This window comes from Ruegeria sp. AL1 (assembly GCF_056540905.1).
On sequence record NZ_JBQFXP010000002.1, the window covers coordinates 55,207 to 112,877 of the forward strand.

50 protein-coding genes (2 of these 50 only partly in view) are annotated in these 57,671 nt (G+C 57.2%); 23 read left to right on the plus strand and 27 right to left on the minus strand.

The window, feature by feature from the left end; all coding sequences use genetic code 11:
• The 7 genes from ACRZ9X_RS03370 to ACRZ9X_RS03400 all read left to right on the plus strand — a co-directional run.
• A protein-coding gene (locus tag ACRZ9X_RS03370) for an NAD(P)-dependent alcohol dehydrogenase (RefSeq protein ID WP_480515955.1) crosses the window boundary here: on the plus strand, window positions 1–44 show its 3' end. It extends 1,000 nt beyond the left edge of the window; the window shows 44 of its 1,044 coding nt (coding positions 1,001–1,044); its start codon lies off the left edge, out of view; the stop codon is at window positions 42–44.
• Window positions 41–607 (plus strand): SIS domain-containing protein, encoded by a 567-nt coding sequence (locus tag ACRZ9X_RS03375; protein WP_480515956.1) that lies wholly within the window; start codon window positions 41–43, stop codon window positions 605–607. Before ACRZ9X_RS03370 ends, ACRZ9X_RS03375 begins: the two co-directional genes overlap by 4 nt.
• A 3-nt stretch (window positions 608–610) precedes the next feature.
• Window positions 611–1,378, plus strand: coding sequence for an SDR family NAD(P)-dependent oxidoreductase (locus ACRZ9X_RS03380; RefSeq protein ID WP_480515957.1), 768 nt, complete (start codon window positions 611–613; stop codon window positions 1,376–1,378).
• Window positions 1,375–2,244 carry a TIM barrel protein gene (locus tag ACRZ9X_RS03385; RefSeq protein ID WP_480515958.1) on the plus strand — a complete coding sequence of 290 codons (870 nt, stop codon included), beginning with the start codon at window positions 1,375–1,377 and terminating at the stop codon, window positions 2,242–2,244. The genes ACRZ9X_RS03380 and ACRZ9X_RS03385 overlap by 4 nt, the downstream gene beginning before the upstream one ends.
• Window positions 2,237–2,962, plus strand: a complete 726-nt coding sequence (locus tag ACRZ9X_RS03390) for an SDR family oxidoreductase (RefSeq protein ID WP_480515959.1) — start codon at window positions 2,237–2,239, stop codon at window positions 2,960–2,962. Before ACRZ9X_RS03385 ends, ACRZ9X_RS03390 begins: the two co-directional genes overlap by 8 nt.
• Window positions 2,959–4,578 (plus strand): FGGY-family carbohydrate kinase, encoded by a 1,620-nt coding sequence (locus ACRZ9X_RS03395; protein ID WP_480515960.1) that lies wholly within the window; start codon window positions 2,959–2,961, stop codon window positions 4,576–4,578. The genes ACRZ9X_RS03390 and ACRZ9X_RS03395 overlap by 4 nt, the downstream gene beginning before the upstream one ends.
• A 910-nt stretch (window positions 4,579–5,488) precedes the next feature.
• Entirely contained in the window at window positions 5,489–10,072 is a 4,584-nt protein-coding gene (locus ACRZ9X_RS03400) for an immune inhibitor A domain-containing protein (protein ID WP_480515961.1), read from the plus strand.
• Window positions 10,073–10,541: 469 nt separating this feature from the next.
• Here ACRZ9X_RS03400 and ACRZ9X_RS03405 read toward each other — a convergent pair whose 3' ends face one another.
• The 6 genes from ACRZ9X_RS03405 to ACRZ9X_RS03430 are packed head-to-tail and all read right to left on the minus strand — an operon-like array spanning window position 10,542 to window position 17,051.
• Window positions 10,542–11,429, minus strand: a complete 888-nt coding sequence (locus ACRZ9X_RS03405) for a carbohydrate kinase family protein (RefSeq protein WP_480515962.1) — start codon at window positions 11,427–11,429, stop codon at window positions 10,542–10,544.
• On the minus strand, window positions 11,426–12,484 hold the full coding sequence (locus ACRZ9X_RS03410; RefSeq protein WP_480515963.1) for an ABC transporter ATP-binding protein: 1,059 nt from the start codon (window positions 12,482–12,484) through the stop codon (window positions 11,426–11,428). Before ACRZ9X_RS03410 ends, ACRZ9X_RS03405 begins: the two co-directional genes overlap by 4 nt.
• 3 nt (window positions 12,485–12,487) lie before the next feature.
• Window positions 12,488–13,972 (minus strand): argininosuccinate lyase, encoded by a 1,485-nt coding sequence (argH, locus tag ACRZ9X_RS03415; RefSeq protein WP_480515964.1) that lies wholly within the window; start codon window positions 13,970–13,972, stop codon window positions 12,488–12,490.
• The gene (locus tag ACRZ9X_RS03420; protein WP_480515965.1) at window positions 13,969–14,847 is read right to left on the minus strand and encodes a carbohydrate ABC transporter permease; all 879 of its coding nucleotides are present in this window, start codon (window positions 14,845–14,847) and stop codon (window positions 13,969–13,971) included. Before ACRZ9X_RS03420 ends, argH begins: the two co-directional genes overlap by 4 nt.
• Window positions 14,847–15,740, minus strand: a complete 894-nt coding sequence (locus ACRZ9X_RS03425) for a carbohydrate ABC transporter permease (protein ID WP_480515966.1) — start codon at window positions 15,738–15,740, stop codon at window positions 14,847–14,849. The genes ACRZ9X_RS03420 and ACRZ9X_RS03425 overlap by 1 nt, the downstream gene beginning before the upstream one ends.
• A 51-nt stretch (window positions 15,741–15,791) precedes the next feature.
• A complete protein-coding gene (locus ACRZ9X_RS03430) occupies window positions 15,792–17,051 on the minus strand; it encodes an extracellular solute-binding protein (protein WP_480515967.1) in 1,260 nt (419 codons plus the stop codon).
• Between the two features lie 119 nt (window positions 17,052–17,170).
• Here ACRZ9X_RS03430 and ACRZ9X_RS03435 point away from each other — a divergent pair, with 119 nt between their 5' ends.
• Together ACRZ9X_RS03435 and ACRZ9X_RS03440 are read left to right on the plus strand one after the other, a co-directional pair.
• Window positions 17,171–18,346: an ROK family protein gene (locus tag ACRZ9X_RS03435; protein WP_480515968.1), complete on the plus strand. Its 1,176-nt coding sequence runs from the start codon at window positions 17,171–17,173 to the stop codon at window positions 18,344–18,346.
• Window positions 18,347–18,354: 8 nt separating this feature from the next.
• The gene (locus ACRZ9X_RS03440; protein ID WP_480515969.1) at window positions 18,355–20,703 is read left to right on the plus strand and encodes a PIG-L family deacetylase; all 2,349 of its coding nucleotides are present in this window, start codon (window positions 18,355–18,357) and stop codon (window positions 20,701–20,703) included.
• A 542-nt stretch (window positions 20,704–21,245) separates the two neighbouring features.
• On the opposite strand, the gene ACRZ9X_RS03445 is transcribed toward ACRZ9X_RS03440, so the two are convergent.
• Window positions 21,246–22,574: a tetratricopeptide repeat protein gene (locus tag ACRZ9X_RS03445; protein WP_480515970.1), complete on the minus strand. Its 1,329-nt coding sequence runs from the start codon at window positions 22,572–22,574 to the stop codon at window positions 21,246–21,248.
• A gap of 102 nt (window positions 22,575–22,676) precedes the next feature.
• On the opposite strand from ACRZ9X_RS03445, the gene ACRZ9X_RS03450 reads away from it, so the two are divergent.
• The 5 genes from ACRZ9X_RS03450 (at window position 22,677) to ACRZ9X_RS03470 (ending at window position 27,710) form a co-directional block, all read left to right on the plus strand.
• Complete coding sequence (locus tag ACRZ9X_RS03450) at window positions 22,677–22,907, plus strand: hypothetical protein (RefSeq protein WP_480515971.1); 231 nt, start codon at window positions 22,677–22,679, stop codon at window positions 22,905–22,907.
• 10 nt (window positions 22,908–22,917) lie between these two features.
• On the plus strand, window positions 22,918–24,390 hold the full coding sequence (gntH, locus tag ACRZ9X_RS03455; protein ID WP_480515972.1) for a guanitoxin biosynthesis MBL fold metallo-hydrolase GntH: 1,473 nt from the start codon (window positions 22,918–22,920) through the stop codon (window positions 24,388–24,390).
• A gap of 4 nt (window positions 24,391–24,394) precedes the next feature.
• Complete coding sequence (locus ACRZ9X_RS03460; protein WP_480515973.1) at window positions 24,395–25,375, plus strand: CobW family GTP-binding protein; 981 nt, start codon at window positions 24,395–24,397, stop codon at window positions 25,373–25,375.
• Window positions 25,376–25,473: 98 nt separating this feature from the next.
• Window positions 25,474–26,394, plus strand: a complete 921-nt coding sequence (locus tag ACRZ9X_RS03465) for a hypothetical protein (RefSeq protein ID WP_480515974.1) — start codon at window positions 25,474–25,476, stop codon at window positions 26,392–26,394.
• Window positions 26,395–26,660: 266 nt separating this feature from the next.
• Window positions 26,661–27,710 (plus strand): GFA family protein, encoded by a 1,050-nt coding sequence (locus ACRZ9X_RS03470; RefSeq protein WP_480515975.1) that lies wholly within the window; start codon window positions 26,661–26,663, stop codon window positions 27,708–27,710.
• Between the two features lie 72 nt (window positions 27,711–27,782).
• On the opposite strand, the gene ACRZ9X_RS03475 is transcribed toward ACRZ9X_RS03470, so the two are convergent.
• The 5 genes from ACRZ9X_RS03475 to ACRZ9X_RS03495 form a co-directional block, all read right to left on the minus strand.
• Entirely contained in the window at window positions 27,783–28,562 is a 780-nt protein-coding gene (locus ACRZ9X_RS03475; protein WP_480515976.1) for an inositol monophosphatase family protein, read from the minus strand.
• A gap of 1 nt (window position 28,563) precedes the next feature.
• Window positions 28,564–29,367: an ABC transporter permease gene (locus ACRZ9X_RS03480; protein ID WP_480515977.1), complete on the minus strand. Its 804-nt coding sequence runs from the start codon at window positions 29,365–29,367 to the stop codon at window positions 28,564–28,566.
• Entirely contained in the window at window positions 29,364–30,200 is an 837-nt protein-coding gene (locus ACRZ9X_RS03485) for an ABC transporter permease (RefSeq protein ID WP_480515978.1), read from the minus strand. The genes ACRZ9X_RS03480 and ACRZ9X_RS03485 overlap by 4 nt, the downstream gene beginning before the upstream one ends.
• Window positions 30,201–30,274: 74 nt before the next feature.
• Complete coding sequence (locus tag ACRZ9X_RS03490; RefSeq protein ID WP_480515979.1) at window positions 30,275–31,417, minus strand: extracellular solute-binding protein; 1,143 nt, start codon at window positions 31,415–31,417, stop codon at window positions 30,275–30,277.
• Window positions 31,418–31,434: 17 nt separating this feature from the next.
• Entirely contained in the window at window positions 31,435–32,607 is a 1,173-nt protein-coding gene (locus tag ACRZ9X_RS03495; protein WP_480515980.1) for an ABC transporter ATP-binding protein, read from the minus strand.
• Between the two features lie 143 nt (window positions 32,608–32,750).
• Here ACRZ9X_RS03495 and ACRZ9X_RS03500 point away from each other — a divergent pair, with 143 nt between their 5' ends.
• The gene (locus ACRZ9X_RS03500) at window positions 32,751–33,764 is read left to right on the plus strand and encodes a LacI family DNA-binding transcriptional regulator (protein ID WP_480515981.1); all 1,014 of its coding nucleotides are present in this window, start codon (window positions 32,751–32,753) and stop codon (window positions 33,762–33,764) included.
• 2 nt (window positions 33,765–33,766) lie between these two features.
• On the plus strand, window positions 33,767–34,297 hold the full coding sequence (locus tag ACRZ9X_RS03505; protein ID WP_480515982.1) for a 2'-5' RNA ligase family protein: 531 nt from the start codon (window positions 33,767–33,769) through the stop codon (window positions 34,295–34,297).
• A 180-nt stretch (window positions 34,298–34,477) separates the two neighbouring features.
• Here ACRZ9X_RS03505 and ACRZ9X_RS03510 read toward each other — a convergent pair whose 3' ends face one another.
• Window positions 34,478–35,281, minus strand: a complete 804-nt coding sequence (locus tag ACRZ9X_RS03510) for a glutathione S-transferase family protein (RefSeq protein ID WP_480515983.1) — start codon at window positions 35,279–35,281, stop codon at window positions 34,478–34,480.
• Between the two features lie 270 nt (window positions 35,282–35,551).
• Window positions 35,552–37,189, minus strand: a complete 1,638-nt coding sequence (locus tag ACRZ9X_RS03515) for a winged helix-turn-helix domain-containing tetratricopeptide repeat protein (RefSeq protein WP_480515984.1) — start codon at window positions 37,187–37,189, stop codon at window positions 35,552–35,554.
• A gap of 166 nt (window positions 37,190–37,355) precedes the next feature.
• On the opposite strand from ACRZ9X_RS03515, the gene ACRZ9X_RS03520 reads away from it, so the two are divergent.
• Window positions 37,356–37,772: a hypothetical protein gene (locus tag ACRZ9X_RS03520; protein WP_480515985.1), complete on the plus strand. Its 417-nt coding sequence runs from the start codon at window positions 37,356–37,358 to the stop codon at window positions 37,770–37,772.
• 243 nt (window positions 37,773–38,015) lie between these two features.
• On the opposite strand, the gene ACRZ9X_RS03525 is transcribed toward ACRZ9X_RS03520, so the two are convergent.
• The 5 genes from ACRZ9X_RS03525 to ACRZ9X_RS03545 are packed head-to-tail and all read right to left on the minus strand — an operon-like array spanning window position 38,016 to window position 41,682.
• Window positions 38,016–38,612, minus strand: a complete 597-nt coding sequence (locus ACRZ9X_RS03525) for a TetR/AcrR family transcriptional regulator (protein ID WP_480515986.1) — start codon at window positions 38,610–38,612, stop codon at window positions 38,016–38,018.
• Between the two features lie 3 nt (window positions 38,613–38,615).
• Window positions 38,616–39,677 carry a flavin monoamine oxidase family protein gene (locus ACRZ9X_RS03530; RefSeq protein ID WP_480515987.1) on the minus strand — a complete coding sequence of 354 codons (1,062 nt, stop codon included), beginning with the start codon at window positions 39,675–39,677 and terminating at the stop codon, window positions 38,616–38,618.
• Window positions 39,678–39,681: 4 nt separating this feature from the next.
• The gene (locus ACRZ9X_RS03535; protein WP_480515988.1) at window positions 39,682–40,365 is read right to left on the minus strand and encodes an SDR family NAD(P)-dependent oxidoreductase; all 684 of its coding nucleotides are present in this window, start codon (window positions 40,363–40,365) and stop codon (window positions 39,682–39,684) included.
• A gap of 2 nt (window positions 40,366–40,367) precedes the next feature.
• Window positions 40,368–41,036, minus strand: a complete 669-nt coding sequence (locus tag ACRZ9X_RS03540) for a cupin domain-containing protein (RefSeq protein ID WP_480515989.1) — start codon at window positions 41,034–41,036, stop codon at window positions 40,368–40,370.
• Window positions 41,037–41,061: 25 nt separating this feature from the next.
• Entirely contained in the window at window positions 41,062–41,682 is a 621-nt protein-coding gene (locus tag ACRZ9X_RS03545) for a glutathione S-transferase family protein (RefSeq protein WP_480515990.1), read from the minus strand.
• A gap of 205 nt (window positions 41,683–41,887) precedes the next feature.
• On the opposite strand from ACRZ9X_RS03545, the gene ACRZ9X_RS03550 reads away from it, so the two are divergent.
• Together ACRZ9X_RS03550 and ACRZ9X_RS03555 are read left to right on the plus strand one after the other, a co-directional pair.
• The gene (locus ACRZ9X_RS03550) at window positions 41,888–43,630 is read left to right on the plus strand and encodes a sigma-54-dependent Fis family transcriptional regulator (protein WP_480515991.1); all 1,743 of its coding nucleotides are present in this window, start codon (window positions 41,888–41,890) and stop codon (window positions 43,628–43,630) included.
• Between the two features lie 147 nt (window positions 43,631–43,777).
• Window positions 43,778–45,577 (plus strand): NAD(P)-binding domain-containing protein, encoded by a 1,800-nt coding sequence (locus tag ACRZ9X_RS03555; RefSeq protein WP_480515992.1) that lies wholly within the window; start codon window positions 43,778–43,780, stop codon window positions 45,575–45,577.
• 258 nt (window positions 45,578–45,835) lie between these two features.
• Here ACRZ9X_RS03555 and ACRZ9X_RS03560 read toward each other — a convergent pair whose 3' ends face one another.
• The 8 genes from ACRZ9X_RS03560 to ACRZ9X_RS03595 are packed head-to-tail and all read right to left on the minus strand — an operon-like array spanning window position 45,836 to window position 52,745.
• Window positions 45,836–46,774, minus strand: coding sequence for an acetamidase/formamidase family protein (locus tag ACRZ9X_RS03560; protein WP_480515993.1), 939 nt, complete (start codon window positions 46,772–46,774; stop codon window positions 45,836–45,838).
• A gap of 3 nt (window positions 46,775–46,777) precedes the next feature.
• A complete protein-coding gene (locus ACRZ9X_RS03565; RefSeq protein ID WP_480515994.1) occupies window positions 46,778–47,806 on the minus strand; it encodes a branched-chain amino acid ABC transporter permease in 1,029 nt (342 codons plus the stop codon).
• Window positions 47,803–48,699: a branched-chain amino acid ABC transporter permease gene (locus ACRZ9X_RS03570; protein WP_480515995.1), complete on the minus strand. Its 897-nt coding sequence runs from the start codon at window positions 48,697–48,699 to the stop codon at window positions 47,803–47,805. Before ACRZ9X_RS03570 ends, ACRZ9X_RS03565 begins: the two co-directional genes overlap by 4 nt.
• 1 nt (window position 48,700) lies before the next feature.
• Entirely contained in the window at window positions 48,701–49,405 is a 705-nt protein-coding gene (locus tag ACRZ9X_RS03575) for an ABC transporter ATP-binding protein (RefSeq protein WP_480515996.1), read from the minus strand.
• A gap of 41 nt (window positions 49,406–49,446) precedes the next feature.
• Window positions 49,447–50,601, minus strand: coding sequence for an ABC transporter substrate-binding protein (locus ACRZ9X_RS03580; RefSeq protein ID WP_480515997.1), 1,155 nt, complete (start codon window positions 50,599–50,601; stop codon window positions 49,447–49,449).
• A 29-nt stretch (window positions 50,602–50,630) separates the two neighbouring features.
• Window positions 50,631–51,341, minus strand: coding sequence for an ABC transporter ATP-binding protein (locus ACRZ9X_RS03585; RefSeq protein WP_480515998.1), 711 nt, complete (start codon window positions 51,339–51,341; stop codon window positions 50,631–50,633).
• Window positions 51,334–51,975, minus strand: a complete 642-nt coding sequence (locus ACRZ9X_RS03590) for a cysteine hydrolase family protein (RefSeq protein ID WP_480515999.1) — start codon at window positions 51,973–51,975, stop codon at window positions 51,334–51,336. Before ACRZ9X_RS03590 ends, ACRZ9X_RS03585 begins: the two co-directional genes overlap by 8 nt.
• Window positions 51,972–52,745, minus strand: coding sequence for an N-formylglutamate amidohydrolase (locus ACRZ9X_RS03595; RefSeq protein ID WP_480516000.1), 774 nt, complete (start codon window positions 52,743–52,745; stop codon window positions 51,972–51,974). Before ACRZ9X_RS03595 ends, ACRZ9X_RS03590 begins: the two co-directional genes overlap by 4 nt.
• A 99-nt stretch (window positions 52,746–52,844) precedes the next feature.
• Here ACRZ9X_RS03595 and ACRZ9X_RS03600 point away from each other — a divergent pair, with 99 nt between their 5' ends.
• From ACRZ9X_RS03600 to ACRZ9X_RS03615, 4 genes are all read left to right on the plus strand, one after another.
• Window positions 52,845–53,693, plus strand: a complete 849-nt coding sequence (locus ACRZ9X_RS03600) for a MurR/RpiR family transcriptional regulator (RefSeq protein WP_480516001.1) — start codon at window positions 52,845–52,847, stop codon at window positions 53,691–53,693.
• Window positions 53,690–55,003, plus strand: coding sequence for a type I glutamate--ammonia ligase (locus tag ACRZ9X_RS03605; RefSeq protein ID WP_480516002.1), 1,314 nt, complete (start codon window positions 53,690–53,692; stop codon window positions 55,001–55,003). Before ACRZ9X_RS03600 ends, ACRZ9X_RS03605 begins: the two co-directional genes overlap by 4 nt.
• Window positions 55,004–55,449: 446 nt before the next feature.
• The gene (locus ACRZ9X_RS03610; RefSeq protein WP_480516573.1) at window positions 55,450–56,772 is read left to right on the plus strand and encodes an amino acid permease; all 1,323 of its coding nucleotides are present in this window, start codon (window positions 55,450–55,452) and stop codon (window positions 56,770–56,772) included.
• On the plus strand, window positions 56,765–57,671 hold the 5' portion of the coding sequence (locus ACRZ9X_RS03615) for a hypothetical protein (RefSeq protein ID WP_480516003.1). Its footprint extends 572 nt past the window's final position; the window shows 907 of its 1,479 coding nt (coding positions 1–907); it begins with the start codon at window positions 56,765–56,767; its stop codon lies beyond the right edge, outside the window. The genes ACRZ9X_RS03610 and ACRZ9X_RS03615 overlap by 8 nt, the downstream gene beginning before the upstream one ends.

Genomic DNA, 57,671 nt, shown 5'->3' on the forward strand with positions numbered 1-57,671 from the left:
GTCCGACGGATGTCAAAATCCAGATCAGGCTGAGTCAGACATGACCGGTGCGATGGACGATCTGGCGGACCGGCTACTGTCAGAGCTGCGGCCCGGTTTGTCGCCGGATGTGCTGGCGCAGATCGCGCCAGTGGCACAGACCCTTGCGCACGCGCGCCGTATCTTGTGCTACGGCGTGGGCCGCGAAGGCCTGATGATGAAAGCGCTGGCGATGCGCCTGTTTCACTTGGGATGCGACGCCCACGTGGTGGGCGATATGACCGCCCCTCCGGCCGGCTCCGGCGATGTTCTGTTTGTCAGTGCGGGGCCGGGGCACTTCTCGACCGTTGCAGCATTGGTCGACGTGGCGCACAGCAGTGCGGCCAAGGTCGTTTGCATCACGGCCGAACCCGATGGTTCAGTGCCGAAATCTGCGGATCTGACCATTCACCTCCCCGCGCAAACCATGGCCGCCGATCAGGGCGCTGCCGCCACTTCGATCCTGCCGATGGGTTCGTTGTATGAGGCGCTTATGTTCCTGTTTTTCGAATTGCTCGTGCTGGACCTGCGCGACCGTTTGGGTGTGGCACCCGATGGCATGCGGGCCAATCACACAAATCTGGAATAGACCATGTCTTGGGAAAGCCGGTTCAGCCTGAAAGGAAAGAACGCGTTGGTTACCGGCGCATCTTCTGGGATCGGAACGGCTATTGCCGAGGTTTTTGCCGAGGCTGGCGCGAATATCGCGGCGCATGGGCGCGACCACAACCGCCTGGCCGCCTTGGGCAGTCGTGTCGAGGCCATGGGGCGGCGATTTGCGGCGATAACCGGTGATCTGGCCGTCGCCGAGGAAACCGTATCGGTGGCCGCCACGGCTTTGGATCAGTTCGGGCAGATCGATATTCTGGTGAACTCTGCGGGGATCGCGTTGACGGGGCCGGTTGTGGGCTTTGATCTGGTAGACTGGCAGCGCACCATGGCGGTGAACTTGACCGCACCGTTCCTTCTGTCGCGCGCCGTGTTGCCCGGCATGATGGAACGCAGGCAGGGAAAGATCATCAATATCTCGTCTCAGACCGGTGTGATCGCCTTGCCCGATCACGCGGCCTATGCCGCGTCCAAAGGCGGGCTGAACGCCCTGACCAAATCCCTGATGACTGAGGCGGCGCCGTCCAACATTCAGGTCAACGCCATCTGCCCGACCGTGGTGCTGACGGACATGGGCAAACAACTGTGGTCCGCGCCCGAAAAGAAAGACCCGTTCATCGCCAAAACGCCTTTGGGGCGGTTCGGTGAGCCGGTCGAGATTGCCGACATGGCGCTGTATCTCGCATCGCCCGCATCAGATCTGGTGAATGGGGCGATCATGATGATCGAAGGGGGGTATTCGAGCATATGAAAGGTTTCGGCGTCCACACCAGTATGTGGACCATGTCCTGGGATGCAGAAGGCGCTGCACGCGCCATCGCTGCGGCAACGGAATGCGGAATGGATTTCATCGAGATCGCGCTCCTTGACCCGGCATCGACCGACGCGGCGCTGGGGCGGCACCTGCTGGAACAGGCGCAGTTACCTGCGGTGTGCTCATTGGGATTGCCCGAGCCGGTCTGGGCCTCAAAAAACCCCGAAGGTGCGGTGGCGTTTCTGAAACTGGCCATTGAGAAAGCCGCCGGGTTGGGCGCCATAGCTCTCACCGGTGTGACCTATGGCGGGATCGGTGAACGCAGCGGTCAGCCACCTACCCAGACCGAGCTGGACAACGTTGCCTGCGCGCTTGAAACCGCAGCAGCGGCGGCGCAGGCGGCGGGTCTCGATTTCGGGATTGAGCCGGTAAACCGGTATGAGTCGCATCTGATCAACACCGCCGCACAGGGAGTGGCCATTATTGAACGGATCGGTGCTGAGAACATGTTTCTGCACCTCGACACCTATCACATGAATATCGAGGAAAAAGGCGCTGGAAATGGCATTCTTCATGGCCGCGACCATCTGCGATACATCCATCTGTCGGAATCCGACCGTGGCACGCCGGGCGTGGGAACATGCGATTGGGATGAGATCTTTGCCACTCTTGCCGCGATCGGATTTGACGGCGGGCTGGCGATGGAAAGCTTTATCAATATGCCGCCGGAAATTGCGCACGGTCTGTCCGTGTGGCGGCCCGTCGCCGACAGCGCGGATGAGGTCATCGGACAGGGTTTGCCTTTCCTTCAAGGCAAAGCGGCGCAATACGGCTTGATACGAAAAGGACATGGCAATGGCTGATCTGACAGGCAAAGTGGTGGCAATCACAGGCGCAGCATCCGGTATCGGTCGGGCCTGCGCCGAAGAATGCATCCAAGCCGGGGGGCGTGTGGCGCTGGTGGATCGCGATGAGGATGCGTTGCACGCGGCCTGCACCGCGCTGGGTGATGCTGCGATCCCGATTGTCACCGACCTGATGGACCCTGACAGCATCTCTCAAATGATGCCGCAAATACTTGAAAAGACGGGACGTCTGGATGCGTTCCACGCCAATGCAGGGGCCTATATCGGTGGAGACGTGCTGGAGGGTGACCCGGATGCCTGGGACCAGGTCCTGAATCTCAATATCAACGCAGCGTTCCGATCCGTACATGCCGTTTTGCCCCATCTTGCGAAACAGGGATCGGGGGATGTCATCCTGACCAGTTCCATCGCAGGGGTCATCCCCGTTGTGTGGGAGCCGATCTACACCGCCTCAAAACACGCGGTTCAGGCCTTTACCCACTCTGTGCGCCGACAGGTGGCAAAGCATGGCGTGCGGGTCGGAGCCGTGCTGCCCGGTCCGGTCGTGACCGCGTTGCTTGACGACTGGCCCAAGGCGAAAATGGAGCAGGCCCTCGCCGAGGGCAGCCTGATGCAACCCAAAGAGGTCGCGGATTGTGTCGTCTTCATGCTGACCCGACCCGCCAACGTCACCATCCGCGACCTTGTGATCCTGCCCAACGCGGTGGACCTATGAGCTGTTTCGTCGGTGTAGATGTTGGCACGGGCAGCGCCCGCGCGGGTGTGTTCGACGACGCTGGTAAGCTGCTGGCCAGCCGCAAGCAGGACATTCGGATGTGGCGCGACGCAGGCGATATCGCCGAGCAATCCTCGGACGATATCTGGCAGGCCGTCTGCGCCTGTGTGCGCGGTGCTGTTGCCGAGGCTGGGATAGAGGCGGATGAGGTCAAAGGCATCGGCTTTGACGCCGCCTGTTCGATGGTGGTTTTGGATACGGACATGCGACCGCTGAGCATCAGCGCGTCAGGTGAGGCGGCGCGCAATGTCATTGTCTGGATGGATCACCGGGCCAAGGGGCAGGCTGAGCGTATCAATGCCACGGAACATCCGGTGCTAGAGTATGTTGGGGGTCGTATATCGCCCGAAATGCAGACGCCCAAGCTGTTATGGTTAAAGGAAAATATACCCAACACCTTCAGTGCAGCTGGACAGTTCTTTGATTTACCGGATTTTCTGACATGGGTCGCCACTGGGTCGCTGTTTCGATCCGCCTGCACCGTGACCTGCAAATGGACCTATCTGGCCCACGAAGACCGCTGGGATGAAAGTTATTTTCAACAGATCGGATTACCGGAACTGCCCGCAGAAGGGTTCGCCCGGATCGGCCAACAGATTGTGGCCCCAGGAACGGCACTGGCCCAAGGATTGACGACCGAGGCCGCCAAGAGCATGGGGCTTAACGCTGGTACTCCGGTGGGGGCCGGGTTGATTGATGCACATGCCGGGGGCATTGGGACAGTGGGTGCTGATCCTGTCTCAGGACCCGAAGCGACGATGGCTTATGTATTCGGAACCTCGGCGTGTACCATGTCCACATCGTCTGGCGCACATAAGGTACCCGGCGTCTGGGGCCCGTATTTCTCGGCCATGGTGCCAGGCATGTGGTTGTCCGAAGGTGGGCAATCCGCGGCGGGTGAGGCCATTGCGCACCTCATCTCGACCCATCCCGCAAGGGGGTATGCCTCTGAACAGGCACAGTCCGAAGGGATGTCGCTGCAAGCCTTTCTGCTGCGCGAGGTCGAACGCCGCGTGCCGAACGCCAGCGACGCAGCCCGGCTTGCCGGTGCCCGTGTGATCGTTCCGGATTTTCTCGGCAACCGGGCACCCTATGCCGATCCGGACGCAACCGGCATCGTCACCGGTCTGACACTCGCGACGGATCTTTCAGACCTGATTGCAACATATGTCGCGGCAGTTCTTGGCGTGGGATACGGTTTGCGGCAGATCATGGAGGCACAGGCAGAACATGGCGTCTGTCCGAAATCTGTTGCGATAAGCGGCGGGGCCGGGGAAAGCGCGACGATCAAACAGCTTCTTGCCGATGCAAGCGGCGTGCCGGTTCTTTCGACATCTTCGCCAGAGCCGGTTTTGCTGGGGGCGGCTATGCTTGGTGCGGTCGCAAGTAATGCCAAGGAGTCGTTGACCGGAGCAATGGCCGCGATGTCTTCCGTGCAAGAACGTATCTTGCCAAGTTCGGGTGTTATTGCGGACATCCACCACGCACGGTACGACGCATTCATTGCGCACCAGAAGATAGAACGAGACATGCGCGCTGCCCTTGCGGTACTCTAGCGGTCTTGTCGATAGAACCTGGTGTCAGGCAAGCAGAGTTGATTGTTCGCGTTTGGGTATAACAAGACCTGCTATGTTCAAGAGACCCTAAACCGGCCCCTGGGTCATCCGTTTTGGCGGCGACGCTCGGTATCCGATTTCGCCTCGAAACATGGTCGATATTTTGCACGAGCTTAGGATCGAAGTGAGCCACGAGGCTTTCTGATATTGGAGGATTCGTTGTGGTCCGATTTTCGCTTCGAAGTTCCGATGAAAGCGCATTCAGAAATTTCAAGATTTTCGGAGCGGACGTGCACCTCGAGAAAGTCTTTGTGAAGGTCAGTGGCAAGCGACATTCCCTTTGGCGGTCTGAGGATCGCACGATGAGATGTTGAAAGCAGCTATTAATAAACCTCGAAATAAAGCTGCGGCGCGCTGGGCATCCCATGACCGAGTTGTCGGATGTACCGTTATATTTTTTGCCAAAATGACCAACACCCCCGCACTTATTGGGTTGGATTGAAGATTTTGCGTTGGCGAATTTTGGCCGATGCCTCCAAAATATCGGTTCCAGTTTCGCTACCGGAATACCCAAACAACACCGGCGTCCCGAATTAGCTCTGACAAGCAAATCCCCGATGTTGCTCAGAATTCTCGCCGGCGCCTCTGATGACCATACAACCTTTATATCAGTCGCCCTGTCAGACCCGGCGCGGTCAGGTTTACAGAAATTGCAAAACACGCTAAAATTGCAAGCATCGCTAAACATTCTTCTTTCTGAAATTTCTTTGATTTGAATTCGCCGGAATTCAATACGCACGTATTTTCTGACTGCCGAGAAAATGCACAGCCCATACAAAAAGTGCCTCAATCGTTTTGAGGCGCATTGTGTTCCGGTTTTCCTACGCAGTCCATTTTTGAGGGAATTGTCATGCCCAAGTCCAATGAATCAGTAAATATCGTACATCAGGTTGGTTATCGCGCGGTGCGGGATAACGGAGACGCCGAAGTTGCCGGTTGGTGTAAACCAGGCGAAACGCATACTGGAAAGAAGCCGCCCGCAGAGGATGGCGGTCCTGTCGGGGACGGCCCAACGGTGTTGTTTGGAACCGATGACCGCTTTGTTGCCAGCTTCAGCGACACCCGGGTATCGGTTTATTTGTTCGACGGGCTCGACGACGGCAAAGGCCCCCTGTTCTCGGCCAAGACCGGCCGGCATGTTGCCAAAGCACAGGCGGCTCCGGGGGCGACTTCGTTGGTTTTGTACTGTCTGGACAAAGAGGGGCGTCCAGTGTCGGTGGATTTTCGCCCCCGGCCTGATTGCCCTGACGTCGAAGGTCTGTCCACCGAACCCCGGATTACACCCATCGCCCACGATGTGGCCGCGAAAGCGACGGATATGGTCGTTCTGCGGCGCAAGCTGGTCCTTGTCGTCACCGAACCCGACGGTGGTCGTGCCATCGTCGAAGTGAACCGGCGCACCGGTGCGGCCAAGCGGGCTGGTGGTTTTGCCCTTGATGGCGATCTGACCGCGCTGGACCCGGCACGGCACAATATTCTTCTTGGTCGGGACAAAGGCGAACTGAGGCTGGTCATGGTCGGGTCCGATAGTCTCCAAGGCGGGGTCGAGATTCACCCGTTCGAGATTGACCGCGTCACAGCCGCAACAGTGGCCGGAGGCACCCATCTGGTGCTGGCCCGCAAAGGAGGGCTGGTTCAGAAGGTCGATATGCGTGCGGCCTTGCCTGCAACCACAGCGCAATCTGCCGATCCCTTCGCTCGGCTTTGCTACGTGCTACAGCTCTTGTTAAAGCGATGCGGATGCGATTGCACATGCGGGCCCAAAGACCCTGGGGACGACGGCGGCCCGCGTGATCCGAACGATCCCGGAGACGATGAGCCCTGCGATGATCGTCATTCTGCGCAGGTGGGGTTCACCATCTACCGGATTCAAAAGGCTGGATCTTACTTTGCAGCCTTCAGCGCCAATGCCACCCGAATGGCGGTCATGGACCGCAACTTGAACGTAAAGCTGGAGCGCAAACTGGACCGCGCCGGCGCCGACGTATCCGAAGGCCAGAGCCAGACACAGAAGATGCTGGTACAGATTACCAGAAAGGGTCAGCTCGAAGCGTGGCGGATTGCCGACTATGTCGCCGAACTGAAACCGCGTCTGCCGGATGATTTTACAATTGTGGTTCCTCCGCCTGCGAAGACCGTCACCTATTGGGGGCGTCGGAACCAGATCGCGCAAGTTAATCCCACCCTGCAAATCTGCATCTTTCCGGTGATCGACGGCGGTCAGACCTACGGCGATGCCGACATGACCCAACTGATCGATCAGGCCACGACCAGAATATTCTCTACCGTTGACGACTATTATGACGAGTGCAGCTTTGGTGAGCTTGCGATCAGTTTTACAGTATTCGGCCACGATATTGGCGGAATGCGGCGGCCCTTGGTGCTGCCTCAATCGCAGGCCAGCTATTGGTGGGATGGCTTCCGGGCCGGTGGTTTGCGCGCCGTGATGCCCGCGGATTTCTCGGACCCGGTTGCGCTGGACGGGACCGAGACCTTGTCGATACAAGCCAATCCCCGTGCGGGCGCCGTCAATACCTATGATCTGCCATTTGCGGCCATGTGGAGCAGCGGCAACCTGGGAAGTTTCCCGGTGACATTGACATTCGACGGTACAGAAACGCTGGATTTGGCCGTGGAAACCCAGACAGGTGACAGCCATACGCTGACCCTGAACTTTCCTGCCACGACGCTGACCGTGAATCAGGGCGGTGATATCGCGGGTTTCCTGAGCGATCTGGAAACATTGCTGACCGACGCGATCCGAACCGCCGAGGCCGGCATTGCGGGCAGCCCGGTTCTGATTCAGGATGTCGAGTTCAGACGCGTCCGAACCTCGTCGGACGACACTTTGTTTGGCCGCGCTCAAGGACGTTTTCGCATTGCCTCGGCCGGTGGTGCGGCAACCCAAAAGGGACAGGTTTCGGTCGCGGGGCCCGTCTCTCCGGCGGCACCGCTGACCCAGCTTGGGCTGTCTTCGGCGGACATTCCCGGCGTCATGAGTTCAACAACAGCGGCCAGCAGCTATTTCCGTGAATGTCTGCGCGCAGCACAGGTCGATGCCGGAGAGGGCATTGGCGGCAGTGCCGCGTATTTCAACACGTCGGTCGGAACAGACCTTGACGCGGGCGCGCAGGAACTGACCATCGACATCAACCTGACAGCCGACTTCGGCGGCGAGGAAGCCACGATTGAACGGTTGTCCAGTACTGGCCTCGGCGGTACCGGCTGGGACACGTCGCAACCCAATCCGGGCAGCGAAAGCGGGCCCAACAACTCGAACGCATTGCGCCATTCGGTGGATTTGGCCGACGACACATTTACCGCTGCGATGGACCATATCCGCAATACCACTGCCTGGGATCGCGACGCTGTCGAGGCGATGTTTGATAATTTCGACGTCATGATGATCGCCCATGTCGGCGCGCCTAGCACCAGCATCCCGATCGCTGACCGCTGGGATTGCGACGATCCGGCAGGGTTTGGGGGCAAACGCATGTATGCGCGCGGGCATTACGCCACCGACAAAAATCCGCCAGGCGGTGAAGAGCCAGTGCAAATGGGCACGTCCAGGATCATCGGGCAAAGGTTCTTTGGCACGCTGTCCAGTCACGCCGGGGTCATGGCGCACGAAATCGGCCACGCAATTGGTTTGCCCGATCTGTACTCGGCGAACGGCTATCGTGACGACGTGGACTATGTCGATGCATGGGCGATGATGGCGGGCGGAAACTCAAATTTCCACCATTTCTGCGGCTGGTCGAAATGGAAACTGGGCTGGATTCCAGACACCAATGACGTCAACACGAACAGAACCATTTTCGTCGATTTGCCTTCGCCTACGGGTACGGATGTGACCGAAGCCTGGCTGGTGCCGATCGAATACTGGGACAACGCAATGGGTCAGGATGTTCGCGACGAAGTTGGCGGTACGGTGCCGATTGGGCAGTTGATGAAGCTCAACCTCGGCAGTGATGGCGGCGTGACCGCATTTCTTGAGCTGCGCGCGGAGGGATCAAACTTTTCACAAAACCTTAGCCCTGAGCCGACGGTGATCGCCACCAACGGGCTGGACCCGAATTCCGATCGATCCTGGGCGGTGAATGGCCTTTACCGCCGGTCGGTACATCTGTTGAATCAAGGGACCGAGTTACGGGCGATCAACGACACGTGGGACTTTGCCACAGCACCGGAATTTCCGATCAAGGGATGTATTGCCGAGGTCGCCGATGTCCGGTCGATCCGGGGTGGGTCGATCCCCGTCTACAGGGTCCGGGTCGAGCGGGAGCAGGCGGAGTATATCGACCTGCACTTCCAGGACCACGTTCCAAGCTGGAAAAGCCCCGACATCTGGGTCGACTGGCCCGGCGACAACCCGGACCCGGCAATTCCACGGGTTTATCCGGTCGGAACCCCGACGGATCAGGGCGAGACAGTGCGCTTCCCCGCCAGCGGGACCGAACCGCACTATGTGGTCGCTCGTGTCCACAATGCCGGCAACGTCGAAGCCTTGGACGTCAAAGTCCGCTGGTTTGTTTGCGATCCACCCGGCGCGGGTGACGATGGCCGCTGGATCAATCGCGGAACCGAGACAATTTCATCCGTCGGAGCAGGCGCAAACGAGATCGCGGTTTTCGACTGGCAGGTGGATAACGCGACCAATGTGCATCAATGCATGCGCATGGAAATCATAGACTGGACCATCCCCGACACGGTTGATCCGGCGACTGGCGACACCGTCGCTCTGGCCTCGGATGACGTAAAGCTGCAAAACAACAACGCGCAGCAGAACGTGTTTGACTTTGAAGCGCTGACCTCCTCGCCTTATGCACCGATAACTTTCCCGATGCAGGTTCATAACGACCGGGTCGAAACCGAGGTTGCGGCCCTGGTGCCAAGCGGTCTGCCACATGGATCGAAACTGACGATCTCGCCGCGCGAGCATCGGATTCCATCGGGCGAGGCACGCGTTTTCAACTGCACACTTGAGCTGAACGATCAGATAATTCGCCCGGGATGTGACAATGACAGCGGTTTCCTTCTAACCGCCTGGCGCCGGACCCGCGAAGCCGATGAGATCTGGGGAAGCTGCTTCTACCATATCCGCCCACGATTGCGGACGTCTCTGGAGTTGGTTCGCGGAACCTGGTTCCACGGCAGGCTTGTGGTGCATGGGCTGCTGCACGTTCAGTCCGAAACTCCGGTCAATCTTGCTGATGATCAGCCATTGTTTGCCCGTCTCAGAATAACGCTGGACAGCCCGTCCGCGCCACCGGTCTGGCGCACGGTACAGGTTCAGTCCGACGGCAGTTTCATGCTCGATACTACGATCGATGATGGAAAGACAATGGAACTGCAGGGATGGTTTGACCGGACCGACCGGCTTGGCTCGTCCGTGTCTAACACCATGAAGTTAAAGCAAAGCTTTTTGGGCTAGCATCGGTAACAGCAGGAACTGGCCTCGCAACTGAAGTCCCGGTGTTTACGGCGCAACGCGAGTGTTTTTAGAAACTGCAAAGGATTGAGCAGCGTGCGGGAACCATGTTTCCTGCACGCTTCATATTGCTGCAGTTACCCCAAGTCCCAGACGCCATTAACGCGATCCGGATCGCACAGTAGATGAGTGGCCCCATCATATCGGGTCGCGCTCAGAGATCACAGAAATTCGCCTTCGCCCATTCCTCCGTCTACACCCACTTCAACCTGGCACGCATCTCCGCTCTGGCCGAGTGACATGATCTTTGCATGGCTTAAATGACAGCGAAAATGGCCTGGCTGAAACTGGTTCGAATTTGTCCGACAATTGCGCTTGGATCATGCACCTGAGATAGCGGCAACAAATTTAATGGGTCTAGAACCTGGGAGTAAATCAGACATATACTCGTGAGAATATGTCATCCTAACATTTAGAGAACAGAGCCGCATGAATTAGCCGAAGCTGCAAATCCACCGACCTGGGCTATGGCCGATGCCCCAAGCAGGTTGCCCGCTTTCAGACAGTCTTGCATCGGCTTGCCGACCAGCCACGCAGAGAGGAAACCGGCGTTGAAAGCGTCGCCCGCGCCTGTCGTGTCAACCACATCAACTGGATTGGCACGATGGCTGCATTGGTTGCCTTCACAATATGCCGTCGCGCCTTTCGCGCCCTGTTTGACAACCGTTAACCCTGAAATTGGAACTGATGCGCCCATGTCGCGCAGGCGGTCGAATTCGACTTGATTGGGTAGAAAGAGATCAATCTTCTGAAGCCATTCGGTCACTTCGCCCGCGCCAAGGCTTCCGTCCCACCCGCAGTCGGCAGACAGGCTGGCGCCAACGGCGCGGGCGGTTTCCGTCAGTTCGGGCTTTTCGACCAAGGTGGCCAGTTCCCCGAAATGGACATGCGTAACGTTCAGCCTGCGCAGATCGTCAATTGAAAGATCGGGGAAAGCCTCGCCTGACCTGCGTGTCAGAAAAGCCCGGTCGCTGCGGTCGCTAATGGCCACGGTCAACTGTGGGTCGAGGCAGGGTGGTGAGGGTGCACACAAGGTCAGGTCCAGTCCGGCGCGGAGCAATTCATCGCGAACAACGCCGTCAAATGGTCTTTGGGGCAGGAAGGCACCGAGGGTCGTTCGGAATCCGAGGCTCGAAAGATGTGCGGCGGTGATATAAGCGCCGCCGCCCGCATGCAGGCCGAACCCGTCGGCATAGACTTCGGTTCCCATGCTTGGAAGCTGCGGCACCTCGGTGAAAATCAGATCGCAATAGAGGCGACCGACGCAAAGGACCGTGCCGCTATAGGGTGCCTCGCTCATGCAAGTGCCTCGCCAGAGTTTGCGTCGAACACATGCAAGTTCTCGGGACGCGCGCCCAGCATCACGGTTGCGCCCACGTCCGGAGGTGTTCGTCCATCCGCTTTGGCGACGATTTCACCCGATGGTGTGCCAACATAAATCAGCGTTTCGTGGCCCAGCGGCTCGCGCACGAGAACATCACCGGTCAAAAAGCCAGCCTCATTATCGGGGTGCAGATCTTCAGGCCTTATTCCGAGGATGATTTCGCGGCTTTCAGGCAGGTCCCGGCCCAGGTTGATCCGCTGTCCGGATTGAACTTCGATCATGCTGTTTGCGCCCACGACGCCCGGTATCATGTTCATCGACGGGGCGCCGATAAATTGCGCGACGAACGTATTCGCCGGCGTGTGATAGACCTCGGCAGGTGTGCCGACCTGCTGGATGTAGCCATCCTTCATGATCACGATCCTGTCGGCCATCGTCATGGCTTCGACCTGATCATGGGTGACGAAGATGATCGTATTGCCGACCTGCTGGTGGAGCTTCTTTATTTCCAGCCGCATTTGCGTGCGAAGCTGCGCATCGAGGTTTGACAACGGCTCATCAAACAGAAAGACCGCCGGGTCGCGGACCATGGCGCGACCGATGGCAACCCGTTGCCTTTGGCCACCGGACAGCTGCGATGGTTTTCGTTCCAGAAACTCGGTCATGCCCAGGATGCCGGCAACCTCATCTATCCGGGCGTCTTTCTGCGCTTTGGGAAGCGAGGAACTGCGCAGACCGAAGCCAATATTCTTGCGCACGGTCATATGGGGATAGATCGCGTAATTCTGAAAGACCATGGCAATGTCCCGGTCTTTGGGTTCCAGATTATTGACCTGCTTGCCCGCGATTTCGATGATGCCTGACGTCACTTCCTCGAGCCCGGCGATCAGTCGCAAGGTCGTCGATTTACCGCATCCCGAAGGCCCGACGAACACGACAAACTCACCGTCGCGCACATCCAGATTGATGCCGTGCAGAACCTCGGTCTTGTCATAGGATTTAACGAGATCGCGAATTGCAAGATCTGCCACGAATTAGGTCTCCATCAGGTTTGAAAAGGCGGATGCGAGGTCTGACGCGGCGGATTTGGCGCGGTCGTCTCTTTGTGATTTTCTTGATGCAAGCTGCTTCAAGTCCCCGCGATAGGCCGTCAGGGCTTCGGTCATGGCCTTTGGCCCGGGTCCGCCCCGCCGGTTTCTTACCGCGATGAAATGCTCGGACGATGTGACCGTTTCATAGGTTGCCTCGTCGAGTTTTGCCGGGCGACCTATTTCGGCGTGGAAGGTGTCAGAAAACGCCGCAAAACCTGTACCTAAAGACTTGCCTGACGCAATCACGGCGCTTGCAGTTTTAGCGGCTATTTCATGGGCTTGCCGAAAGGTCAGGTGCTCGTCCCGTACCAGTGTGTCAGCAAGCTCGGTAATGGTCACGCAGGCCGCGTCGGCGTTCTTTTGCACCTTCGCGGAATTGATCGAACAGGCAGGGATCAAAGCCGAAAGCAGCTGCAGCACCCGCCCGCCGCTTTGAAAGGCAGCATATCCGGATTGCTGCACCTCACCTTCGCTGTCGTTCATGTCGGTGAAGGGCGTATTGTGCATGGTGTTTACAATGGCGTCACAGCGGCCAACGGTCATGCTTGCCAGATGCCGGAGATGCTCAATCGGCACCGGATTGCGCTTTTGCGGCATGATCGAACTGATCTGCACCAGACTGTTGGGTACATAGAGCTGGCCGACCTCGAATGCCGACCAGAACTGCAGATCCTGAATGACCCGGCCCAGGTGGAGAAACAGCAGTTTCATCGCGGAGTAGAGCCCGGTCACATAATCGACCGAAGCAATGCACCCGTAGCTGTTCAATTGCGGTTTTTCGAACCCAAGCAACTGCGCCATGCGATCTCGGTCAATCGGAAAGCCGGAGGTCGTGATTGCCGCCGCGCCCATCGGGCATTTGTCCAAGGCTTTGGCTGCGGCGTCCAGTCTTTCGGCGTCTCGCAGCAACACTTCGATGGCAGCGCTCAGATAATGTCCAAAGGTTGTTGGCTGGGCGGGCTGACCGTGGGTGTAGGCGACGATCAGCGTTTCTTTCTCGGCCTCGGCCTTGTCGATCAGCTTGGCGGCCAGATCATGGACCAACCCCAAAAGCGATGACACCCGCTTGCGCAGCGCCATCTTGAAAACTGTGTGATCCATATCGTTGCGTGACCGCGCGGTATGCAGGGCACCGCCAAGATCACCGAGGCGCGTGCGCAGCTCTGCCTCGACAAGAAAGAAGTAATCTTCGTACTCGCCCGTGTAGGTGAGAGACGACAGGTCAATCGTCTTGGAAATATCGCTCAGCGCCAAAGCGATTTTTGTCGCCTCTTCCGTGCTCAGGATGCCGGTTTCCTGCAGCATGACCAGATGCGCGCGATTGATCTGGTCTATGCTGGATGCAAAATGCGCCTTCACCCCTTCAAACAGGGGCGCAAGCACGGTGTCCTGATACACAGGATCCGGGAACCGGGATGTATCCGTCATCCTTTGAGCCCCGCCATAACGACCCCGCGGATAATGAAGCGCTGAAAGATCAGGAACACGATCAGGGTCGGAAGCGTCGAGATTGCCGCGCCTGTCATGATCAGTTCCCACGCCACATCCGCCTCGTCTCCGAAAGATGACAGGCCCACCGGCAGCGTATACATCTCAACCGAATTGGTGACGATCAGCGGCCAGATGAACGCCGTCCAATTGCCGAGAAACACAAAGATCGCCAGCGCCGCCAACGCGGGTTTCACCAGCGGCATCGCGACGGTCCACCAGATCTGCAGCTCGTTCAGACCATCGATCCGGGCGGCCTCGATAAAATCGTCGGGCACGGTTTCAAAAAACTGTTTCATCAGGAAGGTTCCGAAGGCGGTCATCAGACCGGGGAACATGATCCCCCAATAGGTGTCGAGCCACCCAAATTGCTGGCTCATCAGATACCACGGGATCACCAGCATCTCGGTCGGGATCATCAATGTGGAAAGGATCGCGATGAAAACGATGTAGCGCCCGGGAAAGCGAAACTTGCAAAGAGTATAGCCGACAAGACTGTCAAACAGCACGTTCGAAACCGTGGTGATCACCGCAATGAAGATCGAGTTCAGAAACCACCAGTAGAACCGGCCGTCTTCCAGTACGAATGTATAGTTTTCGATATGCGGCTCGTCCGGGATCAGTTTGAGGTTGTAGACCTCATGCGGCCATTTCAGTGATGTCGAAATCATATAGGCGATGGGCATCACCATCAGGATGCCGCCCAGAAACAGCAGCCCCCAGCGTATGAACTGGCCCATATTCGCAGGCCGCTTGGGTGCCCGCGTCTTCAGCAGCGTGTCCGAGCTTGCCTGAACGTTTTCTGTTACTGCCATCAGCTGTCTCTCAGAATACGCAATTGCACCAGGCTCACGACCAGAAGAACCAAGAACAGCACCACGGTTTGGGCTGCAGCATATCCCATATCGAATGATGTAAATGCGGTTTCATAGATCATGAGCACCAGCGGTTTCGTCGAATTGAGCGGCCCGCCGGGATTGTTCGTGGTCATGTTGAAGACATGATCGAAAATGCGCAGGAACCCGATGGATGAAAAGACGACGATAAAGACAATCGTTGGCTTCAAAAGCGGGATCGTGATCTCCCACAGCACTGTCCACCATCCAACGCCGTCAATGCGGGCGGCCTCATAGTAACTTGGCGGAATGGCGCGCAGGCCAGCCATGAAGATGATCACCTGAAACCCAAGCCCGGCCCAGACGGCAGGCGCAAGGATCGAAGGAAGCGCATTGGTTGTCGAATTCAGAAATTCGATCTGCGGGATGCCGACGGACGCCAGCGCATTGTTAAACAGCCCGATCGGCACCGGTTGATAAAACCACCGCCACACCCATGCCATCGCAACGGCGCTGGTCATGAATGGCAGGAAATAAAGCATCCTCAGAAACCCGTGCATAAATCGGGTCTTGTCGAGGTGATAGGCAATGATGAAGGACACGATCAGGCTGATGGGTGTACCCAGCAACAAGTACACAAAGGTGTTGCGGAATACTTTCCAAAACACCGGATCGCTGAACAGTTTACTGTAATTCTCGGTCCCGGCCCATGTCCGGTCCCCCAGCAGGTTCCAGTTCTGGAAACTGATCAGGATCGCGTTGCCTGTCGGATAAAATCGGATGACGCTGTAGAACACCACCGGGATTGCCAGAAACGCCCAGGCCCAGACGATCTGCTTCTGCTTGATGGAGAGTCTGCGATAGAAATTCATATTGGCCCCAACGCCCAAAATGCCCCGGCGCAATCACCGGGGCATCACAGGTTATTCGGCGTAGTATTCGTCGAGGATTTTTTGTTCGGCCTCGGCGGCAACCGCAAGGCTGTCTGCTGGCGACATGCCTTCCAGCGTAATCCGCTCAACCATTTCCACCATCAACTGGCGCTGCGCGGATTCATTGGCGAATTTCGTTGTATTTGCGTATTCGAGGCCTCGGATGAAGGGGCCATAGACCTCGTTATTCGCGTTTTCTTCTGTCATCCCGACGGAGGGTTTGGCCGGAAGTTCGCCGACCACATCCAGCCAGATCTGCATCGCTTCATCTGACGTGATATACTGCATGAACTTCACGGCAGCATCGTATTTTTCGTCTTCGGCTTTGGTCGTGATCGCATTGACCCAATAGGATGAATAGTTCGACCGTGTACCGTCCGACGTCGCGGGCAGCTCGGTCACGCCCCATTTCAGGCCACGTGTTTTGTCCAGTGAGCCGATCCGGAATGAGCCGTCAATATGCATACCTGCACGCCCGGCTTTGAAGGCCGCCTGAGGTTCGTCCATGAACCCGATTGCAGTTACAGCATCATCGCCGGTGAACATGCTTGTATACATCTCCAGCGCTGCCAATCCGGCATCCGAGTTGTAATTGACCGTCTTGTAGTCATCCACATATGGCTCTCCACCGTTCTGACGGATCAGCCCCTCGCGCCACCAATGATGATCCTGCGCGGTCATGCCGGCGGTAATGCCGACCTGAGTCAGGTTGCCTGCGCCGTCGCGCTTGGTCATCGCCTTTGCAGCGGCCATCATTTCATCGATGGTGGTGGGGGGTTCGACACCAGCCTCTTCCAGCAGGCGTTCATTGTAGAACAGCGCAAGCGACCGAACGGCGGTAGGCAGTGCCCAATAATTGTCACCATCCTTCATCGCCTGAACCATCGGAAAGAAATTTTCGTCAATTTCGGAGGCCGGAAATTCGCTCGTGGGAAGCGGCTGGATCAGGTCGGCTGCAACATAGTCGTTGAGCCAGCCATAGAATAGCTGCACCACGTCCGGGCCCTCACCAGCAGGCACGGCTGCTGCGACTTTTGTGCGGTAATCGGCATACGGGAAGTGGGTCATTTTGACGGTTATGTCGGGATTGGCTTCCTGGAAGCTCTCGATCAGCTGCTCCATCGCTTCGACACGGGCATCAAAGAAATACTGCCAGTATTCAATTTCGACCGCCTGGGCTACCGACCCGAGCAGTGTCGCCACGCCGGTCGCTGCAGCAAAGGACATGGACTTCAGCTTGCCAATTCTCATCGAATGTCTCCCTGTTTTGTATCGGCCGGACGCCTGTTCGGGTCAGGTCGCGGCCCGTTATGAGAAATGATTAACTCAACTGTATTGAGTTATCAACTTAATTGAGTTAATCCGAGGCAATGGTCGCCCTTTCTGAAATCATCGTCGGCGCAAATGCCGAGCGTTCGCGCAGCCATAACCGGCGGATGGTCCTTGGCCGGGTCCGAGCGGCCGGCCAAATCGGGCGGGCCGACATCGCCAGGGCGTCGGGCCTATCGACGCAGGCCGTCTCGAACATCATCGCAGACCTGCTGCAGGACGGCTTGATTCTGGAAAGCGGGCGGCGCACTGCCGGGCGCGGTCTTCCGGCGGTACAATATGCGATCAACCCGGTGGGCGGTTTTGCCATGGGTATCGAGATCCGCTCGGATGCGGTGTTTGCTGCATTGCTGGATTTACGCGGGAAACCGATTGTCTCGCATCGTGCGCCGTTGCGGTCGCTTGATCGGGACACCGTGACGCAAGCGGTTGTCGGAATCAAAAAGGAAATGATCGAAGAATCCGGCACACCGAACAACCGCGTGTTGGGCGCAGGTATCGTCATGCCGGGCCCATTCGGACAAACCGGATTGCGTGGAAGCCGCTCGGATGGTCCGCTTTGGGATGATATTGCGCCGCAAGATTGGTTTTCGGATGTTTTTGACCTGCCGGTTGCCGTTGAAAACGACGCCAATGCCGCCGCGATGGCCGAGCGTGTCTCGGGTGTTGCACAGGGTCTGGATACCTATGCCTTCATGTATTTCGGCAGCGGGCTTGGTCTGGGTGTCGTTCACAAAGGCCGCATCATCTCAGGCGCTTACGGCAATGCAGGCGAAATCGGGCACATCCCCGTGCCCGCTGGTGGAAAGGCGCTGCTGTTGGAGGAAGCCGTCAGCCGTTTTTCCGTTCAAAGGGCGTTGGCGCAAGAAGGCATCACCGTGGCAAGCGGGGATGATCTCGACCGGCTTTACAAAGCCAACAACCCGTCCCTTGCGCGCTGGCTGGACGCTGCGGTCGAGCCGCTTTCGGCGGCCATGACCATCGTTGAAAACCTGTTCGATCCGCAGGCCATAATCTTGGGTGGCGCGATGCCCGATAGCATTCTTGATCACTTTGTTCAGACTGCACGGTCAACAGATCATTCTGTCTCACATCGCGCCGATCGCAGTGCGCCGCGGCTTTTGCGGGGTGCTTCGGGCCGGATGACCGCAACCCTGGGGGCTGCGGCGCTTGTCATCAATCAAGCCTTCACGCCGCAGATATCGGCACACTCATAGGAGCCGCGATGCTGACCGAAGATCAATCAAGGCTTGTGAACGCCCGCACGGAACCCCGTGTCATGCAACTTTGGTGGGCGCTGAAACCGCTAAACTCAGTTGTGCGGTTCATGCAATCGGGGGCGCATCCTGATGATGAGGATTCGGGGATGCTTGCGGTGTTGGCATTCCGCGATGGCATCAACCTGTCCTATGCCTGCTCGACCCGGGGAGAGGGTGGTCAGAACGATATCGGCACAGAAACCGGTCCTGATCTGGGCGCATTGCGGACACGCGAGATGGAGCGGGCCTGCGATATCCTCGACATGCGCATGTACTGGCATTCGGAAGGGCGGGACGATACGATCACCGACTTCGGATTTTCCAAGACCGGTGAAGAAACCTTTGGCTATTGGGGGCGCGACCGTACTCTGGCCAGATTTGTCGAAATCATCCGGACGGACCGGCCTGATATTCTGTGCCCGACATTTCTGGATGTACCGGGTCAGCACGGGCACCACCGGGCGATGACACAAGCCGCTTATGACGTGATGGCAGCGGCTGCGGACCCAAACTTTGCGTCGAACTTGCCTCCGTGGCAGGTCAAAAAGCTGTTTTTGCCAGCGTGGTCCGGCGCAGGCCAGACTTATGACGATGATGTCCCACCGCCACCGGCGACCGTAACCATTGACGGAAGCGGTTGCGACCCCATGAGCGGTTGGAGCTGGGAGCGTATTGGCCAGATGTCGCGCGCGTTTCATCGCACCCAGGGCATGGGCGTCTGGCCAAACCAACAAAGCGCACGCGATTGGCCTTTGCACCTGGCTGAGACGCATGTCGAAGGCGACACTCTGACGTCGGGCTTACCAGAAACCTTGCGCGACCTGGCTCAGCTACCCGGGGCGGCACCGATGGCGGACAGCTTGAACCGCGCACAGGACAAGATCGACTCAGCCATTGCCGCATTTCCTGAATTTGACACAGTTGCAAAGCAAGCAATAGAGGCGCGCGCAGCCGTCGAGGATGCGGCCTCATCATGCCCTGACCAGTTGCAGGGCGAAGTTACCCATCGCCTCAAGGCCAAACGCGACCAACTGGATCGAGCCATAAGGATTTCGCTGGGAATTTCCGTACAGGCGTCAGTGGGGAATGTGCACCTATCGCCCGGTACAAAAACCACTCTGAACGTCGATTTGGATTCGGGTACAGCCGACCATCTGACCGTCACGCCTGTTCTGCCGAAGGCGTGGCGTCTGGAGAACGATACGCTTTCAATCGAAAAGGACGCTGGCCCTTCTGATCCCTATCGGGCCGCATATGATCCGGCGATACCACTGAAACCTTATTGGGCTCTCAATGTATCCGCTTTCGGGCGCGATTTCACACTAAACGCGCGCTTTGGTGACGAGCCTTTCGTGTGTCCTGCGCCAAGTGTGCAGCTCTCGACTGATGCGCTACTAGTTAATCTCAAACATAAACAACGTGAGCTCGGGCTTCAAATTAGATCCGATGTCGACGTCTCAGTTGCCGCTCCGACACGGTGGGGCACCGCGATCAAGGGTGAGGACGTTAGGATCTCAGTGCCAGTGGGCGTTGAGCCCGGCTTGTACGAGTTGCCGGTGTCAATAAATGGCCAACCGGCTCAGACGGTGCGACCCATCACCCATTCCCATGTCGCAGCCACTGCACAGTACCGACCTGCTGTTATCAGAGTGCGGGTTCTGGAGGCCGATGTACCAAGTGTGCGTGTCGGTTATATCGGGGCGGGAAATGATCGCGTCGGGCACTGGCTTTCTGCCATGGGCGTTGATGTCCAAGACGTGAGTGATGCCGATCTTGCAAGTGACGCAGCGCTTCAGGAATTTGATACAATTGTGGTCGGCATATTTGCCTTCAAGTTCCGCGCCGGACTTGCTGATGCTGCAGATCGGTTGAACGCCTGGTGTGAAAGGGGCGGCACGCTGGTCACGCTCTATCACCGGCCTTGGGACAACTGGGATGCAGACGTCATACCGCCGCGGCGGCTGGAGATCGGGAAGCCATCGCTGCGATGGCGTGTCACGGATGAGAACAGTACCGTGACCCATTTGGGCGCCCATTCTGTTCTCAACACACCCAATCGCATTTCCGCCGAAGACTGGAAAGGTTGGCACAAGGAGCGCGGGCTTTATTTCGCAAAATCCTGGGACGAGGCTTACGTGCCCCTGCTTGCCATGAGTGACCCGGGCGAAGCGCCGCTAAAGGGCGCTTTGCTGGCCGCGGATATCGGGCGGGGGCGGCACGTGCACACGTCGCTCATCCTTCATCACCAGATGGAGCATCTTGTCCCGGGTGCCTTCCGTCTGATGGCGAACATGATCGCCAAACGCGGGTCATGAAACCAGGCGAAAAGTTAATAAATGCGGTGTGGTCCTTAGCTGTTATGTAGAAATCAGTTTATGTGGGATCTGTTGCAAACTATTGACCATTGACCTTGGTGGAGTGTCTGACGTCAGCGCCACTGGGGCAGTTTAGCTCAGGGGGAGTGGTCGCGTCGTCCCGCGGTGCTGGCTACTAAATTTCCCCATAGTGGGGGGAGAGAAAAACTGGAACGTGGTCTTTGCCTGCAGCAAACGAACGCTCTACCCAAGGTCGGCCTTAGACCGGGAGTCCGGGGTAGGGCCTCTGTTTTGCGGCGGCGCCGAGGTCTGCAAGGAGCCCACTTTGACTGATGCCGCGTGATGCCCCGATTACATCAATGCGCAGAAAACGAGCTTTACAAAGTAGCGTTGAACAGCCCGCTCATGTCAATTGAGAACGCCTTCAACACTGCAAGGCGTAGCAGCCAAAAGCACCCGTTCCACCTCAGCGAAGCATTGCTTTATGAATGTTATGCTGAAACCGGAATGCTTGGTTCGGGTTCTCGCTTCATCACGATACGTCAATATCTATTCAGTGTATCAAGTATCGCTTTTTGCGTTTCATCATCGTTGTGGAAAATCTTTCTGGCAAGAAATTCGGACGGGAAATCGGGCCAAGTCTTTCGCATTTCGTCGAGGAGTTGTCGTGCGGCATCGGAATTGCCCAATAGATCGTGCGCAACGGCCTGGAACAGGAGCGAAGGAGCGCTGACGGGCGCACCGGCAGCTGGGGCGCCTTGAAAGGCGTCAATGACATCTTGGTAGTTCCCGAGCATCAGTTGGGAGACCCCCCAGATATTTCTTGAACCAAATCGACCAGAACCTGTTCTGGCTCTTTGAGGATTGCTGACTTCGGCGGCAAGATCAGGAGCATTGGCAACAATGGCCGAGATGCCGGCAAGATCCAAAACATGGCCATCCGAAGGTGCAAGCTCGACGGACATTCTGGCGTATTTCAAAGCCTCGTCCGGCTCATTCCTGACGGCCAGGACCCAACCAGTTGCGGCATTCGCCCATGCGTCGGTGGGGGACAAATCCAAAGCATGTTCAGACAATTCGAATGCTTGGTTCAAGAAATCCCTTCTTTGTGTCTCCTCTCGGGCCAGTATAGCCAGGGTCGCCAAAACCTGCGCCGAGCCGGAGTACCCATCGGGCAAAACGGGGTCGAGTTCGGTGGCGTGTTGGAACATTCCAAGTGCCATTTGCTGACGTTTGGTATCAAAGACCGGAAAAAACATGCCGCGGGCCTGGTCCGCAAGGTTAGCAGCCTGCAATCGTACCAACGATTGTTCACCCAGTGCCGCACGTTCCGCCTGTTCGGTCGTGCGTATAATTGGCTCCGGGCCGAGATCGTCCTGGTTGAACCACAAACCAGCGATTGTGATTATTGCAAAAACACCCAATCCGGCAAAAACCCATTGCCTTAATGGTCCAACACGCCGCCGCTGCCGAGGTGGACCTGCGAGGGGATTTTCAGGCAACGGTTCATAGGAGAATCGAGGCTTGTAGCCACCTGGATCAACGAAGATACGAACGCCTTGGCCATCCCAATGGTCCTCGTAATACTCGCGCAACAGTCGACGTAACCTCCGTGCCTCTACGCGAACGAGATTTTGGCCTCCTGTTCCGTCGATGCGTCGCTCATAGACGTCGACGGCGATGGCTTTACCGCGGATCTGAGCGCCTCGACCTGCCAGAGTTTCTTCGACAACATACGTGAGAAACTGTTGCAACCGGGGCGATGCTTGAAACCCATCGCTTGAAACAACGCGCCGCAGGGCTGCCCGGACCAGATCCGGTGACAGCTGTCCAACATGCTGATCTGTCGGCAAATCATTGGCTTTGTTCAAGGCAAACTCACCCCCAACTCACGGTGACTCACTTGGCCTTTGCGGTCAACCACACTCATCTCGATGAAAGAATAGGTAGTGGGAACCGGGGTTTATCCAGTGATGGCAGACCTGTGTGATGAGATTCCAGAGCTTTCGGAGGCCTTGTCCGGGCGTGTCAAAGTGGATGCGCTTCTGAGCGAGGTCATCGAAGACCTGAAGAAGGTGAGTGCGCTGTTGAATGATGCGTCGATCACGGTAACCGAGCGCGCGGAATGGGCCCACATCCGATCTGAACTTGTGCACGAGCTTCGCCGGATGGCGAAGCGCAAACTCCATAACACAGTTGAATGAGGGTTCTGACATGGCAAACGACGACAATGGTAAGCATCTGGACAAGAAACAGGACGAACAGGCCGATGACATCGAAAATCCCTCTCGTCGGCACGTCATGCAAGGGTTGGCCGCCGGTGCCGTCGCGACCGGAGCGGTCAGCTATGGTACAGGTGCTGCACAAGCGCATCCCGGCGATGGACCGTTGGGTGAAAACCTGACTAACCCGTATGGCGGTAGACCAGCCGGTGGCATCACTCTGCCAGAGTATTTCCGGCCTACAAAGTACATGACCGGTTCGAATGCGAACTATTTCCCGCTGTCAGAAGAACTCGGTCCCGATGAAATGCGGATTTCGTTTTGTGGTTCCACACCGTTTCCTCCGCGCGAGGACCAAGCTGGGACTTGTATCATGGTGGAATTGGGGAACGGAAAACGGTTCTTTTTTGACTTCGGCTCTGGCTGCGTTCGCAATATCATCGGAATGCAGGTTCCTGGCCAGTTGATCAATGACATCTTCATTACGCACCTCCACATAGATCACTATGCCGATATTCCTTACATCTACCCGTTCCGGGCCTGGTCCGGTGGCTACACGCCGTTGCGTATTCACGGCCCCTCAGGTCGGACACCCGAGCTTGGTACAGCCGGAATGGTCAAAGGCATGCAGCAGATGCTCAAATGGCATCTGGAGGCTTTCGACATTTTTCCAATTGGGGATGGTTATGAGATCGAGGTAAACGAGTTCGATTTCCGTCAGGAAGGCGGCATCGTTTATGACGAAGACGGTGTCACGGTTCGATCCTGGCCACGCAGCCATGCCAAAGACGGGGCTGTTGGGTATCGGCTCGATTGGAACGGCCTGAGTTTTGTTTGGACCGGCGATGGACGCCCCGATGAACTGAGCCTTGAATACGGCAAGGGGGCAGATGTGTTTGTGACAGAAATGTCCGGTCAGGATATCGGTCAGTTGATGACTTACAAATACGGTCTGCCACAAGAACTGTTCAACTATACAATCGATACCCACCACACGTCGCATTATGCGGTTGGTAAACTGATGGCAGAAGCGCGCCCGCGTCTTGCTATGGTGACCCATTATACGCAGGACGAGGATATTGATGCCGAGATGCTGGCAGGTATTCGGGCTCACTATGATGGTTTGTTTGCCTGGGGCTTGGATGTTGCAGTTGTCAACGTCACAAAAGACGCGGTCTGGTATCGAAAGGCGACGCTGCCCGGGAAATCCGGCTCGGTCGCACCATTCCGCGAATTGGGCAAGATGGAAGCAGAAGGCAAAATCACGTTGCCTGACGAAATCAAACCGCCTGCGCCGCGGTCTACACGTGCCGAACAGCAGGATCAGAAGTACCGCGACATGGAGATCGACCCCAAGGAATACTATCCGTCGGATGTTTTCCGCGCCCCCGCCCCAGAATGGCCGAGCGACTTTGTCATCAAAGTCGATGATGTCATCCCGAACCGCAAAAAGAAGGCGGAGTGACGGAATGATCGAATTCGGCTCAACCTCGGCAATCCCAGTCACGATCCTTACCGGCTTTCTCGGAGCCGGAAAGACAACTCTTCTGAACCGCATCCTGACCGGAAACCACGGGTTGCGGGTGGCCGTTCTGGTCAATGATTTCGGGGCAATCAACGTCGATGCCGATCTCGTGGTCGGTCTGGAAGATGATGTGATGAGCCTGGCAAATGGCTGTGTGTGCTGTTCGATCCGGGATGACCTGATCGAAACGGTCGAAGCAGTTCTCGCCCGCCCCGAAAAGCCGGAATACATCGTCCTTGAAGCAAGTGGAGTGTCGGATCCGTCTTCCATCGCGATGACGTTTACGGATCAAAAGTTCCGGGACATGATCCGTTTGGACAGCCTGATGTGTCTGGTCGATGCAGAGCAATTGTTTGCTGCACCGGAACAAATGGAATTGAAGCTCCGCCAGATCGCGTTTTCGGACATGGTTATTTTGAACAAGGTCGACCTTGTCGACAGGGCCACCGTCAAGAAAGTTCATGAATGGCTTGGGGCAAGGTTCCGCCGATATCGTCTGGTTGAGGCCGTAAACGCCAATGTCCCACTGGATATTTTGCTGTCCGTCGGACGCTTTGCCAGCGAGCAACTTGAAACGAAAATACCGGATCATCACGAGCATGGGCCCGGTTGTGGCTGCCATCACGCCGAACACTCTGACAGCTTTTCGACGACGGTGATGAAAGCCGAGCGCCCCATTAGCCTGGCGTCTCTTAAAACTGCAATTCGGAATCTGCCCGGCGACGTCTATCGACTAAAGGGCTTTGTCTTCAGTGAAGAGGATCCGGATCACCGTATTCTTGTACAGGTCGTTGGTAAAAGAATGGATGTCTCGAGGGATGGGGTTTGGGGGGACCGACAACCTGAAACAAGGCTTGTCGCTATTGGCGCGCCGGGAGCCCTTTCAGCACACGCTCTATCCGATACGTTGTTGGAGCCAGCATAACGGCTAAGCTGGCAAAGCCCGATGTTGTGCGCAACTTCGACGCTACGGTAAACTCATCCCAGATCGACAACTTCCAGACCAAGTGAGGAGGAGGCTTTTTGCTGAGACTCGTTACGAAATTGGCTCAGGCAATCCCACTGTCTATACCCGGCGTCGCGATTGTTTTGTCAGGCGCCGCAGCGTCTGCGCAGGAGGTTTCCAGCCGAGAGTTTGAGGACACGACGCCAGATTTGGACCTGCCGAGTTCTTCAAAAGGAGTGAGCGCCGAGTTGTTGTCTGCCTTTCATGGGCTCGAAGCGTTGCCCCGATTGGCCAATCTGATTTGCAGAGGTTCTGGGGGCAAACACGGGATGCCCATAATATTCTCAACTGAAATAGACCTAAACACCATGCAGGCAGGTGACTTCAGAGTTGTAACCAATTCAGGACAAATCGGAACAATGCACTGCGCGTCTGTGTTGCCCGCGACGGATCCTGGTGAATTACGCACAGTGCTTCTCATCGGAAACTTTGGGAACGCTGCCCAGGATCCACCTGTCGAAGTCGAGGTTATTGGGCACTTGCATTCCATAGATGGTACGCTCGATTTCCAGGGTGCCACCGTCAGCGTAACTCCACTTGAGGAAGGACCCTCCATGATCTTCGCCGAGGTTGTTGAGGATTGGACGCTGGTCGGAAATCTGGGGCCACGTCGCACTAGAGGCAGTCTTTGTCCAAGTGAAGACATCGTGCAAGCAGTTAGAATTACTTGGGCGGGCGGCGTCGCTCTGCCTAACGGCAAAGATCCTGGCGATGCGGAACGTGACCTGTACAGTATTATCCTGGAGGCCGAAGACGGTTCTCAACGCAAAGTGACGCCGGCGGCGCTTGCCGATCTAGGTGACGGGGACAATAATCATATGCTTTGCCTGGATACCAATGATCAACCGATCTCGGTGTCCTACCCATCCGGCATTTTGACTGATCCTAACGACGACCTGAACCCCGCTACCAATATTGTTCTTACACAACCCGAGTGAGAAGAACCGTTTGAGTTTATTGGTGTGAATTCATAGTTTTGCAGATTAAGTTCGGGCAATTTGGTCGGACCCGATTACCTCCGAACTTGATCAGTCCAGGTACCGTTTGTCCGTCTCAAACGCATCCCTGACCTCGGACGCCTCCGGCTCTGAGCGATCTTTCAAAACTGGAAACATACATGTCAGTAACCATGGCTCGCTGTTAACCGATTTTGTGCTAAAATAAGCAGGCACCAAGTAGAAATGGTCAATTCGGAGCAGCAGAGATGGAACGCAAATTAGCGGCCATTCTGGCCGCCGATATAGTCGGTTTCGCTGGACTTGTATCACGCGATGAAAGCGGGACATTAGCTAAGCTGGTTCACCTGGAACATGAAATCATCGGCATGCAAGTGGAAGCAAACCGGGGCCGTGTGTTCAAGTCTACCGGTGATGGGTTTTTGGCTGAATTCTCGAGTGTCTTTGAGGCGGTCAATTGTGCGATCAATATTCAAAGGGCGTGTTCGCGCGAAGCACGTCAGTCGAACAGTGACGATCCTCTCATCTTACGCGTCGGCGTTTCTCTCGGTGATGTGGTTGTTTACGGAGAAGACATCCTGGGAGACGGTGTAAACACTGCCGCACGGCTGGAAGCAATTGCGGAACCAGGTGGAATTGCGGTTTCTGCAGAGGTCATGTCGCAAATAGCTGGCAAAATAGATCTTCCTCTGGCTGATTGCGGACACAAAAGGCTCAAGAGTTCTGATGCTCCAATACATGTCTACATGACTGTATCAACACCCGGAGAAGAAGCGGGGTTTCTGGATTTTGATGAAGATGAATTGGCCAAAACCTTGGTAACAGGTGGCTGCATCTGTGGGTCTGTTCGGTATGAAATAAACGCACCTGCTATCAGCGCGGGGTATTGCCATTGTAGTTGCTGCAGGAAATTTTCTGGATCAGCGGTCAATGCATGGGCGGCCTTTCCCGATTCTGCTGTTCGATTTCTCACCGAAGAACCTCGATATTTTGCTACTACGCCAATAGCAAATCGTGGTTTTTGTCCCAATTGTGGGGTCAGTTTGACTTATAAGCTCATGAAACCGCGAGAAACGGCCTATCTGGTCCTACATACTTCAAGCCTCGACCAACCCGAAACCTTTGCTCCGTTAGTCCACTCCGGAATAGAAAGCAAAGTGCCTTGGTTTGATATTTTGGACGATTTACCTCGTACGAAATCTTCGGACTCCAGAGTTTTGCAAGAAGCATGGTCAAGTGTCGGTCTCCCAGACCCTGAAACCTGGGGGCCTTTGGCTCAGCCCCCCGAAGTTTATTAGTTGTCTGCTTTGTCCCGCCAATTTCAAGTTCGCCCCCTCATTGATTTTGCGGTCGCACCGAGTTTTCCTTCGTCAGCACCCTCCCACGCTTTTGTTGATGGTCGGATGCATGGGTTTGCTGCAAGCCAGAACTCGGCTACCTTTCGTCAAGAAGCTTGCCAGAGGGGCGCAGTCGAATTGACCTCCTGCTTCCACGATCATGGGTATCGCGGCGAAGGCATCCCAGGCGTTCAGATGCGCCTCATAGTACCCTTCGGCTTGCCCAGCAGCGACGGCCAGCAAACTGATGGCGGCGGATCCGTTGCGGCGGTATTCCATGCCCGCCTCAAGTAGCGTCTGGATCAGGGCGGTATGCTCGGCAACCGGGCGGCGGTTCGACCGACCCAGCAACAGCAATGCGCGATCGGGTTCCGTGCAGTCCGAAACGCTTATCCGCTTTCCGTTCAGCCAGGCACCGGACCCGGTGGCGGCCCAGGCGAGTATGTTCAGATCCGGGGCGCAGATCACGCCCAGCGGTATTCGTCCTCCGTCATAGAAAGCAATGCATACACCCCAGTCCCGAAGACCCCGCATGAAATTGGCGGTGCCGTCAATCGGATCCACAACCCAGAGTTTCTGCCCAGTGCCGGACGCGCCACTTTCTTCGCCCAGCATTGCGTCTGATGGCCAGTTCTCTGCAATCCGTCCACGGATCAGATCTTCGACAGCGCGATCAGCGAATGTCACGAAATCCTGCGGGCCTTTTTCAGCAATAAACTCGGCGCCTCGTTCTGTCCTGAGGCGTTGGGCCAGCTCTCCGGCCTCCTGCGCCAGAGATTTGGCGAATGCCAGACGCGCATCTATGTCGGTCATGTCAACTTCCTACTTTTGCCAGAACGTCTGATTTCAAAAACCGTTCGATGAACAACATGAACCCCACCGAAGGCACCAGCAGAATAAGCGCTGTGATCGAGGCGATCTGATAGTTCCCTTCCATCGACGCTGTGAACAGCAGCAAGGGCATGGTGGTCACGTCCGGTACGCCGACAAAATAGGTGCCGGTGAACTCATCCAGCGAGATGAGGAACACGAAAATGGCGCTGGCCATCAGACCGGGCAGAGCAAGCGGCAGGGTCACGGTGCGGAATACGGTAAAGGGTGAGGCCCCTATGTTGGCGGCTGCTTCCTCCAGTTCGCGGTCCACGGCGGCAAAGGCAGCCGTGGCAATCCAGACCGAAAACACAAGACCCTGGATCGTATGGACCAAAACCACGCCGAGATAGGTGCCATTCAGGCCAAGCCCATAGAAGATGCGCGCTATGTTCATATGGACGGCGATGGATGGGAAAGCCTGTGGCAACAGGAACAGAAGCAGGAAGAACGTCCTCCACGGCAGGCTGCCGCGTCCTAGCGCCAACCCTGCCGGGATTGCCACCACCAGAGAGGCCAACACGGTGAACAGCGCGATCAGCACCGAGCTCCAAAGTGACTCCATGGCGTTGCCTTGCGGGCGGAACACGCGCTCCCAGAACGAAAAGCCATAGCTTTGCGGAAGTTTGGCTGGGAAGTACCATGTTTCGGCCACTGACCAGATCAGCATGTTGGTGATCGGTCCGAAAATGGCGAAGGCCAGCAGGGCCAGCAGAATGGCCGTCACGGTTGTACGCAGAATGGTCATGCGGGTTTGCCTCCTTCCCGCACGCCCTGGCGCAGGTAGATCCAAGCGATAACGGCCGTCATGGCATATGAAATGAAGCCAAGAGCATTGGCGACGCCGTAGTCGGAATAGGCGTTGATGCGCCATGCCATGTCGACGGTGATCATGGTTGGCGTCTGCGCATTGATCATCAGCGGAACAGACAACACCGACATCATCACCACATAGGACAGGATCAACCCGACCATCAGCGTGGTGGCGACTTGTGGCACGACAATTTCGAACAGGATGCGCAAACGGGACGCGCCCAGATTACGGGCGGCCTCAATCGTGGAACGATCCAGCGCGGCCATGGCGCCTGCGACCAGCAAGGCCACGAAAGGTGTCTGTTTCCAGACGAAAGTGATCACGATGCCGCGCCAATCCAGATAGCTGGCCGCCTGTAACGGCTCCATCAATCCGGTCGAGACGATGATGTTGTTCATCATGCCGTTCTTGGCCAGAAACGTCCGCATCAGCTGCGCGGCGACCACGAAGGGAATGAACAGGGGCCAGCGGTACAGCCAGCGCAGCACCGCAAGGGCAACACGGTTTTCCCCAAGCGTCAGATAACCGCCAATGGCCACGGAGAAGCCTCCGATGATAACGGTGGACAGGGTGACGATGATCAGCGTGAACAGGATGTCATTGGAATAAAGGCCAAACGCCTTGATGAAGTTCTGCAGACCCCAACCGCCGAGTTCCTCGTCCCGGAACGCCCAAAGCAGCGAATAGCCCAAGGGGTAGAGAAACAGCAGCCCAAGCAGCACAATTGCCGGGGCAACCAGAACCAAAGAGGTTTTACGTGTGATCATCTTTATCCGGTCCAGAGTGTTCAGGTGCGGGCCGAACGAAACAGGCCCGCACCAAGGTTTCCGTTATTGGGAGTTTAGTTGGAAACCTTCAGTTCATAAGCCTCGCGGATATCGTCAAAGAACGGGCCCAGTGGGAACGGCTTGCCTTTGTTGGCCAGCTCTTCCGGGGTGACGTCGGTGAACAGCTTGTCCCAGACCTCTTTATCCAGCGCGGTTTCGACATGCTGGGCGTCGATGCCCGGATACCAGTTAAAGCGTTTGACGATGCCTTCGGCCTGCACGTCGGGGCTGGTGGCCAGCGCGATGAACTTGCGGGCAGCTTCGGCATTTTCGGCCTTGGCGGGAACCGCGTAATAGTAAGGTTGTCCCGGCATTCCCGGTTCGGGCAGCAAAAGCTTGAGATTTGGGTTCAGACGCCCGTCGGCCTGCCACGTATAGAACATATCGACCCAGACCGGGCCCATCACGATCTCGCCCCGGTTCATCATGTCCAGCGTGCCTGCGTTGCCCGGGGTAAAGGTGACGTTTTCGTTGAACGCCTTCAGGTCATTCAGGGCCTGATCCCAGCTGTTCTTCAGCTCAGGGTCATAGGGGCCATTCATCAGCTGATCGGTGTTGCCCGCATAGGCATACATCCAGGCCGCAGTGAAGGCGACGCCGGACATGCCGTTCTTGATGCCGTTATAGCCGAAAGCCCCCTTGTTTTCGGCGGTCCAGGCTTTCAACTCGTCAAAGCTGTTGGGTGGGTTTTCAACCAGATCGGGGTTGTAAGCGATCGCTGTCTGGCTGTGGAACATCGGCATGACATAGCCGGTCACATCCGTGCCCAGAGCGCTTCTGGACGTGTCCCGCGTGGCCAGTTTGCCGGTTTCGATATCTTCGACATATTGCTGCAGCAGGCCCTCGGTCACCATCTCGCCGGTTTTCAGCTGGGTCATGACGACGACATCTGTGTCCCACGCGTCATTTCCGGCCTGCGCCTTGATCTTTTCAAGGATCGCCTGGCTACCTGCATTTCCGGGACCGGTGCCGACAACATTTACCGTCCAGCCCGGGTTCTGTTCTTCAAACAGGGGGCCCAGATAGTCGGTGACGTAGTCGACCATATTCTGGCTACCGCCGGAGGCCACGTTCAGCACGTTTTCGGCTTGTGCCGCACTGGTTGCGATCAGCGCCATCGCTGCTGATGCAAAAAGATTTGCAATTTTGGAAGTCATGATGTTTCTCCAGTGTCTCAGAGGTGTTGCGCGGCCTGGCTCGCCGCCTCGGGTCCGGTCACGGCTGTCTGGGACTTTGCAGGAAACAGACTAAGGGCCGTGGCCGGTACGCTTACATCGACCGCCGAGCCGATGGGCATCTTGTGGGGATTGTCCGCCATGATCCGGGCCTCGCCGACCTGAATTTCGTGACGATAAACCGATCCCAGATAGGAATGCTGAACCACTGTTCCGGGCAGAGACAGTGCGCCATCCATCGTGTGTCCCAATTGCGCGGCGTCACTGTGAAACAGGATATCGACCGGGCCGCTTTGGGGCTGTGGGAAATGAACGCCGGATACGTCTGCGGCGGCGATCGGCAGGCGGTGGCGTTGGCCGTTGACTTTCAGATCGACAAACTGCGCGCCAAGATCGGCCTCACCAGTCAGGGTGTTTCCGGCCCCCATGAACCGCGCGACATAGGGGTTTGCGGGTGTGTGAAACACATCCTCGGGCGTGCCGACCTGCGCGATGCGCCCCTGATTCAGGATCACCACCCGATCGGCCATCGACATCGCCTCTTCGCGGTCATGGGTGACAAGGACGGTGGTCAGCCCCAACCGTTGTTGCAGCGTGCGGATCTCGTGCCGCATATTCGCGCGGATACCCGCATCGAGGTTGGACAGCGGCTCATCCAGCAACAGCACCGGCGGGTCGATGGCCAGCGCCCGTGCCAGCGCAACCCGCTGCCGCTGACCGCCGGACAAGGCGCCGATCTTGCGGTGGATCAGATCGCCCAACCCCACCAGCGCCGCCATCTCCTGCACCCGCGCCGAAATCTGAGCTTTGCTTTTTCCACGCAGCTTCAGCCCGTATCCAATGTTCTGTGCCACGTTCATATGCGGCCACAAAGCATAGGACTGAAACATCATCGCCATTCCACGCTTTTCGGGCGTTGTGTGGCTCATGTCCTGACCATCGACGGAAATCGAGCCGCCTCGCACCGGGACAAACCCAGCCAGCGCACGCAGCAGCGTGGTCTTGCCACAGCCCGACGCCCCCAGCAGGGCGATGAACTCTCCGGCCCGCACGTCAAGATCGATGTCCGACAACACATCCTGCTCGGCATATCCCACCCGCAAGCCGCGCAGCTGTATCTCGGCACCAAGAGTAGAAGAGGTGGTTTCGTAGTCGACCGGAGCAAGGTTCATTTTGCATCTTCCATAATTCTGCTACAAATGTAGTGAACACGTGTTCACATAACGGTAAGTAATGACACCTTTATGACGCAAGCTAAAATTTCAGATATTCACAAACGAAGCTGTGACCCATCAAGACGAGACCCGACTGAAACATGACGACAAGCAAAGTTTCCAAACCACGCCGCGTTACAGCAAAGCAGGTTGCGCAGGCGGCTGGTGTTTCGCGCTCGGCGGTGTCGCGAGCATTCACGCCGGGCTCACCATTGGACGAAGACAAGAAAAAGAAAATTCTGCAGGTTTCAGAACAGCTTGGATACCGCCCCAACGCATTGGCGGCAGGGTTACAAAGCACGGGTCGATCCAATCTTGTGGCCATCGTCACAGGCGATCTGGTGAACCATTATGATAGCGAGATTCTGGCCAAGCTGATGCGGGGCCTACAGGGGATGGGCAAGTGGCCTGTTGTGCTTGGTGGGTCCGCTGAAACGAGCGAAGCAGAGATACTGGAAGTACTGGCATACCCGCTGGATGCGCTGATCCTGCGCGGCGGGAGCGTGGACGAATCAGTTGCGATCCACTGCGCCAAACTGAATATCCCTTTGATCGTATCTGGCCGCGTGATGCAGGTCGAGCGGGTGGATTGCGTCTGCTGCGACAATGCGCGCGGAGCCGATTTGGCTGTTGCCGAACTCATCAGTCAGGGAAAAACCCGACTGGGATATCTTGGCGGTCAGGAGCATCTTTCCTCGGACCAGGAACGCATGGCCGGATTTGAAAACGCCCTGGCGAAGGCGGGCTTGAAACCAGCCATCATCGAACATTCCGACTACAGCTATGAGGGCGGGTACCAGTCCATCATTCAGATCCTGAAGGGAAATGGCAGTATCGATGGGTTGTTTTGTGCAAATGATGCGATGGCGTTGGGTGCGTTGACAGCGGCCCGTCAGGAGTTTGGCATGAATATTCCGACGGACCTTTCCGTGGTGGGCTTTGATGACATCGCGATTTCCCGATGGCCGAACATTCAGCTGTCCACTGTACGCAACGACATGGATCAAACCGTTTCAGAGATATTGCGGTTGCTTTCCGAAAGATTGGATCAACCGGAAAAGCCCAGTGAAACCGTCTTAATCGCTCCGGAATTTATCTCGCGGGGAACACATTGACCATGAAAGCTGACGTAGCAACATTTTCCGTCTGGATGATCCCGGAGGAACCGGACCTGACCGACCTAAGCAATCGGATCAACAATTTCGCGAATGCAAATGGGACCCCGTCCTTCGTGCCGCACGTGACGCTTTTGGGGGATATTGCAGGTGACGAGGCAGAGCTGGTTGCACGCCTTGGCAGAATATCATCCGGCGTCTCATGCCACAAACTGACCGTGACCGATGTTAAGGCGGAAGATCTGTTCTTTAAGTCCTTGTATCTGGACTTGTTGCCCCCGCCCAAGCTTGTCCGCGAGCAAACTGTGTTGGTCCAAGGTTTGCCAGCCTCTCAGCACCCTCGGGAATTTCTGCCTCATATCAGCGTCGCCTATGGTCCGATCAAACCCGAAATCAAAGCGGCAGAAACCGAAGCCCTGAAAAGTTTGATCGGCGCGACACTGAGGTTCAGGCATTTGCATCTGGTTAAATCCAGCCAAAACGTGCCGATTAAGGACTGGGAAACAATGCAGTCATTTAGACTTAGGACCTGACCTGAGCCCCTGAAACTCCTCCAGTTTTGTGTAGAGTCCGCCCAATTTAAGGACGTGCAAATGAAGACGAGATTCACCGACGTAAAGATCATTCAGATGATCAAGGAACAGGAAGCTGGCGAGCGGATTGCGGATGTGTGCAGCCTTGAGAACCTGGCGCTGGTGGCCGACACCTCTCTATCAGGTCTGCACGTCACGCGTGAAGTGAACCTCTGCGTTGGTGCGCGCCGCCTGATCTTCTGCAATCAACGCCGCGATCTTCGGGCGGGATTTTTGCTTTGCAAAATAGGCTTCCAGTTGAGGATAACCTGCTATCGGCACTTTCGCGCGCGCCGAGAGCACAAGGAACCAGACAAGATAGGCATCTGCCGCTGTAAAGTGATGGCCGACAAGGAAGTCGCGTGTGCTCAGATGTGCGTCCAAAAGCGCGAGACGATCCGGCGCCAATGCGCGAAAGTTGTCCTTTACCGGGTCTGTTGCTTCCGGATAAAACACCACGCGCAAAATCTGTTTGTGCAGTTCCGTGGCCGTAAAGCTTAACCATCGGACCAATTGAAAATATGCCGGACTGTCCGCGGCGACAGTCATGTCCGTCTGCGATCGTGATTGCACCCAAAGCAGGCAGGCGGAGGTCTCGGTGAGTAACTCGCCTGTCTCAAGACGCAAGGTCGCCACCTGACCTAACGGATTCACATCCAAAAGTGACCCACCCGAGGCTAATGCCTTGGTTTCAAAGTCAACAAGATCGATGTCCAAAGATACATCGCCCTCTGCGGCTGCAAAACGCACTGCGAGTGAGCAATTGAACGGGCAATGATACAAAAGCGCAGGCATGATGGAGGTCTCCTCGTTTTGGGTCTTGGCGGTTCTTTTAGCTTCTGTTTCGAAGCCCGTCACTTGCTCAGGCGCAGTAGCAAAACTCCAAGACCGGCATTCGACGAGATCGTCTGAACCTGAAATTTGCACCGTGACGAATGGCGGCAATGCGGGCTGCAACGATGAAGCACAAGGCCGTGATCAAGGTCGGTTCCGGCCTGGTCAGTCTCAACGCGGCCGGTGACATACAATGCAGACATTTGCAAAGCGGACAACACATCGAGCATACGAGATTGCCCAAGAAATTCGACGCAAAAACGGGCTTGACCGGAGTCACCTGACCGTCCGGTTTGATGGAGGGGCGTTTGGCCTCGCCTGAGGAGAACAGAGCAGATTGGCCGACCGCCAATAGGGCGGCGCTGCGCCAGTTTCCCGATCTTACTCCGGCACGCCCGCTCTCTGCAGGCTCGCCAGCCAAACTCTGCGATTTTCCGGGTGGTTTTTTGAGCCTGCGAATTGCCTGCGCATTGCGGAAATCGTTAGTTTCGGGTTGATCTCCAGCGCTGCGTTCACTGCATTTTGAGCTTCTTCCGGTCTGTCCAGCGCGGCAAGATTGGCGGCGCTCAGCAGGTGATGGAACATTCGCCAAGTATTGCTTGTCGCCACCGCGCTCAGCTGTCGGGCGGCGTCCAGCGCTTCTTCGTAGCGCCCCAGATGAAACAGGATGTGCCCTTTGTAGAAATACATGTTCTGCAGCATCGGATCGCGCGGGCTTAACCTGATCGCCATCTCTATTTCGGGCAGGGCGCGGTCCTGCATGCGAAACCAGTCATAGGTATGTGCCATTTCCAGCCGGATACGTGCGTCATTGGGGTTAAGCAAAACGGCACGCTCAAGATTGGCGATGGCAGGATCTGCCTCACCAGTAAAGCGGTAGATATAGCCAAGCGCCGCATGTGCCTGAGCATCTTGGTCATCCAACTCTATCGCGCGCTTGGCCGCCTCGGTTGCGGCTATCAATGTGTCCTGAGGCGTATCTGACCACTGAAAGAAGAAAATCGTCCCCAGCGCACGGGCCAACAAGCTATAGGCTGCGGCGAAATTTGGATCAGCGGCGATGGCCTCATGTGCGAATGCGACCGCGTCCTGCTGTGCTTCTTGCGAAAAAATAGCCTGTCGCGCCCGACCACGCAGATACAAATCCCATGCATCCATGTCCTCGGTCGGTTTTTCGAGTGATCGAGCTTCGCCCGATTCATAAATCTCCGGTAACAATTGGCCCGCTATGGCCCGACTGATCTCGTCCTGAACGTCAAAGATATCTGTCACCCGGCGGTCAAAAACCTCGGCCCAAATGGTCTCGGCGCTGCCGACATCAATTAGCTCTCCGCTGACGCGCAACTGACCATCCGCGCGGCGCACGCTGCCCCGAACAACATAGCTAACCCCAAGATCGCGCGCGATTTCGAGCGCGGTTGCCTGATCCTGAGCGTAAGAGAACATAGTCGCGCTGGACACCACGAACAGTTCCCGATTGCGCGACAGGTGGGCGATCAGGTCGTCGGTGAGACCATCGACAAAATACTGCCCGGTTTTTTCGTCCCCGATATTGTCAAATTGCACAATGGCCAAAGAAGGCTTGCCTTTGTCCGGCAATCTCTGGCGGTCCGCAAAAATGGAAATCGACAACATCGCTATGGCCAAACCCAGTAGTGCGCCAGCGATAAGGACGCTGCGTTTCGGGGTTTTGGCAACGTGCTTGCGAAGCTCATCATCTGCTGTAACTGAAGCCACAAATTGAAACCCGCGCTTGGGGAAGGTCTTGATGTAATCCGATCGTGCCGCCGTGTCGCCCAAGGCCTTGCGCACGGACCGGATGCGCGTGTTCAAAGCGGCGTCAGTGATCGCGGCTCCGTCCCAAATCTCGTCTATAATCTCTTGCTTGCTGACGATTCTTTCCCGGTTCCGGATCAGAAACTCCAGCAATTGCAGCGCCTGTGGTTCCAGGGCAACTGGCTGACCAAGGCGGTTCAGTCCCTGGGTCGGATCAAGTTGGAACTCCAAGAAACGGTACATGCTTCAACCTACACCCCGCCATGTCCCTGGCTCAACGAAGTTTGGGTATTGTCAGATGAATGTCAGAAAAAATCAGCTTTCGATCAAGCCCGGTGTGCTTGCAGCGCGTAGCGTCCGATTGGGCAACCGCCCGGTTGCATTGACCAAAGCACCAGGGAGACAGGATATGACACACTTCAAAACACTTTGCGTAGCGGCTGCGGTGACGCTAGCAGGGAGCACTGCGTATGCTGAATCTGATCTTGAGGCGGCATTGACTGACGGCGCCGAGCGTCTCAACGCCGACCAAATCGCGGAACTTTTGATTGGCAACACTGTCACGGCCACGTCCGGAGAGAAGACGTTTCGCTTCTTTTACGACCCGAACAATACGGTGAGTGGGGAATTAACAAACGGCGGCTGGACCGGTGTGGGTGCGTTTGCCATCACTGATACCGACCAGGTTTGCGTGTCCATGGCGGCCGACAATGGGCGCTACCGTTGTTTGACAGTGCTGCGTGTCGGGGACTCAATCCAGAAATTCAATGCCGACGGAAAGCGGACATTCGAACTTCACAGTTTTGAGCCTTCCACGGGCCTCTGAACCGGGCTTCTTTCGGCTGATGCCACCGTGTCCGTCGTCAGAGATTTTCGGAGAGCTGAAGCGTTTTCGTAACAGAGGCTCTAGTTCGGTTTCTGTTTGGGTTCAGGCAGCAGCGGCTTGGTGCTGCAACCGGCGTTTTCGGATTGTCTGAACGTATGTGCTTTGATGGTGCGGTCCAGTTGATGGAAGGGAAGGGGGCTGATCTTCCGGCTTTGCCAATGCGGAAAGGAGCATCCAGATATGTTAGCCGGTGTTCGCCGCGTTGGCGCCTTGGTCCGATAAACGAGACCCCAGCAAAGCAACCGCCTCGTTGAATACGTTCAAGTCTTCATCGGCACGTGCTGCGAGATGTGCGCCTTCCAGCAAGGCCAAAGCCGCACGGGCTTCGTGATGGGGGACTGACACATTGGCGATAGAACCATCTTTCTGCCCCATCTCAAAAGTAGCTGTCAGCCAATCCACAACCATTTTGCGAAAGGTTCTGATCTTTGTGTTCAGCGCCTCTGACAGGCTTTCGCGACTGCCGATGAACGCCACGCACAGGCAAAGCGTCTGACCCTTATTCAGCGCATTGCGGTAGACGTCGATCAGGGCAGAAAGGCGCTCTGCTCCGGTGTCGCTGGTGGTCTCTATGCTGAAACAGGTTGTCTCGAACGTCTTGAAATACCGCTCCATCAGCGCTTCAGAGAGATTGGCTTTGGTTGGAAAATGGTGGTGGATCGAAGCCTTCCGGATGCCGACCGCTTCGGCCAGGTCGGCATAACTGAACCCGTCAAAGCCGCGTGCGCGCACGGCGCGTTCGGCACAGTCCATCAGGGCGGTCTTTGTGTCGGTGGGCATCGGTTAAGCTTTCTCTTCGACCAGCATGTCTAGCGTATTTTCCGCCGCTTCCAAAGCACCTTCCAGATATCCCCCGAATTGCGGGGCCACCTCTGTCCCCGAGATCAAAAGACGACCGTTCCAAAGCTGCGACAACGCATAGGGCAGGCCATATTGGGGATGCGCGTTGAGAGGCTGCAGATCCAGCTTTGTGGACGTGAAGGGATCATAGGCCCAATCCTTGAGCAATAGCTGTGTCGGCGCGGCGGCCTTGGGTCCAAAAAGACGGTCCAGCTGTGCAAGGATGTTTTGACGGAGTGTCCGCTCATCCGCGCGGGCCTGTGGCGCGACACCGATAAAGCCGAACAGCGCGTAACGCCCGCCTTCCATGGGCGAGGCATCGTGGAGTTCCACCATGGGTCCAAACCGGCTCATGGCATCGCCGGACAATCCCGCCTCACGCCAGAACGGGCGGTCATAGATCGCAACGGCCTTGGCCTGTCCGGCCATCCATGTGGCAATTCCCGTCATCGCGCGGATCGCAGGTTCCGGAAGGGCCGGAGCAAATGTCAGTTCTGCTGCAATGCGTGGCGGCAACGCGAGAACGCAACGCCGGGCGCGGAGCAAAACCCCGTTCTGCGCCTTGACCTCGATACCGTGATCCGTTCGGGTCAGAGAGGTGACTGGCGTGTTGAGCCTGAGCCGTTCAGCCTCCAGCCCCGCTGCAAGCCCGTCAGTCAAAGCCCCAAGCCCCCCTTGCAAACGGTAAGAGCCTTGCATGGAGGCAAAGCCACGTCCGCGCTGCACCTGCCCGCTCTCGTCCTCAAAGGACAGATCACCGTCGGAATACTGGTCAAACGGTGTCAGGCCCAACTTGTGGATCAGGTCCGCGATGCGGGGTTGTCCGGGCCAGTACCACGCCGGGCCAAGGTCGAAAGACCGGTCCGCGACCTGATGGCTGAGGATGCGCCCACCCAAACGGCTGCGCGCCTCAAGCAACATAAAGTCGCGTCCTTGTCCGGTCAGGTGCGAAGCCAGCGAGAGGCCAGAGAGGCCCCCGCCAATGATCAGAGTCTCGGTATCCACCCGGTCAGAACCCCTCTGACGCCGGACGCAAGTCAATCTCATGTGTCCAGGTGGATTTGGGCTGTTGCGCGATCTGCCAATAAACCTCGGCGATTTCGTCGGGTTTCATCATCTTGGCCGGATCAAGACTGTGCAACGCGCGGGACCGGGCGGAATCGATGATCCCGTCGAGGATCACATGGGCCACGTGAACACCGGCAGGCTGGTATTCGCGTGCCAACGATTGGGTGAGCCCCCGCAAGGCAAACTTGGCCGAGGCAAAGGCAGAGAACCGCGCGCCGCCGCGCAGAGATGCCGTGGCGCCCGAAACGATCAACGTCCCCCCGCCGCCGCGTACCATGGGCTGCAACACCGATTGGCAAAGAACCACCAAGGATTGCACCATAGACGTCCAGGTGCGCTGATAATCTTCAAGCGTGGTCTCAGGAAAAGGTGCAATCACCAGTTCCGCCGTATTGTGGACCACGATCTTCGGCGGGCCCTTTTGAGCAATCAGGTCCGCTAGCGCCGCACTTGTTTCTGTCACATCAGATAGATCAAGTTGAAGAAATCGCCCGCTGCTCTGATCCGGGGCAGTGCGGCCAAGGCCTACGGCTTCCATGCCTTGCGCCTCAAAATGCGCCAGAAGAGACTGGCCCAGACCGGCCCCTGCGCCCGCGACAAGTGCGAGTGGTTTTTCTGCAGTCATGATCATACCTCCGGTGGTTTGGCAAAGGGCAGGTGGCCGGTTTTCATCCAGATTTTGGCCCCTTGTGGACCCGCCAACGCCGTTAACGTTTGGCCGTCGGGAAGGCGCAGCCAGGCGTTTTGGCTCAATTCTTCCCCATCAACCCGAACAGACCCTGCGATCACCAGGAGCTCGATACCGCCTGTGGCTTCGGACGTGAGCGCGGCGTCGGCGTTCAAATGGCTATAGGTGACGATCTCACGTTCGTCCTTGTGAAGGGTGGCGGTTGCCACGCCGTCCACAGGCGCGGTCAGTTCCTCTGCCATCGTTTTGCGGAATTGAGTGCGATCCTGCATGTCGAACTGCCAAAGCTTTACGAAAATTGTGCAGCCGTGTTCGGATCCGGGCGTGTGCGAGGTTGTCGGCGGGTTACGGACATAGGTGCCTTCGGGAAAGTCCCCGTGCTCATCCTGAAACACGCCCTCCAGCACGATGAACTCTTCGCCGCCGGTGTGGGTGTGGGCAGAGAACTGGCTGCCCGGCGCATAGCGCACTATGGTCGTGGCGCGGGCCACTTCTCCGCCGATCCGGTCGAGCATGCGACGATCTACACCTTTCATCGGCGAGGGCTGCCATTCCAACCTGTCTGAATGCACAATCGCAGGTAACGAGAAATCTGCATTGATTTCCATATCAACTCTCCTTGTCGAGGGCAGCTTAGGCCGCAATGGACGGGCGCGCAGCGATTTTCTTGCGCCATGCGTGCAGGTTGCTGAGGGTCTCGGGGATATCCACGTTGGCAAAATCCGCAAACGCCAGGCCCGCAAATGCCGTGATATCGGCCATCGAGAACGTGTCACCCGCAATGAACGCGTTTTCCGCCAGCACCTCGTCCAGATAGGCCATGGTGTTCCCCGCGACCTCTTTTTGCTTCTCGCCCCACTCGGCGCATTGATAAGTCTCAAGCTCCGGTCCCAATCCTGGCGTGGCATGGTGGAAATAGGCACCGACGGCGTTCAACAGGCCGTTTTCGGCACGCAGGTTCATCATCGAAACTTTCGCACGTTCTTTTGGGGTGGCACCGGTCAGAGTGTCGCCTTCAAAGTGACCGTCGATATATTCGATAATCGCATTGCACTGTGAAATATGGGTGCCGTCCGGCAGCTCCAGACAGGGGACAACCGCGTCGGGGTTCTTTGCCTTGAATTCAGTCGTTCGGTGCTCTCCACCCATTACATCAACCGGAACGAACTCCACTTGATCGGTCGCGCCTTTCTCGGCCAGGGCAATGCGTACGCGGGCCGGGTTCGGGAAGCCTTCGATGTCGTAGATCTTCACAATTCTCTCCTGTCAGCATCAATTTAGAAGCTACCTATCAGTTGGTAGGTAGATAAGCAAGAAATTTCCAGACCGGCGCGCTCGGTCATCGGTTCGGACAACCCACATGCATGGGCCGACGCACCTTTTTTGATGCAAGGAACTCAGCGATAGGACCGAACCCATCGACATGCTATTTTGATATCCGAGTGGATCGGAGACAACCTTGCTTGACCGTGATCATACGAATGAAATTGACCGTGTTCTGAACGGAGTCGACACTGGACGTGACCGTTTTGTTGCGGATAGCTGGCTGCGGTGCGTTGAAACCTACGGTATGGATCCGGCCCGACGTGAACCCGCGCATATTCTACCCGATACAAAGTTCCGCGAACATCGAGAGCAATCCGAACGTCTCATCGCTACGGCGCGATCGGGGTTGCAATCGCTTTTTGCGCAGGTGGCCGGGCAGAACTATGTCTTGATGCTTGCGGATGCAGAAGGTGTTTGCGTCGATTTTTTCGGAGACAGGAATTTCGAGGAGGAGCTTCGCAACGCCGGGCTTTACTTGGGGTTTAAATGGACCGAGGACCTTGCGGGCACAAATGGTGTTGGCTCCTGCCTGGTGACAGGTGAGCCGGTCACGGTCCATCAGGATGACCATTTCTCGATGATGCATACGCCGTTGTCCTGCACAGCAGCCCCAATATTCGACACCAAAGGGGCGCTGACTGCGGTTCTAGACGTGTCTTTGTTGCGTGGTCCATCGCCAAAGGCCTCGCAGAATCTTGCCATGACACTGGTGACAAACTCTGCCCGTCGGGTCGAAATGGCGAACCTGATGGCCTCAACCAGACGGGATTGGGTTTTGCGGTTCTCCGCCAGTCCCGAGTTCCTTGAAGTTGATCCCGAGGCCGCGGTGGCAGTGGATGGAAGCGGCAAGATCATCGGAATGACCTCAGGCGCGCGCCGAGCTTTGGACCCTCAGGGCTCGGGGCATCTTATCGGGTCGCAACTGGAAGATTGGCTTGAGCTAAGCGTGGACGACATGCCCGAGTTCATGCGTGGTCGCCCGTCTGAAGACCGGGTTTTGCGTATCAAAGACGGGCGTGCCCTCTATGGCCATGCAGTCGCGCCGCAAACGCCCCAAATGACAGCGGCATTGCGAACACGCGAACAGGTTCTTCCCGGTGCGTTCAGCAGCTTTGCGGGACCGGACGCGGACCTGCAACAGTTGCTTGGAAAAGCCGCGCGGCTTGCGGCGACCAGCCTGCCGTTGCTGCTGACTGGCGAAAGCGGGACGGGCAAGACGAAACTGGCGCGGGCCATCCACATGGCGGACCCAAGGTCGCAGGGCTTTCACACGGTGGTATGCTGCGGGGCGAACACCTTTGACAGCTGCCACGAGATTGTCGCAGGGACGCTTTTCCTGCGTGGCGTAGACGACCTGACCGAGGCCGCGCAAGCCTCTCTTTTGGCTGTTTTGGAGAGACATTCGCGCCTTCGGATCATCGCCTCCTGCCGAGAGAACCCGGCTGGATTGCAGGACTCCTTGCGTGAAGACCTGTTGCACCGGATTGCTGGCGCAACGCTGCACTTGCCTCCTCTGCGCCACCGCGCGGACCTGGACTGGCTGATTGGTCGGTTGCTGAGGCGCTTTGCCAGCAACGATATCCGCCTTTCGACAGCTGCGCGTGCGGACCTGAAATCGCGCACCTGGCGCGGCAATATTCGTGAGCTCGAGCACGTGTTGCAGAGCACCGTCGCGCTTTGCGAGGACAACATCGTGGATTTGACGGACTTGCCAGCCCCGGTGCTGGCACCCGCGCAGGAACAGGGCCCGGATGACCTCGCCGCGCTTCTGGTCGCGTGTGACTGGAACATGTCTCAGGTTGCGCGGCGCCTTGGTGTGAACCGATCAACGATACTGCGCAGAGTACGCAAGGCTGGATTGAAACCTACCCTTTGAAAAGGCCTGCGCCGTGTTGCGCATCTGTTGCGTGCGCAACAGCGGGTGCGGTATTTGGCGTATGTCAACGTGCGGTCGGGCAATATCACTTGCCCGAGTGGGCATCGATTTGCCAGCCTTCTGACCCGTGGAGATAGGGAGGATCACATGCTTGACACAACACTTTCGGATCAGACTCAGGCCTTTCTGGACAAGTTCGGCGCGGCTCTGTCCAACGGCGACATCGACGCCGCTTGTGATATGTTTGAAGACGACTGCTATTGGCGCGATCTGGTCAGCTTTACGTGGAATATCAAAACCGTTGAAGGCAAAGAACAGGTGGTGGACATGCTTTCCCATCAGCTTGCCACAACCAAGCCGAGTGGATGGAAAATCGCCGAAGGTGAAGTCCCGACAGAAGAGGGGGGCGTAACCACAGCCTGGATCGAATTTGAAACGGATGTGGCACGTGGTTATGGCTTGCTCCGCCTCAAGGGAGACAAGATCTGGACCTTGTTGACCACAATGGTCGAGTTGAAAGGGCATGAAGAACCCAAAGGGTTCAACCGTCCGCTCGGCGCGAAACATGGCGCGGGCAAGCATCGAACCACCTGGGCGGAAGAGCGGGCGCAGGAAGAGGCTGAGCTTGGCTACGCGACGCAGCCCTATTGCGTTATCATCGGCGGCGGTCAGGGTGGTATCGCGATGGGCGCACGTCTGCGCCAGCTTGGCGTTCCCACGATTATCGTCGAGCGAAACGATCGCCCCGGGGACAGTTGGCGCAACCGCTACAAGTCCCTTTGTCTGCATGACCCGGTCTGGTACGACCATCTGCCTTACATCAAGTTTCCGGAAAACTGGCCGGTGTTCTCGCCCAAGGACAAGATCGGTGACTGGTTGGAAATGTATACCAAAGTCATGGAGTTGAACTACTGGACGCGCACATCCGCCAAGTCAGCCACATTTGACGAGGAAAAGGGCGAATGGACCATTGTCGTGGACCGGGATGGTGAAGAAGTTGTGCTCAGGCCAAAACAGTTGGTTATGGCGACCGGCATGTCGGGCAAGAAGCGCATGCCCGACTTCCCGGGCATGGACGTATTCAAGGGCGTGCAAGAGCATTCGTCCGAACATGACGGGCCGGACAAGTGGACAGGCAAGAAGGTCGTCGTGGTCGGCTCCAACAATTCCGCCCATGATATCTGCGCGGCCCTTTGGGAGAACGATGCGGATGTGACCATGGTGCAGCGATCCTCGACCCATATTGTGCGCTCTGACAGTCTGATGGAGATCGGTTTAGGTGACCTCTATTCCGAACGCGCGGTTCGCTCGGGTGTGACGACCGAGAAAGCCGATCTGATCTTCGCATCACTCCCCTATCGTATCCTGCACGAATTCCAGATCCCTGCCTACGCGGCCATGAAAGAGCAGGACAAGGAATTCTATGAAGGCCTTGAGAAAGCCGGATTTTGGCTGGACTGGGGGGACGATGACAGCGGTCTGTTCATGAAGTACCTGCGCCGCGGCTCGGGCTATTATATCGATATCGGTGCCAGCCAGTTGATCATTGACGGTGAAATCAAGCTCAAACGCGGTCAGGTGACATCATTGGATGAAACAGGCGTGATTCTTGACGATGGGACTCATCTGGATGCCGATCTTGTGGTTTACGCGACCGGGTACAATTCCATGAACGGGTGGGTTGCCGACCTGATGGGGCAGCCGTTGGCCGACCAGCTTGGCAAATGCTGGGGACTGGGTTCAGACACGACCAAGGACCCCGGTCCGTGGGAAGGCGAACAGCGCAATATGTGGAAGCCGACACAAGTTCCAAACCTGTGGATGCACGGAGGAAACCTGCATCAGTCCCGGCATTACTCGCAATTCCTGTCGCTGCAGATCAAAGCACGGATGGAGGGGATTCCCACCCCGGTCTATGGCCTGCAAAAGGTGCATCACTTGAGTTAAAAAAGCGCGAACTCGAATAAAGCGGACCTTCCCACGCCTTGGCTGAAGGTCCGCTTTGACGTGGCCTCTTTAACTGACAAAGCCCCTGGTTAACCGCCCGCGACGCCGGGATTTACCTGTCCCATTGCAAACGGATCACCAGTTTAAGCGTCAATACAACCATCGCGGCCCTCGACCAAGGATCGCCATCAAAACCGGGCACTCGGTGAACAGCGCGTGTTCAGGTTTGGCTTTGAAGTCAAGCCACCGCAGCTTTCTTCAATCCAACACGGATTTCGGAAAGTAGAACGACACGGTCCAGTTCGGTAGGTCCACGATCTCGCTGATCCGCAGGTCGCCGCAGACCGAGCACAACATATAGGCTTCGGCAGCGGACATACCTGTTGTGGCGGAAATCCAGTCGATCATACCTGAAACCGCATCGCGGGCGGCCTGCATCAAGTCTTCTCCGATGCCGGTTGTGGCCTTGTAGCCCGAACCGTCAAAATGCCGGGTGACGGGGCCGCTGGTTTCAAACCGGGGGTAGGGCAGGTTCTCGCCCTTGATCAGATCAACCTTGATGGCGACGTCCATCGGGCTTTCGATGGCAGTGCCGCAAATCTCTCCGTCCCCCTGCGCGGCATGTGTGTCGCCCAGCGACAGCATCCCGCCCGCCACCTCGACCGGCAGATACAGCGTTGTGCCCACGCAATTGTCGCGGATGTCCAGATTGCCGCCGACCCGGCGTGGGGGCACGACCGAATGCAACCCCGGCTCTGCCAGCGCCAGCCCGATTGTACCCACAAACGGCTTGAGCGGCACCTTGCCGCCGGGGCCGAACAGGGCAGGGGTCATCGCATTGGCATCGTATTTCCAGATATGCAGCGCCGCATCGGGGAATTGATCAGTCAACAAACCGAAGCCGGGGATGTTAGCGGTCCAGCCCCAGCCCGAGGGCTTGAAATCCAGAAATTCGATGGCGACCGTGTCTCCCGGCTCGGCGCCTTTGATGTGGATCGGTCCGGTGACCGGGTTAACCTTGTCGAACGACAGCGTTCCCAGATCGGCCAGTGTCGAGGAGGCATTCAGCTGCCCGCCCGAGCTGTCGATGGTTTCAACTTCGACCGTTTCGCCGGGATCGATGCTCAGGATGGGGTCGATGGAGTTGTCCCAGCCGAAATGGTGGTTGTGTTTGTGAATGGTGTGGTTGCAGCCCATGACTCACTCCTGCTTTTTCAGTACGAGGTCCTCGATTTCGTGGTCGCCCATGATCCCGCCAGGGCGCAAGGCCATTGTCAGCACGATCACCGTCCCAAGCGCAATGCCCGACAGGCCCAACACCTCGGGCAGGTCGATGCCCAGCAGGACCGGGCCGGTTTCCAGCCAGCGGACGCATTCCAGACCGAATGAGATCAGCAATGTGCCCAGCACAGCGCCGGTCACTGTCCGCATCCCTCCGAGGATCAGCATGGCAAGCGTCAGAAAGACGTGATTGAAATAGAAGGGCCGCGCGCTGATCGTGCCAAGGAAGAACGCATACGCAATCCCGGCCACCGCCAGCAGCACTGCGGACAGAACCCAGGCGATCAGGCGTAGCCTGCGGATGTTGACACCCATCGCCGCCGCGCCGACCTCATCATCGGCGCAGGCGCGCAACTGGATGCCCCAGCGGCTTTCCCTAAACAGGCGCACGACGAACACGACGACCACGGACAGGATCACGATAGAGGTCAACGAAAACACTTGCGGAATACCGAAAAACGCCTGATTTCCCTTGAAGATATCCGTGCGGTACAAAAACACTGAATGTACGATGACCAAAACGGCGAGGGAAAAGATGGTTACCCCCGACCCCGTCAGGCGCACGACAAACAAGCCCACGACGACGGCCAGCGCTGCAGTGATCAGAATGGCCAGCAGTGCCGAGGTTACCGGGTCCAGCGCAAAGGCATTCAACCCCCAAGGCGCGTCTGGCAACGAGATCGCCTTGACCGTCACGGGGGTTACGCAGATGGCCGCAACATAGGCCCCGATCCCCATGAACGCGCTGTGGCTGAGATTGGTCAGCCGCGCATTGCCCATGAACACCTGCATCGCCAGAACGACCAAGAGGTTCACGTAAGCGCTGTAGACCAGCCGCAGCTGATAGCGCGACCCGAAATAGGTCACGACCAAGCCTATGGCGATCAGCACAGCGGCCAGGATCGCGGCACCGATCAGCCCCCGTTTCTGACTGGGGTTCAGGATCATATCTTGTCCCCTTTTTCGGTCGGAGGGGACAGGATGCCGTCAGGCCTCCAGACAAGAACAAGGGCGATGATGCCAAAGACAAAGGCGTCTTTCATGCCGCCATATTCCTGGGGTAGTAGGACCAGCATCGCGACCTCGACCCCGCCAAGAAGGAAGCCGCCTAACACGGCACCGGGCAGGCTGCCAAAACCGCCAACCACGCAGGCGACAAAGGCCTTGAGCACGGGGTTGAACCCCAGATGCGGATCGACCGATCCACGTCGCGCCATGATAAAGATACAGGCCAGCCCGGCCAGAAGGCCCGACACCATGAAGGCCACGGCAAACACCCGGTTGGATTTGACGCCGACCATACGCACCATCTCAAAATCCAGTGAGGCCGCGCGCATCGCCAGGCCGAGCGTTGTACGTTTGAGAAACAGCATCAGTCCGGCAATCACCAGAACTGTCGTCACTGCTTCGAACACCTGAAGTGACGACACCTGAACGCCGAACACCTGAATAGGCCACTCCAGAAAGTATAGCGATGTGACCGCCACGGGGCGCGGCGAGACCGCCAGCAAGAACACATTCTGGAGAATGATCGAGACACCGAAGGCGGTCAGCAGGCCGGTTGTCGGGTCCGCATAGCGCACGGGCCGGAACGCCACGCGCTCCAGCGCGAGGGACATCAGGATGGCGGCCGCGATTGCGCCGCCGATGACAATGAATGGATTGTTCAGCGCCAGTGCTGCGAAGGCTACCATGGTATAGCCGCCAACCGCGATGACCTCGCCATGGGCAAAATTCACCAGCCCCATGATGGAAAAGACAATTGCCAGCCCCAAAGCGATTAGTGCGTATTCTGCGCCGAACGCAAGGGCATTCATCACCTGCTGGGCCACGTACTCCATATCAGGCGATCCCCGTCAGTTCTGCCATCAGCGCGCTGCTCTGGCCCAGTGTTTCCCGTGTCCCTTCCGCCACAATCCGCCCGTTGTTCAGAAGATAGGCGTAATCGGACAGGCGTAGCGCCTGCGTCGCGTTTTGTTCGACCAGCAGGATGGTCATGCCGTCAGCTTTCAGCTGCTCGATCATCCGAAATATCTGACTGACGATCTTAGGCGCCAATCCCAGGCTGGGCTCGTCCAGCAGCAGGATTTTAGGCCGTGTCATCAACGCGCGTGAGATGGCCAGCATCTGTTGTTCTCCGCCCGACAAGGTACCCGCCAGCTGATCCCGCCGCTGACCCAAAATTGGAAAAGTTTCAAGCCAGCGGGCAATGTCGGCGTCCTTGCCGTCGAGATCAGGTCGGGTCGCGCCGCCCAAGAGCAGGTTTTCCTCGACGCTGAGGTTCGAAAAAATCCGCCGCCCTTCCGGGGCCACGGACATGCCCGCCTGCACACGCGTTTCAACCGGCAGGGCCGATATGTCATCGCCGTCAAAGGTGATCATTCCGGTCGATCTGACGACGCCCATCAGCGCCGAGATGGTCGAGGTCTTGCCAGCCCCGTTCGGGCCCAGCAAGGACACGCATTGGCCCCTTTCCACGGCAAAGGAAATGCCGTGCACAGCCTCGATCGGACCGTGAGAAACTATCAGGTTTTCTACATTCAGCATGGGTTGGGGAACGGGGGCAGGGACAGCCCCCGTTTGTTGGCTCAGTTCCAGTCCTGTGGTGTGTTTTCGGGAATCTCGTTCGAAATCAGAACCCGCTTGCCGTCCTTGTAGCCGATCACCGGGATCGTGCGCTGGGCATAGGTCTTCGTGTCCTTGAACGAGATGTTGTCCACCGTCAGAACCGGAATAGAGTCCGCATTGCGGATTGTCTCGGCAATGACTGCCGGATCCGAGCTGCCGGATGTTTCAACCGCCCAAGCCACTGCCTTGACCGTATCTGCGCCGGTGGCGGGGAACAGACCGGGCACATCGTGGCCCAATTCCTTGCAATCGGCCATGAATTTGACCACCGCACTTTCATCATGGCTGGGAGCCAGCGTCGCAAAGAACACTTTGTCCAGGATCGACGGATCATCGGCGGCGACGGCATCCAGCGACGGGTCGTCAAAGCCATCAGACCCCACCACCCACGCATCGATGCCCGCGCTGCGCAATTGCCGGACCAGAACGCCGATATCCGGCATGATCGATGAGATATAGACTGCGTCGATATCCTCACCCAATGCTTTCATGTCGGCAATCTGCGGCGACCAGTCTGACGTGCCAAAGCTGAAATTCATCTTGGCCAATACCTTGCCGCCACCCTCTTCGATCACCTGACCGAACCAAAGCGGGGTGCGCGCGGACCATGATCCACCTTCGTCCGAGGTCAGAAGCACCACGTTTCTGACGCCCTCACTCAGCGCATGGTTGGCCGCGGCCGCAGCGGTGAACGGATCAGGCGAGACGCCGGTAAAGAAATTGTCGACAATGCCCGCATGCATTTCGACCTGCGTGGATTGCGGCTGGAAGATCGACACGCCGTAGGGTTGGGCAATCTGCGCCACCGGGATCATCGTATCCGAGAATGGCGTGGTGCCCAGCATCACAACTCCTTCGTCCAGAAATTTCTGCGCCAGTGAGATCGCCGCCTGCGTGTCGCCCGCGGAATCCTGAACCAGCACTTCGATCTTCTTACCGCCCGCGCCACCGTCGGCGTTGATCATGTCGGCCATACAGCGCGCGCCCAGATATTCGGAATAGATCGCCAGATCGCCGGTCATCGGCACTCCGAGCCCGATTTTGATCGTGTCCTCGGCAACAGCCGGCAGAGCCAGGCTCATGGCGGTCAGAGTGGTAAAGGTCAGCTTCTTCATACTCATTCTCCTGTTGGCAGCCGCCTGCGTCACGCGGCCCGTTCATCGGTTTCGCCAAGATAAGCGTCGATAACTTCTTGGTTCTTGGTTATGTCTTCGGGCGCGCCTTCAGCGATGACAGCGCCCATGTTTAAAACGGTGATCCTGTCGCAGAGCGACATGATGAATTTCAGATCGTGGTCGATCACTAGGATCGCGCAATCCGAATGCGCCCGGACCCATGTCAGCGACCTGCCCAAGGCATCGGTTTCCTGTTCGTTCATCCCGGCGGCTGGTTCGTCCAGCATCAAAACCCGCGGGTTCAGGGCCAAAGCGCGCACGATTTCCAGCCGCCGAAGCTGCCCATAGGCCAGCGCACCCGCACTTTGATTGAGCTTGTCGGCCAGTCCAAACTCTGCGATGGCGGCGTCCACAATTTCTGCGCCCCTTCCGGAGTATCGGGCGACGTTTATGTTCTGTGCAACGCTGAGGCTTGGAAATATCCGCAGGTTCTGAAAGGTCCGTGCTACACCGCGCGCGGCGCGCTGATGCGCGCGCAAACGATCCAGCGGTTCGCCGTCCAGCGACAGGCTGCCCGCTGAATGAGACAACAGACCCGAGATCAGATTCACCAGCGTCGTTTTGCCCGCCCCGTTTGGGCCAATCAGGCCGCGCACCTCGCCTGCGGTGACCGACATCGTCACATCCTCGACCGCATGGACGCCGCCAAAGGTCTTGGTGATGCCATTCAGCTCAAGCACGCGCCAGCTCCTCGACCAGTTCGGCTGTTGTGACCTGTCGGCAATACCCCTTGATTGTACGCAGAGAGTGCTCGTGCCGCTCGGGCGTATAGGTCAGGCAGGCATCAGTGACCTGTGTCACCAGATAGCCCAGATCACAGGCATCCCGGATTGCGCTTTCGACACATTGATCGGTGATCAAACCGGCCAGAACGACTTGCCGGACGCCCAGATTGCGCAGGATGTAATCGATATGCGTCGAAACAAAGACCGAGGACGAGGATTTGGGCAGCACGATCTCATCGCCCTGGGGCGCGATCTGGTCGATGACCTTTCCGTCCCAACTGCCTTTTGGAACATGAAAACCGGTAATCTTGTAATCCAGCGACCGATCCCGTCCGTCCAGAGTCAGGCTTTCGATATTGGTATACATGACCTCGACCCCGGCGGCGCGGCAGGCGGTTTGAATGCGCTGCATGTTGGGGATCACGCGGGCGTCCAGCTGATCGAAATACCAACCGTATTTGTCCTGGAATTCCTGCGCGGTCAGGTCTTTGAATTCCGAACCCTCCCGGTGTGCAGAAAAATTCTGAACGTCGATGAATATCAGCGCCGACTGGGCTGGGGTCAAAGGAACATTCCGGGTCAGCGTCACGATGTGTTCTCCAATATGCCAGCGACAGCCCCTGCCAAAAGCTGGGCCCACTCGGTCGCGCCCTCAGGATGGCGGATCAGGTCATTGCGAATCTCGACAAGAGAATGTGCCAGACCGCGAGGTTCGACGAAATGCGGGATGAACCAGTCGCTTTCGCTTTCGATCTGATAGGGCTGGTTCAGGGCCATGTGCAGATCGGGGCGCTGGGCTGAGAGGTGGTCAATCAAGGCCTGACCCGTAGCGGGGTCCGAACGTGTAAGAAACCCCGCGTGCCAGGGCCGGGCTTCGCCCGCGACATGTGGGGTGAAGGAATGAATGGATATGGCCAGCGTGCGCGGCGCGTCGTCAAGCATCTGTGCGATGGCTGCATTTAACGGGGCCATAATCTCGCTCTGCCGCGCTGCGCGTTCGCTTGCGGTCAGATTCAGATTGGCTGGAATTTGCTCGCCAAAGCTGTGCGGGGGGATCGAATCCGGGGCATCAAATGGCCGGTTGCAGTCAATTACCAACCGAGAATAGCGCTGCAAAATCAGCGGCGCCTGCAAACGGTCTGCCAACTGTCTGGCAACCGCTTCGGCCCCGATGTCCCAACCGCGATGGCTGGCCTGAACCGCGTCGGATACACCAAGATCGCCCAGCTTTTGAGGGATCGCCCGACCCGCATGTTCACATAGCAGCATGACCGGGGCGTCGCTGTACTGGTTCACCCATTCCACCGGAGCAGGGTCTCCGGACATCAGCAGGTTCTCGGTTGCGGCGGATGTGATCATGCGTGTCACGTTAGAGAACAAGTTTTTTCAGAGTCAACAAGAAATGGATTGACTGAAATTTTCCTTCCATGCAATTCGTTGAAATCAGGAGGGACCCGTTTGCTTGTTCGGCAACGAATAGAATCCAAGGCAGAATACATGACCGCGAGCGAGCGAAAGCTGGCTGCTGCATTGCTGAGCGATTATCCCTATGCCGGATTGGTTTCGATACAGGAACTGGCGCGCCGGGCCGAGGTTTCAGCACCGTCGATCTCGCGGTTTGTGATCAAGATCGGGTTGGGCGGGTACCAGGAATTCCAACGGGCGCTGTTGTCCGAACTGAAGGAAGGCGAACGCTCGCCCACTGATCTGCACGGCGAAGGGCGCAACGTCGATGGCGGATTTCTGCGGGACTTCATCGCGCGCGCCTCGTCCCAAATGGCATTGTCGGCTGAAGGCATCACCGAGGCGCAGTTTCAACGCATCTGTACCTTGCTCAGCCAACCCAAAAGCGATGTCTATATTCTGGGAGGGCGGATCAGCGATACCATTGCTCAGCACCTGTCCTTTCACCTGCGTCAGACCCGCAGGGGTGTGTATCATCTGCCGGCCAATAACGAGGTCTGGCCGGAATACCTGCTGCGGATGAAACCGGCAGATATCCTGTTTCTGGTTGATTTCCGCCGCTATCAACCTGCGCTGGTGGGGCTTGCGGCGACTGCCACAAAGCAACGTGGGGTGCGGGTTGTGCTGATGACGGACAAATGGCTGTCGCCAATTTCGCGCCATGCCGCAGAAATCTTGCCGGTGCCGATCGAAAGCGGCACACTCTGGGATACCTACACCGCAGCCCTTGCCGTTACCGAGGCGTTGGCAACGCGCATTGCAGAAGACAACTGGGACCAGACGAAATCCCGCATCGAAGCCTGGGACTCCATGCGATCCCTAAATCAGGATTCCAACACATGATGCCCAAGACCCCTTTGATCTTTGCCGCCACATCGGATCTGGCCGGGAAATTGCGCGGCAAGGCCTTTCCGGCTGATCAACTGAATAAACGGCTGCAGCGCGGGGTCGGATGGACGCCGACCAATGTTCAGATCAACTGCTTCGATGGAATTGCCGACAGCCCGTTCGGAGCGTTGGGTGACCTGTTGTTGATCCCGGATGCGACCGCCGAAGCAAAGGTGGATTTTGGCGAGCAGCCCGGGCTGCATTTCCTGATGGGGGACATTGTCACGCTGGAAGGTGAGCCGTGGGATTTCTGCACGCGCGGTTTGCTGAAGTCCGCGTTGGATCGGCTGCACAAGGCCTCGGGCGCGCGGGTCCTTGCTGCTTTCGAACACGAGTTCCAGTTGAAAGGCACTCCGGAACGGATCAACGAGGCCTATGGGCATAAAGGGTTCGATCTGCAACGCGACCTTTGTGAGACGTTGATCGCGTCAATTTCGCAAGTCGGATTGAGACCGGATTCGATCATGAAGGAATACGGCCCCAACCAGTACGAGGTGGTAATCGGCCCGGAACTCGGCGTGCAGGCGGCGGATGCTGCTGTCATGGTGCGCGAACTGACCTATGCCACCGCTCGGGCCTATGGCGAACAGGCCACTTACACGCCAATCCGTGACGTCGCAAGCGTGGGCAACGGCGTGCATATCCATATGAGTTTTTTGGATGATCTAGGCGCACCGCTGACATACAGCGCGGACGGGCCATGCGGCATGTCCGACCTGACCGGCGCTTTTGCTGCGGGAGTGCTGAAATACCTCGACGCGATACTCGCGCTGACCGCACCTTCGGTGATCTCGTATGAACGCCTTACGCCGCACCGCTGGTCAGCCGCGTTCAACAACCTTGGATTCCGTGATCGCGAAGCGTCTTTACGCATTTGTCCGGTGACGGCAAAAGACCCTGCCTCGGTCGAGCGGCAGTTCAATATCGAATACCGGGCTGCGGATGCGGCCGCTTCACCCCATCTGGCGTTGACGGCCATCGTCATGGCCGGGGCGCAAGGGATCGAAGAGGGGTTGACCCCGCCGTCTCCGACCGAAGAGGACCTGTCTCTGCTTGATCCCGATGAGCTGGCGGGAAAGGGGTTGGTGCGGTTGCCGCAAACCCTGGAAGAAGCATTGGAGCGGTTCATCAACAACCCGGTTGTCACGGGTTGGCTGCCGGACGGCTTTGCGCAAGTGTATCGCGCGCATAAACTGTCGGAAATCGAGGCAACGGCGGAAATGGACACGGATGCGCGGTGTCGTCTGTATGAAGAAACGTATTGAACATGGTTGGTTCGGGCATCCGCGGCAGGTCTTGAACCGATTTTTGCAGCCGCTAAACAGGGTCTGACGGGTTACCGGCTAAAGCGCTACCAAGCTGACGCACTCAACCCGCATCTGCCAATCTACACGAAGATAATGCGGTACCCAGTGCCGCTTTGTCTGCGGATATGAGGTTGGTTCGAATGCGTCGCGACCCGGTCGGACTGATCGATCCAATGACGCGTTCGACGATTGTGACTTCACACAAGTCTTTCAAAAACGGGCAAAGCAAATCGTCCTCGCCTGTCAGAACTCATTTTGCATGGTATTCAAGCTGACTTTGACGCAAGCTTTGTATTTCCACCTGAAACCAGTTTTGCGCCGCAGTCGTTGGAATAGAGGATCAATTGTCAAAGGAATTGGAAACCCGTTCGACGCAAGAAAAGACGCCAAGCTCGCCTCAAACTGTGCGGACCTTAGGGCCGTGGACGTGCACCGCACTGGTGGTCGGTAACATTATCGGCTCCGGCTTCTTTCTCGCCCCGGCCGCTTTGGCCCCGTTCGGGGCGGTTGCCATCGTGGGCTGGATCATCATGTCGATCGGAGCGCTTTGCCTTGGTCTGATCTTTGCCCGTCTCAGCCGTGTCGCGCCCGAAACCGGAGGACCTTACGCCTATACACGGCTGGGGTTTGGGGATTTCGCCGGGTTTCTTGTGGCCTGGGGATATTGGATATCGATCTGGGTTGCCCTTCCGGCCATTGCATTAGGGGCCACCGATTACATCCTCTATTTCGTCCCCGCACTTAAAGACGTTCCCGGCGGCACGACTGGCATTGCGCTTGTCATGGTGATTGGCGTCGGTCTGCTGAATCTCCGAGGCGCCGAAACGGTCGGGCTGTTCCAACTGATCGTGGTCAGCATCAAACTGATCCCGTTTCTGGCCGTTTCTTTTCTGGGGTTGTTCTGGGTCGAGTGGGGCCATTTCACACCACTTAATCCGACACCAAACTCGTTTCTTCTGGCGCTGGCGGGCACCGCGCCGTTCATTATGTTCGCCTTTACAGGGGTCGAGTCCGCCACGGTTCCGGCCGGTGACGTCAAAAATCCGCAGCGAACCATCGCTTTTGCAACCGTTGTCGGAACATTGCTGGCCGCCACCATATACACCTTTGGCACCCTGAGCGTGATGGGCGTGATGGACCGAGAAGTCCTGGCGCAGTCCAGCGCCCCGTTTTCGGATGCGGCCAGTGTGATGTGGGGCGACTGGGCCGGATATGTCATCGCCGCAGCGGCAATTCTGTCTTCGATCGCAGCGCTGAACGGGTGGACGCTTCTGATGGCGCAGGTGCCTCTGGCCGCCGCCCGGCACGGGTTGTTTCCACGCTGGTTTTGCGAACTTAACAGCAAGGGCGTACCGGCAAAGGGTATCTTGATTTCAACATCCCTGTCGGTCGCGATACTGTTGTTCAAGTCCTTTGCGTCGAGTTCTCTGCTTGGGCTCTATGAATACCTGATCAAGCTGTCGATCGTGACGGATATGGTCAGTTATCTGTTCTGCTGCTGTGTGGAAGGGTTGATCCTGCTGACACTTGGCCGACGCCTGGGATTTCTCAACCCCTGGACGTATCTGCCAATCGCCGCCACCGCATTTCTGTTTTCCTTGCTGACCATTTTCGGGTCCGGAGCCGAGGCCGTCATGTGGAGCTTTTTGCTGCTGCTTGGGGGTATCCCGATTTTTGTCGTGAACCGGCTGTTGCAAAGACCCGGCCCGGAGGGAGAACATGAGTGATACGGCACTGATCCCGTCGGACCGCATAGAAAAACTGTCGCGCGCTGCGAACCCGGCACTTTTTGAGGCGGCGATCGATCCCCAATTGCTGACAGTTCTGATGTTGGCAAACTTGATGAGCCCGACCCTGTGGCAATTGAAGGACAAGATTCTGGACCGAGCGCGTGCGGCTTACCCGAACGAAGCGCACCTGCAGCAAAGGCACATCACCGCTGAGATGCTGGCCTATGTAAACCATCATTTCACCCATGATTATCCTATGAGCACAGCCGAAAAAGTGGGCGTTACGGAATTGGCCGACATTCGTCAGCGGTTGGGGTCCGAAGGCGTGAACTATGCGCTTGATGTCATACGGCAGCACTTTCGCAGGCGCGATGAACAGGGATTGCTGACACCGGCGCTGGATATCTTTCCGGTGCTCAATCAGGATAAATTCCCGATCTTCAACTATTCGACCATCGACGGATTGCGTGCCATGCGGCTGTTGTTAGGGCACAAAAAACACAAGCCGATGGGGGTCACCATCTGTGCAGATGAAGCCACATTGGTTGCCGCTTTGGCCAATATTCTGCACGGGGTGTCATTCGAGGATATCTTTTTACTCGGCACACCGGCCCATTATACCACCTTTTTACACAAGGGGGGCCAACGGGTCTGGTGTAACGGCAAGCTCGAATATTTTGATCAAGCGACATGGCAAAAGATGTGTGCCGCGCCGGGTGCCTTGGGGCCGCAAGCCGCTTTTGCCAAGCGGCTGCCTTTTTTGGACCGACTAATCTCGCCGCTGGGAGATTTGTTGATCAGTACCGGCGAATGCACCATTCCCGAGAGGGTTTTTGACGCTTTTCTGGATGAAAGCCGTATCTTCTTTGGCGGTGTTCTGAACGGGATTCAATCGG

What these genes read in the sequence shown, in the direction of transcription:
- ACRZ9X_RS03540 (WP_480515989.1), bottom strand. Translation starts at nt 41,036, where the DNA reads ATGGAAATCAATGCAGATTTCTCGTTACCTGCGATTGTGCATTCAGAC.
- ACRZ9X_RS03430 (WP_480515967.1), bottom strand. Translation starts at nt 17,051, where the DNA reads ATGAGAATTGGCAAGCTGAAGTCCATGTCCTTTGCTGCAGCGACCGGC.
- ACRZ9X_RS03385 (WP_480515958.1), top strand. Translation starts at nt 1,375, where the DNA reads ATGAAAGGTTTCGGCGTCCACACCAGTATGTGGACCATGTCCTGGGAT.
- ACRZ9X_RS03380 (WP_480515957.1), top strand. Translation starts at nt 611, where the DNA reads ATGTCTTGGGAAAGCCGGTTCAGCCTGAAAGGAAAGAACGCGTTGGTT.
- ACRZ9X_RS03595 (WP_480516000.1), bottom strand. Translation starts at nt 52,745, where the DNA reads ATGATCACATCCGCCGCAACCGAGAACCTGCTGATGTCCGGAGACCCT.
- ACRZ9X_RS03565 (WP_480515994.1), bottom strand. Translation starts at nt 47,806, where the DNA reads ATGATCCTGAACCCCAGTCAGAAACGGGGGCTGATCGGTGCCGCGATC.
- ACRZ9X_RS03390 (WP_480515959.1), top strand. Translation starts at nt 2,237, where the DNA reads ATGGCTGATCTGACAGGCAAAGTGGTGGCAATCACAGGCGCAGCATCC.
- ACRZ9X_RS03425 (WP_480515966.1), bottom strand. Translation starts at nt 15,740, where the DNA reads ATGAATTTCTATCGCAGACTCTCCATCAAGCAGAAGCAGATCGTCTGG.
- ACRZ9X_RS03495 (WP_480515980.1), bottom strand. Translation starts at nt 32,607, where the DNA reads ATGAACCTTGCTCCGGTCGACTACGAAACCACCTCTTCTACTCTTGGT.
- ACRZ9X_RS03575 (WP_480515996.1), bottom strand. Translation starts at nt 49,405, where the DNA reads ATGCTGAATGTAGAAAACCTGATAGTTTCTCACGGTCCGATCGAGGCT.
- ACRZ9X_RS03535 (WP_480515988.1), bottom strand. Translation starts at nt 40,365, where the DNA reads ATGACTGCAGAAAAACCACTCGCACTTGTCGCGGGCGCAGGGGCCGGT.
- ACRZ9X_RS03490 (WP_480515979.1), bottom strand. Translation starts at nt 31,417, where the DNA reads ATGACTTCCAAAATTGCAAATCTTTTTGCATCAGCAGCGATGGCGCTG.
- ACRZ9X_RS03470 (WP_480515975.1), top strand. Translation starts at nt 26,661, where the DNA reads ATGGAACGCAAATTAGCGGCCATTCTGGCCGCCGATATAGTCGGTTTC.
- ACRZ9X_RS03475 (WP_480515976.1), bottom strand. Translation starts at nt 28,562, where the DNA reads ATGACCGACATAGATGCGCGTCTGGCATTCGCCAAATCTCTGGCGCAG.
- ACRZ9X_RS03555 (WP_480515992.1), top strand. Translation starts at nt 43,778, where the DNA reads ATGCTTGACACAACACTTTCGGATCAGACTCAGGCCTTTCTGGACAAG.
- ACRZ9X_RS03405 (WP_480515962.1), bottom strand. Translation starts at nt 11,429, where the DNA reads ATGAGCGAGGCACCCTATAGCGGCACGGTCCTTTGCGTCGGTCGCCTC.
- ACRZ9X_RS03375 (WP_480515956.1), top strand. Translation starts at nt 41, where the DNA reads ATGACCGGTGCGATGGACGATCTGGCGGACCGGCTACTGTCAGAGCTG.
- ACRZ9X_RS03605 (WP_480516002.1), top strand. Translation starts at nt 53,690, where the DNA reads ATGATGCCCAAGACCCCTTTGATCTTTGCCGCCACATCGGATCTGGCC.
- ACRZ9X_RS03500 (WP_480515981.1), top strand. Translation starts at nt 32,751, where the DNA reads ATGACGACAAGCAAAGTTTCCAAACCACGCCGCGTTACAGCAAAGCAG.
- ACRZ9X_RS03580 (WP_480515997.1), bottom strand. Translation starts at nt 50,601, where the DNA reads ATGAAGAAGCTGACCTTTACCACTCTGACCGCCATGAGCCTGGCTCTG.
- ACRZ9X_RS03485 (WP_480515978.1), bottom strand. Translation starts at nt 30,200, where the DNA reads ATGATCACACGTAAAACCTCTTTGGTTCTGGTTGCCCCGGCAATTGTG.
- gntH (WP_480515972.1), top strand. Translation starts at nt 22,918, where the DNA reads ATGGCAAACGACGACAATGGTAAGCATCTGGACAAGAAACAGGACGAA.
- ACRZ9X_RS03395 (WP_480515960.1), top strand. Translation starts at nt 2,959, where the DNA reads ATGAGCTGTTTCGTCGGTGTAGATGTTGGCACGGGCAGCGCCCGCGCG.
- ACRZ9X_RS03435 (WP_480515968.1), top strand. Translation starts at nt 17,171, where the DNA reads ATGGTCGCCCTTTCTGAAATCATCGTCGGCGCAAATGCCGAGCGTTCG.
- ACRZ9X_RS03460 (WP_480515973.1), top strand. Translation starts at nt 24,395, where the DNA reads ATGATCGAATTCGGCTCAACCTCGGCAATCCCAGTCACGATCCTTACC.
- ACRZ9X_RS03525 (WP_480515986.1), bottom strand. Translation starts at nt 38,612, where the DNA reads ATGCCCACCGACACAAAGACCGCCCTGATGGACTGTGCCGAACGCGCC.
- ACRZ9X_RS03560 (WP_480515993.1), bottom strand. Translation starts at nt 46,774, where the DNA reads ATGGGCTGCAACCACACCATTCACAAACACAACCACCATTTCGGCTGG.
- ACRZ9X_RS03400 (WP_480515961.1), top strand. Translation starts at nt 5,489, where the DNA reads ATGCCCAAGTCCAATGAATCAGTAAATATCGTACATCAGGTTGGTTAT.
- ACRZ9X_RS03450 (WP_480515971.1), top strand. Translation starts at nt 22,677, where the DNA reads ATGGCAGACCTGTGTGATGAGATTCCAGAGCTTTCGGAGGCCTTGTCC.
- ACRZ9X_RS03515 (WP_480515984.1), bottom strand. Translation starts at nt 37,189, where the DNA reads ATGTACCGTTTCTTGGAGTTCCAACTTGATCCGACCCAGGGACTGAAC.
- ACRZ9X_RS03420 (WP_480515965.1), bottom strand. Translation starts at nt 14,847, where the DNA reads ATGGCAGTAACAGAAAACGTTCAGGCAAGCTCGGACACGCTGCTGAAG.
- ACRZ9X_RS03505 (WP_480515982.1), top strand. Translation starts at nt 33,767, where the DNA reads ATGAAAGCTGACGTAGCAACATTTTCCGTCTGGATGATCCCGGAGGAA.
- ACRZ9X_RS03520 (WP_480515985.1), top strand. Translation starts at nt 37,356, where the DNA reads ATGACACACTTCAAAACACTTTGCGTAGCGGCTGCGGTGACGCTAGCA.
- ACRZ9X_RS03440 (WP_480515969.1), top strand. Translation starts at nt 18,355, where the DNA reads ATGCTGACCGAAGATCAATCAAGGCTTGTGAACGCCCGCACGGAACCC.
- ACRZ9X_RS03480 (WP_480515977.1), bottom strand. Translation starts at nt 29,367, where the DNA reads ATGACCATTCTGCGTACAACCGTGACGGCCATTCTGCTGGCCCTGCTG.
- ACRZ9X_RS03570 (WP_480515995.1), bottom strand. Translation starts at nt 48,699, where the DNA reads ATGGAGTACGTGGCCCAGCAGGTGATGAATGCCCTTGCGTTCGGCGCA.
- argH (WP_480515964.1), bottom strand. Translation starts at nt 13,972, where the DNA reads ATGACGGATACATCCCGGTTCCCGGATCCTGTGTATCAGGACACCGTG.